This window comes from Haloechinothrix alba, assembly GCF_900188115.1.
In the GTDB taxonomy this organism is placed as follows: Bacteria; Actinomycetota; Actinomycetes; order Mycobacteriales; family Pseudonocardiaceae; genus Haloechinothrix; species Haloechinothrix alba.
In genome coordinates this window covers 54,945-100,716 of sequence record NZ_FZNW01000021.1, presented here as the reverse complement: position 1 = coordinate 100,716, position 45,772 = coordinate 54,945, and the positions used below count along the sequence as shown (strand labels likewise).

The following is a 45,772-nucleotide window of genomic DNA, read 5'->3' as shown; positions in this document are numbered from 1 at the left end:
GAGACCACGAAGAACAAATCAGGCGACTCACAGCCCGACGAGACTGAAAACGTTAACCGGCCAAAAACCGGAAGGCGAAGCTATTAGCCGGATAAAGCTACGATAACGCCGGCATCGAGTCATTCCGGGGCGCATGCACACCGAGGTACTCGACCGCAAGACGTGGATGACCGGGATCGGACTGGCCAAAGCGATCGTCGAATACCTCGAGATCTTCTACGACCGCCGGCGCCGCCACAGCGCACTCGGCATGCTCACCCCGACCGCGCACGAACACCACCCGACCGTCCAGCCCGTCGCCCGAGATCCAACAACCCGGCACAACAAGACCCAGGCAACATCACCACCGCACGCGGTGCACAACACCGCGCCACCCAGCCTGCGCCACGCATGTTCCCGCCGGCCCACGGGCAGGCGGCGCAGACCGATCCACCGCCAGAGCGATCACCGGCACCAGATGGTGCAGCAGGTCACATGCGAGAACCCGCCGGTTGCACGGTCCAGTTAATGTAAACTATATTCAATTTTATAGTCACATCGATGCATCCTCGGACTACACATGCGCACGTCAGGCCCACCCTCCGAGACCGAAAGCGAGCACGTGTCGAACCCCGCGAAGACACCCCCGCCCGACGCAGGTCCAGCCTCCGGCCGCGGTGCCGTCGCGCTCCGGCCCGACCACCGCCGGTCGCCGGCAGCCGGGCACCGGCGCCATGGTGCGGCTCCCTCCACATCACTCGTGACGACAGGGTCGGTCGCCCGATGAGCTCAGCTGCAGAACGGGCGCGCGACGCGCGGACATGGTTGTTCGTGCCCGGCGACACCCCGGATCGCTTCGCGAAGGCCGAGGCCGCTTCCCCGGATGTGATGGTTATCGACCTCGAGGACGCTGTGGCGGAGCCGCGCAAGCACGATGCCCGGTCGGCCGCCGCAGAGTGGCTCGACGCCGGTCACCCGGCCGCCGTCCGCGTGAACCCGCCGGATACCGAGTGGCACGCCGATGACATATCCATGGTCCGCCGCCGCGAGTGCATCGTCATGGTGCCCAAGAGCGAAGACGCGGCGAGCATCGAGCAACTCACCACCCTCCTGGCGCCCGGCTCGTGTGTCGTCGCGCTCATCGAGACGGCTAAGGGCGTGTCCCGAGCAGAGAGTCTCGCCATGGCGAGCGGAGTGGAACGGCTCGCCTTCGGTAGCTTCGACCTCGCTGCGCAACTCGGAGTGGCGGCGAGTGATGCGACCGCGATGGCGTATCCGCGCACGGCATTGGTACTCGCCTCCGCGGTGGCCGGCCTCGCGCCGCCCGTTGACGGCGTATGCGGTCAGCTGGCCGACGATGCACCGTTGCGCGAGGAGACCGCCCTGGCAGCACGGCTCGGCTTCGCAGGCAAGTTGTGCATCCATCCACGGCAGGTTCCCATCGTCACCGAAAGCCTGAGTCCGGCGCAGCACGAGCTGCGATGGGCTCGTGCGGTCGTCGACGCCGAACGGCACGACGGCGTCGCCGTACTGGACGGCCAGATGGTCGACAAACCCGTAGTCGAGAGGGCACGCAGGATCCTGCGGCTGTCCCGCACCGAGCAGGAGGCACCATGACCGCGGCGACCAGTATGTTGAGCCAGGAGGAGCGCGACATGGTCGCGATGGTCGCCGAGTTCGTTGACCAGCGCGTCCGCCCGAAGGTACGCGAGTACGAGCCGGGCGACATCTACCCCGAGGAGTTCATCGAGGAGATGAAGAGGCTCGGGTTCTTCGGCCTGCTGGCGCCCGAGGAACACGGCGGCGTGGATGTCAGCACAGCGTGCTTCGCGCTCGTGACCGAGGAGCTGGCACGTGGCTGGATGAGCCTGGCAGGGGCGATCGGCGGGCACTCGGTCATCACCTACCTGATCAGGCACTTCGGAACCCCCGAACAGCGCGATGCCTACCTGCCGCGCATGGCTGACGGCAGCCTGCGAGCGACGATGGCCCTGACCGAACCCGGCGGTGGCAGCGACCTCCAGGCGATGCGTACGCAGGCCCAGGCCGACGGTGACGAGCTGGTGATCAACGGATCCAAGATGTGGATCTCCAATGCCCGCCACTCCGGGCTGATCGGGCTGCTCTGCATCACCGACCCGGAGGCGGAACCGGCACACCGCGGAATGAGCGTGGTACTGGTCGAGGCCGGTGAGGGGGTCGAGGTGTCGCCGAACCTGCCCAAGCTCGGCTACCGCGGTGTGGAGTCGTGCGAGGTCGTCTTCGACGCCGCCCGGGTGCCGAGCAGCGCCGTTCTCGGCGGCGAGCCGAACAAGGGCTGGGCGCACATGATGCGCGGTCTCGAGGTCGGACGCATCCAGGTAGCGGCACGCGCGGTCGGGGTCGGTCAGGCGGCCCTTGCCGAGGCCGTGGCCTACTCCCAGCAACGCGAGTCGTTCGGCAAACCGATCTGGAAGCACCAGTCGGTGGGCAACCTCCTCGCCGACATGGCGACCAAGGTGCGGGCGTCCCGGCTCATGACGGTGGACGCCGCCGCGTGCCTGGACGCGGGAGAGCGCACGGACATGGAAGCCGGCATGGCCAAGCTGTTCGCCTCGGAGAACGCGATGCAGGTCGCCCTGGACGCCATGCGCGTGCACGGAGGATACGGTTACTCGAAGGAGTTCGACGTCGAGCGCTACTTCAGGGACGCACCGCTGATGATCCTCGGCGAAGGCACCAACGAGATCCAGCGCAACGTCATCGCCGCGCAGCTGATCGCGCGCGAGGCACAGGACAGCGAGGGGAGGTAACCGGCGTGGGACTGCTGGACGGGCGGACCGCGGTGATCACGGGAGCGGCTCAGGGAATCGGCTTCGCGATCGCGCAACGCTTCGTACAAGAGGGGGCCCGAGTCGTTCTCGGCGACCTCGACGGGGACGCCTCCGAGACCGCGGTCACCGAGCTCGGCGGCACCGAAAGGGCCCACGCGCACCGGTGCGATGTCACCCGGTCCGCCGATATCGACGCGCTACTGCGTGCCGCGACCGATCTCACCGGCTCGGTGGACGTCATGGTCAACAACGCTGGCGTCACCAGGGACGCGACCATGCGTACCATGACCGAGGAGCAGTTCGACCAGGTCGTCGACGTGCACCTCAAGGGCTGCTGGAACGGCACCCGGCAGGCGGCAGCGGTCATGCGCGAGCAGCGCAGCGGAGCTGTCGTCAACGTCTCCTCGCTCTCCGGCAAGGTCGGCATGGCCGGGCAGACGAACTACTCCGCGGCCAAGGCAGGCATCGTCGGGCTCTCCAAGGCAGCCGCCAAGGAAATGGCGCACCATGGCGTCCGGGTCAACGCGATACAGCCCGGGTTGATCGCCACACCGATGACCACGGCCATGCCGGAGCACGTCTGGGAGGGCAAGATGCACGAGATCCCCATGCAGCGCGCGGGAGAGCCGGGCGAGGTCGCTTCGGTCGCGCTCTTCCTCGCCTCGGACCTGTCCTCCTACATGACCGGCACGGTCCTGGAAGTCACCGGCGGAAGGTTCATGTGAGCCCCGTGTCGTGGGAGCCGCACACGGTCGTCACCGACGAGGTGGTCGAGCACGCGCCGGTGGCAGCGCTGGCCGCGCTGCTCGACGACGGCCTCGCCGCCCCGGGCGTCGGCGACGAGTTGCCGCCGCTGTGGCACTGGGTGGCCCTGGCACGGTGGCCGGTATCCGCGGAGATCGGTGTCGACGGGCACCCGCGGCGCGGCTCGTTCCTGCCCCCGATCGACCTTCCCCGGCGCATGTTCGCGGGCGGGTCCGCCGGCTTCCACGCAGGCATCACCGTCGGCAGCACCGTCCGCCGCGAGTCGCGGGTGACCTCGGTCGAGGAGAAGTCCGGCCGCAGCGGCAACCTCGTACTCGTCAAGATACGTACCCGGCTGTTCAACGAGGACGGTGCCTGTGCCGTGGACGAGACCCAGGACCTCGTGTTCCGTGAAGGCGGCGCGGCCGGTGACGACGCCGCCACACCGGACAGCGCGTCCGGCCTCACCCCAGCCGGGTCGCCGCTGCATCGTCACGCGGCATGGGAGTGGGAGCTGGCCACCGACCCGACGCTCCTCATGCGCTTCAGCGCCGCGACCTCGAACCCGCATCGGATCCATTACGACTGGCCGTACGCGACACGGGTGGAAGGCTATCCCGGACTGGTCGTCCACGGGCCCCTGATGACGCTGGCGCTGGCCGAGCTGGTACGACTCGAAGAGCATCCGCAGCCGGTCACGCATATCCACCACCGCGTACTCCGCCCGCTGTACTGTGGACAACGCGCATCGCTCGTACGCACCGACTCCCAGGAATCCGGCGGCATGACGCTCAGCGCCGTCGGTCCTGACTGGACAGAGGGAGCGGAGCCGCGGCCGAACGCGACCGTGACTGTCGACAGTTCGACCCGGCAGTGATCAGCAGCCGTGGGCCGAACCGCCGCGGGACACCCCCGCGCGGTCACGGTTCCAGGTAGATCGACTTGGTCACCTGGTTGGCCTCGAGCCCCTCGGGACCGAGTTCACGGCCGATACCGCTCGCCTTGACGCCCCCGAACGGCGCTCCGGGGTCGAGCATGTAGTTGTTGATCCCGATCGATCCCGTCTGTACCCGCGCGGCGACCGACTCGGCACGCTCGGGGTCGGCCGACCACACGCTACCGCCGAGACCGTACTCGGAGTCGTTCGCGATGGCGACCGCCTCGTCGACCGTGCTGTACGGAATCACGGACAGCACGGGTCCGAAGATCTCCTCCCTGGCGATGGCCGAGTCGTTGTCCACGTCAGCGAACACGGTCGGCTCGACGTACCACCCCCTGTCGAACTCCGCCGGTCGCTTGCCGCCACTGACCAGCCGCGCACCCTCGGACCGGCCGGCACTGATATAGGCCTCGACGCGGTCGCGTTGCCGCTCGCTGACCAGCGGGCCGAGCTCGGTGGCGGGATCCAGCGGATCACCCAGCTTCAGTGAACGCACCATCGCCGTCAACGCCTCGACCACCGAGTCGTAGCGATTCCGCGGAGCCAGGATCCTCGTTCCCACGTAGCACGTCTGCCCGCTGTTCATCAGGGTCGCCTGGAACAGGCTTTCGAACCTCGACGGCAGGTCGGCGTCATCCAGTACGATCGCAGCCGACTTTCCGCCCAGCTCCAGCGTGACCGGCCGGAGCAGCCGCCCGCATACCTCGCCGATCGCGCGTCCGGCAGCGGTCGAGCCCGTGAACGACACCTTGTCCACGCCGGGATGCGCGACAAGCGCAGCACCGGCGTCCCGATCGCCGGGAACGATGTTGATCACACCCGGCGGCAACCCTGCCGCTTCGGCCGCTTCGGCGATGACGAACGCGTCCAACACCGTCTCCGGCGCAGGCTTGAGCACCACCGTACAGCCGGCGGCGAGCGCCGGCGCGATCTTGAAGAAACTCAACGACTGCGGGAAGTTCCACGGCACGACCGCAGCCACCACACCGACCGGATCACGCCGCACAACGGTGGTGCCGGCCACGAACGCCGGCCTGCGCTCCTCGCCGGGTTGCTCCTGGATCAGGGTGGCGTAGTACCCCAACAGCAAGGACGGGAACAGCGCCTCACTCTGCTCGCCGATACTCACCGGCATCCCGTTCTGGCTACTGACGCGGCGCACGATCTCCTCGCTGCGCGCAACCAGCTCGTCGGCCAACCGCTCCATGGCGGCCGCCCGCTCGGCTGCCGGCCAACCGGACCAGCCTGCGGGATCGTCGAAGGCCCGGCGGGCGGCGTTGACCGCGGCCTCGACATCCTCCTCGCGTGCCTCGGGTACCCGGCCGATCGGTTCTTCGGTGCTTGCCGACGTCACGTCGATCCGTGACGCCGAGCTGGGCGCGACCCAGTCGCCACCGATGAAGAGCCTGTCGTATTCCACGTGCATGCGTGCTCCTGCTGTGCTGGTTGCCTACCGGACGAGCGCGCGGGCGGCTCGGGCGCACGGTCCGGTCCTGTCGCCGGGCGCCGGGTCAACCCACGAGATCGCGCCCGATCAGCTCCTTCATGATCTCGGTGGTTCCGCCGTAGATGGTCTGCACGCGTGTGTCCACGAACGCCCGGGCGACCGCGTACTCGGTCATGTAGCCGTAGCCCCCGTGCAGCTGCAGGCAGCGATCCATGATCCGTTTCTGCAGCTCGCTCACGTACCACTTCCCCTTGGCCGCGTCCACCGCTGTCAGCTCGCCCGCGTTGTACGCGCGCACCGAGTCGTCGACATAGGCTTGCGCGACATCGATCTCCGTGGCCATCTCGGCGAGCTCGAAACGAACGTGCTGGAACTCGGCGATCGACCGGCCGAATGCCTGGCGCTCGGCGCAGTACTGCCGCGTCACGTCGAACACCGCTCGGCAGTTCGCGAGGGACTTGACGGTGACGCCGAGGCGTTCGCGGGGAAGGTGGCTCATCAGGTGCTGCAATCCCCGGCCTTCAACGCCGAGCAGGTTGTCCGACGGCACCCGGACGTCGTCGAAGTACAGTTCCGCGGTGTCCTGCGCCGGCAGTCCGATCTTGTCCAGCTTCCTGCCTCGCCGGAAACCCGGCATGTCCTTCTCCACCACGAACAGGCTGTACCCGTTCGAGCCTGCGTCGGGATCGGTTCGCGCGGCGACGATCACGAGATCGGCCATGATCCCGCTGCTGATGAAGGTTTTCTGCCCGTTCAGGATCCACTCGTCGCCGTCGCGACGCGCAGTCGTTCGAATTCCCCGCAGGTCACTGCCTGCTCCGGGCTCGCTCATCGCCAGCGCCCCGATCAGCTCGCCCCGGGCGATGCCCGGCAGCCATCGCCGGCGCTGCTCCTCGGTGGTGAGGTCGAGCAGGTAATGCAGTACCAGGTCGTCCTGCAGCGCGATGGTCACCGCGAAGGAGATCGTGTGCGCCTTGGCGATCTCCTCCGCGGCCACCATGCGGAAGCGGTAGTCCTGCTCCCCGGCACCGCCGTAGGCCTCCGGGATCTGCAGACCGTAGACCCCGAGACCGGCTGCCCTGGCGAATACCGAGCGATCGATCCACCTGTCGGCTTCCCACGATTCGTGGTACGGAACGACCTCCTTCTGCAGGAACGTGCGCACCGTCTCCCGGTACTGCTCGTGCGTATCGTCGTAGAGCTTCCGCTCCATGGCAATCATCCCAGCCGTTCGATGATGGTCACATTGGATTGTCCTCCGCCCTCGCACATGGTCTGCAGGCCGAACCGGCCGCCGGTGCGCTCGAGCTCGTGGAGCATGGTCGTCATCAGCCGGGCACCGGTCGCACCGAGCGGGTGACCGAGCGCTATCGCGCCGCCGTTGACGTTGACCCTCTCCGGATCCACGCCGAGCTCCCGCTGCCACGCGAGCACCACACTGGCGAACGCCTCGTTGCACTCGAACAGGTCGATGTCGTCCACACCGAGCCCCGTCCTGGCCAGCGCGCGCCGTGTCGCGGGTATCGGGGCGGTCAGGAGGTTGACCGGATCCGAGCCGAGTACCGACAGGTGGTGCACGCGGGCCCGCGGCGTCAGGCCGTGCGCGCGTACCGCCTCTTCCGACGCGACAAGCATCGCGGCCGCGGCGTCGGAGATCTGGCTCGCCACGGCAGCCGTTATCCGGCCGTCCGTGACCACGGGCTCGAGCTCGGCCATCTTGTCCGGTGAGGTATCGGCCCGCGGCCCCTCGTCACGCTTCACACCGTCGAGCGGCAGCAGCTCCTGATCGAACCGGCCGTCCTCCCGGGCTCGGACGGCACGCCGGTGACTCTCCAGCGCGAACCGCTCCATCTCCGGACGGGAGATGCCGTACTCATCCGCGATCATCTCCGCGGAGCGGAACTGCGATATCTCCTGCTCCCCGTAACGCGATTCCCATCCCGCACAGCCCGTCCACGGGTCCGATGCGCCGTACGGCTCGCCCGCCTGGAACGAGCTGAGTATCGGGTACTGGCTCATGTTCTGCACACCGCCTGCCAGGACGAGCTCTGCGGTCCCGCTCATCACGGCCTGCGCGGCGAAGTGCACCGCCTGCTGCGAGGAACCGCACTGACGATCCACCGTGACACCGGGAACGGACTCGGGCACCCCCGCGGCCAGCGCACTCGTACGCGCGATGTCACCGGCTTGCGCGCCAATGGTGTCGAGGCAACCGAAGATCACATCGTCGATCGCCGCGGGGTCGACACCGGTCCGCTCGACGAGTCCGCGGATCACGTGCGCGCCGAGGTCGGCCGGGTGGACCGCGGACAGGCCACCTCGTCGGCGGCCCACCGGGCTGCGCTGCGCATCGACAATGAAGGCCTCGGCCATCTGTCCTCCTCTACTCGGCTGGCATCGCTACAAGTTTAATATAGAATAAATTCCATGTATATGTGATCCGTACGACCAGCCGCGCCGGTCACGGCATGGCGAAACCGCCGCTGACGGAGAAGACCTGCCCCGTCACCTGCCGCGCCGCCCGCTCCGAGGAAAGCCAGACAACCGCATTGGCCACATCGTCCGGACTCGTCAACCTGCGCAGCGGTATACCCTTGCGTAGTGACTCGACCTGCTTGTCGCTGAACACAGCGTCCCGCCCCGCGGACCAGAGGCTGTCCGCCCCGACAGCCTCATCCCCGTCCGGTAGCACGAGACCGGGACAAACCACATTGGATCGGATCCCGTCGCGCCCGTGCTCCTTCGCGACGGTCCGGGCGTGGGCGATCATGCCCGCTTTGGCGGCGCCGTAGACACCCTGGCGGTGCTCGCCGAAGGCCGCATCACTGGAGATCGCCACGATGGAGCCACCCCCGACCGAACGCATCTCGTGTACCGCTGCTTGCGTGCAGTCCACGGCCGACAGCAGGTTGATCTCCACGGTGCGCAGCCACCGCCTGCGGTCCACGTCCTCGGTGATGAATGCCGGTGCGGTCCATCCCGCGTTGTTGACGAGGACGTCAATCCCGCCCCACAGGTCGACGACGCTGCCCACCGCCCGGGTTCCGGACTCTTCGGCGGTCAGGTCGACCACGGCGACCTCGGCAGCCTTGGCACCGTGCGACAACGCCTCCTCGCGCACCTTCGCCGCTTGCTCGCCATCGATATCGCAGATGACGATGCGGGCACCCTCGGCTGCGAAGCCGTGCACGATACCCCGGCCGATATTGGACGCACCTCCGGTCACCAGCACCCTGACACCTTCGAGGCCGAGCTCCATCACCCCTCCTTCCGGGCAGCTGCGTGCCACGTTGACGGACACGCTAGATTATTTTATCATAAATTTAAAAGTGAACGAAACAGGAAAGTAGGGGTCGGATGAGGGTCTTCGCCAGCCCGTTCGAGCTTCCCGCGGCAGCGGGCGAGGAGCTGGGTACGACGGAGTGGGCGGTCGTCGACCAGCCGCGTATCGACCGGTTCGCCGAGGCCACCGGTGACCACCAGTGGATACACGTGGATCCGGAGCGCGCCAAGGACGGGCCGTTCGGCAGGACGATCGCGCACGGGCTGCTGACACTGTCCCTGCTGCCGTCGTTCCTGCAGCAGCTGTACCGTGTGGACGGCGTGACGATGGCAATCAACTACGGTCTGAACAAGGTGCGCTTTCCCGCCCCCGCCCCGGTCGGGGCCCGGCTCCGCGCCAGCTCTCGCATCGCCGACGCCGCCGAGAAGGACGGCACTGTCCAGGTCACGCTCTCCACCACCATCGAGATCGAGGAGAGCGACAAGCCGGCATGTGTCGTGGAATCGGTCGTGCGATACGTCCCGTAGGAACGCCCGGGCACACCGCGCCGGTGCCCGCGGCCACGCGTCGCGTCGCCGGGCCAACCCTGGAGTGCACAACCCCATGACCACGCAAGCAGAGCACGATTCGGCGGGTGCCGTGCGCACCCGCCGCGAGGGAGCGGTCGGATACATCACCCTCGACCGCCCCGACGCGATGAACGCCGTCACGATCGAGCTCGCCCGCGGCCTCGACTCCGCACTGCGCGAGCTCAGCCCGGACGTCGCCGCCATCGTGATCGAGGGAGCGGGCGGGAACTTCTGCGCAGGCGGCGACGTGCACGAGGTGCAGCGCCTGACCGCGGACGGTCCGTCGGCCCTGCGCTCCCTCTTCGAGCACTTCCACCGGGCATGCTCGGGCATCGCCCGCCTCTCCGTTCCCGTCATCGCGGCGGTGCGAGGGTATGCCGTGGCCGGCGGGTTCGAGTTGATGCAGGCCTGCGACATCGCGCTCGTTGCCGAAGACGCGCGGATCGCGGACCACCATGTGAAGGCCGCGCAGGTTCCGGGTGGCGGCGGCTCCCAGCGACTGCCCCGGCTGGTGGGCAAGCAACGGGCACTCGGGCACCTGCTCACCGGCGACCGCATCTCCGGTGAGCAGGCGGTGGAGTGGGGCCTTGCCTACCGGTGCGTCTCCCCGGCCGACTTCGACGCGGAGGTTCGCGCGTTCGCCACGCACGTCGCGTCGATGGACAGGGCGACGCTCGGCACGATCAAGCAACTCGTGCACCAGGGGTCGACGATGAGCCTGGACGACGGTCTGGCCCTGGAGACGGCGACGGTTGTCGAGCACATCACCACCGGTGCGTCGAACCCGACCACCGGCACCTCCACCACACGACACGGGAGTGATCATGACAGTTGAGCCGGTCGACGAGGGTCCGGTACTCCTCGACCTCGACGCCGACGGAGTCGCTCGCATCCGGCTGAACAGGCCTGACGCCTCCAACGGAATGAACGTCGAGCTGCTCAAGGCACTGCACGACGCGGTACTGCGCTGCCACAGCGAGCCGCGGGTCCGCGTCGTGCTCCTCTCCGGCGAGGGGAAGAACTTCTGCGCGGGCGGTGATGTGGACACGTTCGCGAGCAAGGGCGAGGCCCTCCCCGAGTACCTGCGTACGGCGACATCCTGGCTACAACTCGCCACGGCGGGACTGACACAGCTCGAGGCGCCGGTCATCGTCGCGGCGCACGGTTTCGCGGCAGGTGGCGGGGGGTTCGGCCTCGTGTGCGCGGCCGATCTCGTGGTCGCGGCCGAGTCGGCCAAGTTCATGTCGGGTGCGGTCCGGGTCGGAATGGCACCCGACGCGGGGACATCGGTGACGCTGCCCCGGATCGTGGGATTCCGAAAGGCGATGGAGATCCTGCTGACGAACCCCACCCTCACGGCTGCCGAGGCGCTGGATCTCGGCCTGGTCACAACCCTCGTCGCCGACGACGCCCTCGGCAGCGAGGCCCGTGAACTCGCGCGGACCCTCGCCGCGAGCGCACCACGAGCGCTCGGTGCTACGAAGCGACTGCTGTGGAACGGTACGGGCGCGTCGCTGGAGTCCCGGCTACCGGAGGAAGCCCGCACGGTATCCGAGCTGTCCGGAACGAACGACGCCCGCGAAGGACTCGCCGCTGTCCTGGAACGCCGAACCCCGAAGTTCACAGGAGAGTAGGCCCAGCGCATGACACACCATGACAACAGCGGCGACAGCGTGGTGACCTCCGATCACGGGACGGTGCGCCTGGTCACGCTGAACCGTCCCGATAAGCGGAACGCGATCGACCTCGAGCTCCGTGTCGCGCTTGCCGAGTCCCTCGAAGCCGCTCAGGCCGAACCAGCCGTCCGATGTGTCGTGCTTTCCGGCGCCGGAGGGTGTTTCTGCGCCGGTGGCGACATCTCCACGATGCGACGTCAGCAACCCGAGGCGACGAGGCCCCGTGCCGAGGCCGCACAGCGCGTCATCCGCGCGATCTGGAACGGCCCCAAACCCGTGATCGCCGCCGTCGAAGGGTTCGCATTCGGCGCGGGCGCGGCTCTCGCACTCGCGTGCGATCGGGTCGTCGCCGCGGAGGACGTCACGTTCAACACCACGTTCACCGCCGTCGGTCTCGCGGGTGACATGGGTATTTTCGCCTCGCTCCCGGCGCGCGTGGGGCTCGCGCGGGCACGGCAGCTGATGCTCTTCCCGGATCGCCTCTCCGGTACGGACGCGCACTCGATGGGGCTTGTGGACGAGCTCGTGCCACCTGGCGCGTGCACGAAGCGTGCGATCGACGCAGCGGGCTCGATCGCCGGCGGCCCGCCGCTCGCCCTGGCGGGCATCAAGTCGATGCTCGCCGGCTGGCCCCGGGATCCGAACGCGGTGCTCGAGGACGAAGTGGAACTGCAAACCACGTTGTTCGCCTCCGCCGACTTCGAAGAAGGTGTCACCGCGTTCCACGAGAAGCGCGCGCCCGTATTCCGCGGTCGGTGACCCCGGGGGCAGTCGTTCCCCTTCGTGCGCCGCTCCGTACTACGCCCCAGCCCGCCGCACCCCGGCGCAAACGCAGTCACGCGCAGTCGAGCCGGGGTGCTGCGGGCTGGGGCGGCTCCGTCACCAGGGCATCCGAGCACGCATGTCCTCAACCGCCGCGATCACCGCGCTGGTGAGGCTCAGGCAGCGTCAGCCCAGACGGCACGGCATGCTCTTGACGCCACGCACGAAGTTTCCGACCAGGTAACTCGGCTCACCGACCTCCAGCTTCGGCGCCCGATGCAGCAGCTGATCGAAGATCGCTCGCAGCTGTGTCTTGGCGAGCATGTTGCCGAGACAGAAATGCGGGCCCCCGCCACCGAAAGCGACATGGGGATTGGGGCGCCGTGTGACGTCGAAACGGTGCGGGTCGGCGAACACGCTTTCGTCCCGGTTACCCGAGGAATAGAACATGACCACCCACTCGCCTGCCGAGATCTGCCGCCCGCGCAGCTCCGTGTCCTGCGTCACGGTCCGCCGGAAGGTCATCACCGGCGTCACCCATCGCACGAACTCCTCGATGGCCGTATCGATCCGTCCCTCGAAGTCCTCCAGCAACAGATCGCGCTGCTCCGGGAAGTCGCACAGGGCCTTCATCGTCAACGTGATCGTGTTCCGGGTGGTGTCGTTACCCGCGACGGACAGTAGTACGAAGAACGCGCCGATCTCCTCGTCGGTCAGCTTCTCACCATCGATCTCCGCCTGAACGAGATTGGTCATGAGATCGTTCGCCGGGTTCTTCCGCCGGTGTTCGGCGAACTCCATCCCGGTGGAAAGCAGGGTCACCAGCGATTCGTTGAGCACCTGACCCGGCTCGCGGCCCGCGGCCACGTCCTCATCCGCCCACGAGACCATCCCGTCGGCGGCCGCGGCAGCGGTCTCCCGCTTCGCGGGGTCCAACCCCATCATCTCGTAGATCGTCCACATCGGAAGGCGTTTGGACACCTGCTCGACGAAGTCGCAATCCCCGGTCGCGAGCAAGTCATCGACGATCTGCTCGGCCTGGTTCTTGATCTGATCCTCGATCTTGGCCACTTGCTTCGGGGTGAAGGCAGCGCTGACCAGCCTGCGCAGCCTGCTGTGTTCCGGCGCATCCATCCCGAGGAACGACTCCGCGGCGGCAAGGATGTCCCCAGGAACCTCTTCCTGCTGCACACCTTGCGCCGAGGAGAAGATCTCGGGATTCTTGCTGACGTACACGATATCCTCGTGACGCACCACGGCCCAGATGCCCTGCTGCTGGGGCGGCATCAGCGAGCCTTCGAGCGGGACCTGCCAGCTGACCGGGTCGTGTTCCCGGAGCAGGCGGAAGCTCTCCTCGCGTTCCTCCGCTGTCGTTGCCCAGAAGGACAACGGTGACACGGAAACACTGCTGTACGTACGCTGTTCGCCCGTCGCAACCATCGACTCTCCAGTGGGAGTTCGGTTCGGGACGCCCTGCACGGACGACCCGAAGCGTATACCGAGACGTGGCACCTCCTCCGGCAACGGACGCGCACGCCGAGGCCGCCCGATCCCGGATGCCGGTGCGAAACTTACTTGTCTACCAGTAGATCCTGACGACCGTCGCGCTCGAGCATGCCGGTGTATACGGAGAACAACTTGCTTCCGAGCGGGGCCAGCTTCAGCAGGCTGGCCACATTCCCCTCCACAGTCACCTTTCCGCGGGCGATGGCGAACGGCAGGTTCACCGCGCCCTGCCAGTACGCGTTGGCCGTCTCGGCCTTCATGTACATCGTGGCTGAAGGATCCACGTCGTCCCGCTCTCCCTGGTACACCTGGTGGTTACCCATATCGACGGTCAGGACCGCATCGGGTTCGGTGTACCGGAAGCTCACGACGAGGCCGGTGTCCGCCAGCGTCGGCCCGAGCTCCTCATCCTTGAAGGCTTCCTGGAAAATGCCGCCGATATACCGCGCGACTTCGTCTTCGTCCTTGAACGACATAGCTCCTCCGCAGACAGATACAGCTGACGGGAACGCCGACGCACTGGAGGCGCACCGGTCGAGTGGCACCTTCGCATCTCTGCGCGAACGATACCGCATTTTTAATATATATTCAACTAGATACCGGATCATTGCGGCTTCCGGATGCGCAACCCCGACGCGTCGTCGGCGCCGGGCGTCCGCGCCGGCACCGGACCCGTGCGCCGTGCCGCCCAAGGATCGGTGCCGATGCCGTCCACGGAAAGGGTGCGACATGTGACGTGAACGGCACCGGCACCGGGACTTACCGGACCACGCCGGACATACCGGCTCGACGGTGTCGAGCCGAACTACTCGAGCACGGGATGAGGCATCCGCACTCCGGTACTACGAGGCCGCGCCCACGTACCGCTCACGTAGCTCGCGTTTGACGAGCTTGCCGGTCGGTGTGCGCGGTAGCTCGTCGACGAAGTCGACGCTGCTTGGCACCTTGTAGTGCGCGATACGGTCCCGCAGGTAGTCGATCAGATCGCTCGCCAGCTCGGGTCCGGGCGTCACGCCCTCCGCGGGTTGCACGACCGCCTTCACCTGCTCGCCCATCTCGGCGTCGGGCACACCGATCACGGCCGCGTCGAGGACCTTCGTGTGCGGAGTCAGCGCGTTCTCGACCTCTTGCGGGTAGATGTTGACGCCGCCCGAGATGATCACGAACGACTTGCGGTCGGTGAGGAAGAGATAGCCGTCCTCGTCCACATATCCCACATCCCCGACCGTGGTCCAGTTGGGATGTTCCGGGTGCTGGGCGTCTCTCGTCTTCTCCGGGTCGTTGTGATACCGGAACGGCAGCTCGTCCCGCTCGAAGTACACCAGACCTGTCTGCCCGGGAGGCAGCTCCGCGCCGGACTCGTCGCACACGTGTAGCGACCCGAGCATGGCCTTACCCACCGAACCCGGCTTCTGGCGCCACTCCTGCGGGGTGATCAGCGTGAGACCGTGGCCCTCGGTGGACCCGTAGTACTCGTAGACGATGTCGCCCCACCAGTCCATCATCGCTTGCTTGACCTCCGTGGGGCACGGCGCCGCAGCATGTACCGCGACCCGGAGGCTCGACACGTCGTACCGGTTCCGGTTCTCAACGGGCAGCTTCAGCATGCGCACGAACATCGTCGGTACGACCTGCACCGCGGTCGCCCGGTACTGCTCGATGTGCTCCAGCAGTGCCTCCGCATCGAACTTCCGCATCACCACCACGGTTCCGCCGAGCGCGTGAATCGCACCGGCCCAGCGCAACGGTGCCGTATGATACAGCGGGGCCGGGGAGAGGTAGGTGTCCTCGGCGCCCAGCCCGAGAACGTGCTGGAGGAACGGCACCAGCACGTCGGCAGAGGGATCGTCCACCTGAACCTGCGGCTCGTCAACCTTGATCCCTTTGGGGCGCCCGGTGGTACCGGACGAGTAGAGCATCGGACCGCCGCGCGGTTGATCGGTGAGGCGTTCCGCAGGTGCGGCTGCCAGCGCGTCCTCATAGGAGCCGAACCCGGGAACCGAGCCGTTGAACGCATAGCGCATCGTGACACCGGGTACCAGCGATGTCACCTCTGTGGCGAGCTCGCTCAACGACGCGGATGCGAAAAGGGCCACCGAGCCACTGTCCTCGAGGATGTAGGCGACTTCCTCCGCAGCCAGATGGCGGTTGACAGCTGTGACATAGAGACCGGAGCGCAAGGCGGCCCAGTAGATCTCGAAGAACTGCGGGTTGTTGTCGGACAACAACGCGATCACGTCGCCCGGGCGGAGCCCGGAGTCGTAGAGCATCCTCGCCAGCCGCGCGGACCGGTCGTCGAGATCCTGATAGGTAAGTATCTCTCCGGTCTCGGCGAGGATGACTGCCGGCCTGTCGGGCGCGGCCTCGGCGATCGTTCCTGGATACATTCCGTCGTTCCTTCCATCCCGATGACACTTGCTGGAGTCGTGCTCCTGAGGCCGGCTCGCCTGCGAGCCGGTGTGTCATGGAGCGTGTAGTTCCACCGATGCTCCGATGCGCGCCATCGCGTGGATACCGAACTCGCACCGGAAAGCCACACGAACTCCCACACCGACCGCATACACGCGAAGTCGTCTACTTTTTATTCTACGATAGAATATAATACGGTGTCCGGTAATGCAACGCACTCGAGCGAGACCGTTTCAGGACCGGCGCGACAGCGCCTCCGACGGCACCGGGAACGCTCGCCTCCCGTGTCCGGTACGTGGCTGGGCCCGACGTACCGGACACGGGACGATCAGCAAGCCAGCAGGTCTTGCCTGCCTTCACGCTTGAGCGTGTCCACGTACAGGTGGGCGAAGGTATCCTGTTGCGAAACCAGTTCCAGAAGCTCGTAGCCACTGCCTTCCACGACGATGTCGCCGCTGGCCAGCGCCTCGGACACATCGAGCCGGCCCTGGCAGCAGAGGTTGGCGTTGTCGCCGTTCATCGCCACCATGGCCGACGGCACCGAGCTCCGGTGATCGCCCATGCGCACTTCCCTCCGCTCGGTGTCGATGTCCAGCACGCAGTCCGGGTCGATGAGACCGAAGCGCAGCCGCAGGCGCCGTCCCTCCAGTGTCGGACCCAGTCGTGGATCGTCGAAGGCCGACTTGAAGGTCTCGCCGATGTACCTGTAGACCTCTTCCGAACCGTTCAGCTTCATCGCGCACTCCAGTCGCCGGGTGTATCCGGAGTCTTCACCCCGAGAGGATGCACCCACTCTGCAGCCGCGCGAACGGAACCGAATCGGTACGCATGCGTATTTGGATACGTAGTGCCCGTCACGCAGGTATCAGGCAACGGTCGTGTTACGGACGGGAACCGGGTGGATACGCTGCGCATACGACCATCCGCCACTTCCCGATCCCTGCGGACGGTGATCGCGGAGCTCACCCGTGGAACGGCCTGATCCTGTGCTACCGAGTCCCCGGGGCGAGAGGTTCCGTCGCCGTCTCAGCGGTGCACGGACAACGCCCGCACGGGAGCAGGCGAGGAGCCTAGCTACCCTCGGCCACGTCCGGCGCGGCCTGCAACCCGTTCCGGATGAACGATACCGCCGTCTTGGTCACGGTGGCCAGCGACTCACGCCGCGGGTTCCACCACTCGGCTGCCCAGCTGAGCGCGCCCATCACGAGCATCCGAGCCACCATCGGGTCCAGATCCGCGCGCAACTCGCCTGCCTTGCGCGCAGCCTCGAACAGCTCGTGCCACACATCCCCGTACCGCTTCGCCTCACGGTCGTACCGGCGCTTGATGTCCTCGGGCACCTGCCCCGCGTTGCGTATCGCAGCGGTCGTGTAGTCGGAGATCTCCAGCTCGTGCGTGAGGTGCTCGGACACGGCGAGCTCGATCCGCTCCATCGGCCTCGCATCCGCGGAGAGGCCCTTCAGCGCGTCCTCGAGGTGCTCGCGCATCTGCGCGATCCCGACCCACATCACCTCTTCCACAAGATCCTCACGAGAGTGGAAGTAGTAGTAGATGGCAGGCGCCTGGATCTCTGCCCGCTCGGCGATATCTCCCAGCCGCGTACCCGCGTACCCCTTCCGGCTCAGCACGTAGGCCGCCGCGTCCAGAATGCGCGCCCGGGTCTGCTCGGACTTGCGTGCCGAGCGTCCCGTATCCGATGCCTGAGTTGCGCGTGTCCTCGCCACACTTGACATTCTAGACGATCATAAAAGCCACGGGGGCCGGGCGGCCTCCGAGTGTCGACCCGACAGGTACCACGCTGCGTAACGATTCGGGTCGGCAAGCATCCCCGGCGCTGTACGATCAACAACCCGATCCGGTAGCGTGTCCGTGAGGACGACGTCCGAGTCCAAAGGCTGGATGATGGCTGGAAGCGCAGCGAAAAGACATGCTGCCACGAACCTTCCTGCCGAGCTGACCAGCTTCGTCGGCAGGCGGCGCGAACGCGCCGACGCCAGGGCGTTGCTCTCCGAGTCGCGTCTGGTCACGCTGACCGGACCGGGCGGGGTCGGCAAGACCCGCCTGGCGTGGCGTCTCGCGGACGACCTTCATCGCACGTTCACACACGGTATCTGGTTCGTCTCGTTGGGTGAACTGAGTGACGCAGAGTGGCTACCACATACCGTCGCCGGCAGCCTGGGCTTGCAAGGCCGGTCGAACCGCACGGCACCCGAGTCCCTGGTCGAACACCTACGGCAGCGCGATGCGCTACTCGTCCTCGACAACTGCGAACACCTCGTGGACGCGTGCGCGATGCTCATCGACACGCTCCTACGCACCTGCCCGGGGCTGAAGGTCGTCGCAACGAGCCGCGAACCCCTTCGCATCTGGGGCGAGGCGATATACTCCGTGCTGCCGCTGGCCAGCCCGCCTCGTGGCGTCGAGGAGTCCACCGCACTGCGGCAGTACGAATCCGTAGGGTTGTTCATCGATCGTGCGCGAGCCGTGGTGCCCGGCTTCGAGCTGACCGAGTCCAACCGCCGTGCGGTGGCCGATATCTGCCGACGGCTGGAGGGAATCCCGCTGGCCATCGAGCTTGCCGCGGTACGGCTGCGCGCGATGTCGCCCGACGAGATCGCACGGCATCTCGCCCAGCACGCCGACATACTGACGCTGGGCAGCAGGACCGCGCCGGGCCGGCAACGAACGATGACGGCGTCCATCGAATGGAGCTTCTCGCTGTGCTCCACAGAGGAGCGTGAACTCTGGGCACGTTCCTCGGTCTTCGCCGGGGGATTCGAACTCGAGGCTGCGCGCGCGGTCTGCGCCGCCAACGACGAGGCCGTGGAGCGCATGCCGGATCTTCTGCAATCCCTTGTAGACAAGTCGATCCTCGTCACGCACCGGCAACAGGGACGCACGCGTTACCGGATGCTCCCCCCGATCCGGCAGCGGGGTGCGCAGCACCTGCAGGAACTTGGCGAATTCCGCAATGTGCGGCGGCGTCACCGGGACTGGTATGTCGAGCTCGCGGAACGCGCCGAACGAGAATGGCTCGGTCCGCGCCAGCTCGACTGGATCGAGTGGTTACGGCGAGAGCAGGGAAACTTCCGGGTGGCGCTCGAGTACTGCTACACGGAGCCTGGCGAGGCGGAGCCGGGGCTGCGCATGGGTGCGAGCCTACTCGAATTCGGCATGGCCGAGGGACTGTTCCGCCCCGGCAGGCTGTGGTTCGACCGCCTGCTCAGCCAGGCTCCGAAACCGACGTTCACCAGGCTGCGGGCACTGCGCACCGCATGCTGGTGGGCTGCCATGCAGGGCGACCTGGCGCGTGCCGACCAGTTCCTCGACGAAGCGCGGTGCATCCTTCACCAGCTCGACGAACCGGACTCAGCCCTGATCGACCAGGCGGCCGGTTTCGTCGCACTGTTCACCGGCGACCTAGAGCAATCGATCAAGTACCTCACGGCAGCGCTACACGGGTTTCGCGCACGCGGGGACCATGCGCAGTGCGCGCACACGCTGGCGGTGCAATCACTTTCCTACACCCTGCACGGCGACTACTGGCAGGCGTTCAAGGCGCACACGGAGTGCGTCGCGCTCACGGAACCGGTGAACGAGCTGTGGTACCGCTCCTACTCGCTCGGGATAGCCGGCCTGGCTGTCTGGCATCAGGGGGATCCGGAAACGGCGGTCTCGCTCGAGAACCAGAGCCTCCGTCTCAAGCGGCTGATGAACGAACAGCTCGGCATCGGGTTGTGCCTGGAAGCCATCGCGTGGATCACGACCGCACAGGCCCCGGAACGCGCGGCTGAACTGATAGGTGCCGCGCAGAACCAGTGGGATGCCATCGAGACCTCGACCAGCGCACTACCCGGGCTTTCGCACCTGCACGAACAAGCCGTGTACCGCGTGCGCGACGCCCTGGGCAACGACTCCTACGAAGCCGCCTGGCGCAGCGGCAATCAGCTCACGACCGCCGCCGCGGTCAGGCTCGCCCTGGACGAGACCGCCGGGGAGGTCGCGGACCGTCCCGCAGGGAGCCCCTCGCACACGGACCTGATGACCAAGCGAGAACGGCAGATCGCGGAGTTGGTCGCGCGCGGCTTCACGAACAAGGACATCGCAGGGAGGCTGGTGATAGCCAAACGCACTGTCGACACACATATCGAGCACATACTGAGCAAGTTCGGGTTCCACTCCCGGAACCAGATCATCGCCTGGATGACCGAGCAGCAAGCTCTCGATACGGGCGCCCGGTCGCCGCAGCACGACCTGTGACGGCTACGCCTGCCGACGGCGTCATACAGCCACACTGTCGATGACCGTGTAGTGTGCCGCGACCTTGCGCTTGATCAACTTGCCCGTCGTCACGCGTGGCAACTCACGGACGAAGTCGACCTTGTCCGGAACCTTCCAGTGCGCGATCCTGTCCGAAACGTGCTCGATCAGCTCGCGCGCCAGCACGGGTCCGACGTCCGTACCGTCCGCGGCGCGGATGACTGCCCTGAGCCGAAGCTGTTCCTGCCCATCGTGCATCCCCACGACGGCGACATCGGCGATCACGGGATGTTCGGCGAGCACATCCTCCACCTCTCGCGGATACACGACACCCTCGTCCTTGGTCAGCGCGAACTCCTTGCGATCCACGAGGAACAGGTAACCGTCCTCCAGGTAGCCGATGTCTCCCATGGTCGTCCAGTTCTCCCGCCACGGGTGCATCACCGAACGTGTCAGCTCCGGCGCATTGCTGTACGCGAAGGACCTGCCCGGCCGGTCGAAGTAGACCAGACCCACCCGCCCCTCCGGAAGCTCGTGCCCGTCGGCGTCACAGACCCGAACCGTGCCCAGCACGCTCCGACCCACCGACCCCGGCTTGCGTAGCCACTCCATGCCCGTGATGAAGGTGAGGCCGTTGCCTTCCGCTGCACCGTAGAACTCGCACACGATCGGCCCGAGCCACTCCAGCAGCTCACGCTTCACCTCAGCCGGGCACGGAGCCGCCGTGTGGATGACGAGCGTCAGGCTCGACAGGTCATAACGGGCGCGCGTCGCGCGTGGGAGCCCGGCCATCTCGGACAGCACGCGCACCGAGCACAGGGCGTGCGATCCGCGGTAACGTCCGATCGCGCCCAGCACCGCCTCGGCAGAGGGCTCGGCGAGCGTGACGACCGTGCCACCTGCCATCTGCACCGCGACGAACGCCTGGAGTGATGTCGGCTCGTACAGGGGCATCGCGCACAGGCAGACCGTGTTCGCGGTGATGCCGCAGCACGGCGCGATGTGTCGTGCGGGTCCCGCGCGGTCATCGGGAGCGGCTCCGTACACGCCGAGCGGACGAACCCCCTTCGGCCGACCCGTCGTTCCCGCCGAGTACACCAGCTCGGAGCCGTTCCACGTATCGCCGACCGAGACGGAAGCCGAACTCAGTGCACCCTCGTAGTCCTCGTGATGTTCGATGCCGGATCCACGCACGAAGCGAACCTCGACATGCGGCGTCAACGCCGCCAGGGAGCCGGCGAGCTCGCTCATCGACTCCGAGATGAACAGCGCCCGCGCCCCGCTGTCGTTGATGACGTAGGCGATCTCCTCCACGCCCAACGAGTGATCAACCGGGGTGAACGACAGGCCCCGCCGCATCGCTGCCCAGTAGACCTCCGCGCTGAGCACGGAGTTCTCGGTAAGGAGCGCGACCACGTCACCCTCGCGCAGTCCGGCGTGCTGGAGCAACCCCGCCACCCGGGCGGATCTGTCGTCGAGCTCGCCGTACGTCATACGCAGGCCGGTATCGGCGACCACGAGAGCGAGGCTGTCCGGATCCCGCCGCGCATGCTCAGCGAGGTGCATGGACGTATCCCTTTCCGCGTCGCCCGGATCGCCGGTCGTCCGTGCACGGTTGCTGCCGCTGCCGGACACGGGAACCCGTCACGCCCTCACGCGCTACGAGGCGCTCGAGCTTGCGTAACGCGCGCAGCTGGAGGGCGGATATCGAACGCGGGTCCCGGTTCATCCGCTCGGCGACCTCCGTGACGGAGAGCCCGCGCAGGAAGCGCAGCTCGACACACCGCTGCTGGTCGCCGGTCAGGTGAGTCAGGCTGCGACGCACGCTTCCCGCGAGCTCTCTCTCGCAGACGACCTCGGCCGGGTCCGCCGAGCCGTCCGGCGGCTCGACGGACTCGAGAACGGGCGACTCGTATCGCCGGTTCGCCGAGCGCTGGTCGTCCATCACGGCATTGCGGGCGATCGTGATGAGCCACGCCCGGAAGGTCGAGCGCCGGTGCGTCAGCGAATCGATACGCCTCAACATACGGATAAAGACGTCACTGGTCAGGTCTTCAGCCCGGTGACGCTCACCGGTACGGCTGTAGATGTAGGTGAAGACGGCATCCGCGTGCAGCCGGTACAGCGCCTCCATGGCAGCCGTGTCACCGGCCTTGGCCTCCTCCACGAGGTCCCAGATCGACCCGTTCTCGGTAGGCGCCTCGGCCGCCCGGCCGTACGTCGATGACTCGGTCATCCGCGCTCCCTGCCCGCTGTCCTCCGAACGCCTGCGAGCTCGCGGACCGACGAGCCGCTCGGCGCCGGCACGAGCGCCCCTGTCGTCACATACGTACCCGGCATCTCCGGCCACTCCTCACGAAACGCCCGCTACAGCACGCCGGCTCTCGGCGAACGACAGCGCATCCCGCCACGATGCCCTCTTGGCGATCATGCCCCGGTACTTCATGATCTCTGTCGGAGCGTTGATCGTCATCGCTCCGGCCACCGCATCCCCGGCGCGGTACAGGGCAACGCAGCGACTGCCCGGGTCCGGATCGGCGTCGACGATGACCAGTTCGTCGGCATCGGCGACGCCGACGAACTGGATCCTGCTTCCGTACCAGTCGGACCAGAAGTACGGGACCGTGGAGTAGCTCCGCGCCGTAGGCGGATCGAGCGCGTTCCGGGCTGCGCGCGCTCCCTGTTCGGCGGCGCTCGTCCAGTGCTCCAGACGCATCGCGCGGTCGAACAACGGGTTGTACCAGCGCGCCACGTCTCCGGCGGCGTAGACTCCCTCCACACCGGTCCACAGCGTCGCGTCACAGTGGATCCCGTCGTCGACGACAAGGCCGGAGCCTGCCAGCCAGCCCGTCGACGGTGCCGCTCCGATACCCACCACGACGAGGTCCGCATCGAGCACGGAGCCATCGGACAGTACGACACGCTCGACGCGCGCCCGCCCTTCCACGGAATCGACGCTGACTCCGCACCGCAGCCCGGTGGCGTTGCGGGTGTGCAGCGAGCTACAGATCTCCCCCATGGTGCGGCCGACCGCCGCCTGCAACGGTGTGGGCAGGGTCTCGACCACCGTCACGTCGAGACCTCGTTTCCGCGCCGTCGCGGCGACCTCGGACCCGATGAACCCCGCCCCCACGACCACGGTGCGCGCGCCCCCTTCCAAGGCCGCGCGCACGGCCACCGCGTCATCGACGGTGCGCAGGGTGTGCACCCCGTCCAGGCCCTGAGTGCCCGGCAGGTCGCGCGCGGTGGCACCGGTGGCGAGCACGAGAGCGTCGTACGCCACTTCCCGCTGCCCGACGCACACCACCTTGCGCTCCGGGTCCAGCGCGGTAGCCGGTTCGCCCAGCATCAGGTGCACGTCGAGCTCGTGGCGGAAGGTCTCGCCACTACGGAACAACGGGATCTCCGGCGCACCGTCGAGGCGGTCACCCTCCAGGAAAGCCTTGGACAGCGGGGGACGGTCGTACGGCAGGTGCTCCTCCGCCCCCACCAGCGTGATACGCCCGTCGAACCCCGCCTTCCGAGCCGCCTCAACCGCCCGGAGGCCCGCCAGCGAGGCGCCGACCACGACCAGGTGCTCCACCGACATGCCGGAGCCCCTACTCGGTGTCCGCGCTCGAGTCGTCCGGCTCCAGCCGGAGCGCCTCCGTGGGACAACCCTCGACGGCCGCCTCCACGTCCTCCAGCTGCCCTTCCGGCACGGACGACTGTTTCAGCTCCAGCTCACCGTCGTCATTGACCTCGAAGACATCGGGCGCCAGCGACTCGCAGATTCCCAGACCGGTGCACTTGCCGTAATCCACTACGACCTTCATCATCGCTTCCTTAGCTACTCGGCGGCTCATCCGACCGGGTTCACGCCCGGCGTCGCGTCCGTCATGTCGGTGATCGTGTGCCACTGCGCCGCGACGTCGTCCATGGACGGTGTCTGCTCGAACCGCAGGCCCGCGGACTGGAACGGCTGCACGCGGTAGTACGTCCCACCCCCGGCGACCAAGGTCATGCCGGTATCGGTGCACTCCTCGGTCAGCAGGTAGCCGACGAGCGGTGCCACCTGCTCCGGCGGTAGCTTGGCAAGCATCTCCGGCGGAGCCACGTCCTCCGTCATCCGCGTCGCCGCCATCGGCGCGACCGCGTTGGCGGTGATGTTGTGCTTGCTTCCCTCGATCGCGAGGGTGTTGACCAGCCCTACCAGGCCGGCCTTGGCACTACCGTAGTTCGCCTGACCGAAGTTGCCGAACAGCCCGCTCGTCGAGGCCGCCATCACGACGCGGCCGTACCGCTGCTCCCGGAAGTACGGCCACGCGGCGCTGGTGACGTGATAGCTACCGAACAGGTGTACCCGTAGCACGGCTTCCCAGTCCTCGGCGGTCATCTTGTGGAACGCGCGATCACGGAGGATGCCGGCGTTGTTCACGATGCCGTGGACCCCACCGTACTCGGCCACGGCCGTTCCGATGATCGCCCGCGCGCCCTCCTCGGTGTCCACACTGTCGTAGCTGGCCACCGCATCGCCGCCTGCTTCCCGGATCTCCCGCACGACCTGGTCCGCCATCGCGGTGCTCTCGCCCGATCCGTCACGGGCACCTCCGAGATCGTTGACCACGACGCGCGCACCTTCGCGGGCGAGCAGCATGGCGTACTCACGCCCCAGGCCGCCACCCGCGCCCGTCACGACGACTACGCGATCCTTGACACCAACCAATCGATCCTCCGGCTCTACTGGCATGCCGGTGCGCCGTGTGATCCGGCTACCGTTCCGGGATCACCACACCGACATGCGTTACTTTTTAATTAATAATAAATAGATTTCGTCGGCTCGTCAAGCCGACCGCGCTAACCCGCGCGATCCGGCCCGACCACGGCGACGAAGGAGACACAGTTGCCGGGCCTGCCGCCGAGATTGTGTGTCACCGCCAACCGCGGGTCGTCGAGCTGACGCTGTCCGGCCTCACCCCGGAACTGCAGCCAGCACTCGTACAGCATGCGCAAACCACTGGCACCGACGGGATGGCCGAACGACTTGAGGCCGCCGTCCGGGTTCACCGGGAGCCTGCCTGTCAGCTCGAAGGCACCGTTGAGCACGTCCTTCCACGCTCGACCGCGCTCGGCGAATCCCAGGTCCTCCATCAGCACCAGCTCGGTCGGTGTGAAGCAGTCATGCACCTCGGCCAGCGACAGCTCGGTAGCGGGATCGGTTACTCGCGCCTGCGCGAAGGCATCCCGCGCGCTGTGCACGACCTCGGGGAATGTGGTGAAGTCGTAGGCCGGGTCCGATGCTCCGCCGGCAGCCCCGGCGACCAGGGACAATCCCTTGATGAACAGCGGCCGATCGGTGTACAGATGCGCCTCCTCGGCAGGCACGACGAGTGCCGCCGCGGCGCCGTCCGATACGCCGGAGCAGTCCAGCACTCCGAGACGGCCTGCCACCACCTGTGCCTGCTCGACCTGTTCCTTCGTCACCCCCGAACGGAACTGTGCCTTGGGGTTGAGCGCGCCGTTGGCGTGGTTCTTCCACGCGATGTGGGTCATCGCCTCCCGCATGTCGTTCTCGTGCACGCCGTACCGTGCGCAGTACGCGGGGTCCAGGAACGAGAACGCAGCAGGCGCGGTCAGGCTCAGCTCGGCGGCGGTGCCGTCCCCAGGAGGATCGGATCGCACCAGCCCCGAGAATCCGGAGTCCTTGAGCTTCTCCACCCCGACGGCCAACGCACGGTCGTAGGCACCGGAGGCCACCGCATAACACGCGTTTCGCAACGCCTCGGAACCCGTCGCGCAGTAGTTCTCGACGCGGGTGACGGGTTTGTAGTCGGGGCACAACGCCGTGCTCAGCGTCATGCCCGACTGCCCGGATGCCAGCGTGCCCAGCCAGTACGCGTCGACGTCGTCCTTGTTCACCACCGGAGTCGCGGCGAACAGCTCCTCGGTCGCGTCCACGAGGAGATCCGCTGCGGAGGAATCCCAGTGCTCGCCGAAGCGCGTGCACCCCATCCCCACGATCGCCACGCGGTCCCGGATCCCGTTGCTACCCATGATCCGCACCTCGTTTCGCATCGGGCGTCGCCTGCCGGTACCCGGGTTCCTGCGTGTCGGCGACGCGTGCTTTCCAGAAGTAGTTGTGCACGCCGTGGGAGGTGTAGAGCATGCGGAAGGTGAGCGTGACCCGGGTACCGACGGTGATCGTCTCCGGCGCGGCGTCGGCGACCTCCAGCGTGTAGCGCCCGCCGCCGTCGAAGTCGATCACGGCCTCGATGAGCGGCGGTGACGGCGAGAAGGCGAGGTGGTCCACCGTGTAGGTGGCCACGGTCCCCGCCGAGCGGGCCAGCGGGCACGGCACCATGTCGTCCACGGCGCGGCAACCCTTGCAGACCCGCTGCGGGGGCAGGTGCACGAAGCCGCACTGCAGGCACCGTGCGCCGGTGAACGCGAACTTCCACCGCGCCCCGCGTGCCGACGGCGGTCCGGCGGGCCGGTCCGGCTCGGGCCGCCGCGGGGGTTCGCGCTCGAGCAGCCCGCGCCAGGCGAGGTAGGTCGGGTACGGCACGTCGATCCCGCAGGTGAGCTGGTCGGCCACCGGATGTGGCTGCCGCGCCGCGGCGATCCGGTCGGTGACCCGCAGCATCAGCGCGTCGCACCCGTCCGCAACACTGAGCACGAGGATCGTGTCGCCCGGCTGTGCCCGGTCGAGCGCATCGGCCACCCCGAGGCCGACATCGGCGGCACCCGCGTGACCCACCGGCGAGCCGGTCGTCGAGACGGCACCGGCGGCGAGCCGGCGTACCCGCTTTGCCACCCCGGGGTTCGGCGACACCACCACGGCATGGTCGGGCGCGACGCCGCCCGCGGCATCCGTCACCGCACGCACCGCTCGCTCGGCAAGGGGCTGGTAGGCCTCCACACCGAACCGCTCCTCCCACTGGCCGGCAGCCACACCTCCGGGTGCGCGCCAGCGATCGAGAATCTCGGCGGTCTCGGAGACCTGCGCGACGATCTCGGCCACCGCATGGTCCGCGTCGCCGAACAGGAACGCCGCAGCGCCGTCCCCACCGGTGCGCTCGTCACCGGAACCCGGCAGCCCGCGCCGCACGTCGGACATGACCGCCATCCCGCCATCGGCAGCCGCCGCGCGCCACGCCGCCATCCCGGATCGGGCCGAACCCGCGACGTCCGCGGCGAAGGCCGAGGACGGCAGGTCGAGCGCGGCGTGCACGGCTGCCGCGTTGGCCTTGTCGGCATAGGCGGGCGAGGTTGTCGCCAGGTACAGCCCGCCTGCGGGGGCACGGTCTCCCTCCGGCAGCGTGGCGAGCAGTGCCGCCGCGGCCTCGACCCCCATCGTGGTGCTGTCCTCGTCGCAGCCCGCGACCACGCGCGCTCCGGGACCGGACTGCGCACCCAGTCCCGCCGCCATCTCCTCTCGCTGCACGCGGTAGCGGGGAACGTAGCCTGCGTAGGCCACGATGCCGTTGGCGCTGCTCATCCGAACTCCCTCCACACTCGACCGTCACGGTGCCTCGAGCAGCGCGGCCATACCCTGCCCACCACCGACGCACATGGTTTCCAGCGCGTAGTGCCCGCCACGACGACGCAGCTCGTGGAGTGCCGTCGTCAGGATGCGGACCCCGGTCGCGCCGATCGGGTGTCCCAGCGAGATTCCCGAGCCGTTCACGTTCAGCCTCGGCAGCACCTCGTCCATCGGCCGCTCCCACGCCCGCAGCACGGCCAGGACCTGGCAGGCGAACGCCTCGTTCACCTCGATCAGATCCAGGTCGTCGAACCCGACACCGGTACGCTCGAACAGCCTGGCCGTCGCGGGCACCGGGCCGATACCCATCGTGGTGGGGTCGCACCCGGCGGCGGTCCAGCCGCGCAACCACCCGGCAGGCTCCAGCCCCAGCACGTCGAGCATGTCCTCGGCCACCACGAGGCACGCCGCGGCCGCGTCGTTCTGCTGGCTGGCGTTTCCCGCGGTGACGGTGCCGCCTTCCCTGATCGGGCGTAAGGCACCCAGCTTCTCCGCAGTCGAGTCGGGGCGGATGCCCTCGTCCTCGGTCACGACGACGGGATCACCCCGGCGCTGCGGCACCTCCACCGGCACGACCTCGCCGGTGAACCGACCCTCGCGCCAGGCCTCGTCGGCCCGTCGATGGCTCCGGACCGCGAACTCGTCGGCCTCCTCGCGGGAGACACCGTACTGCTCGGCAAGGTTCTCGGCCGTTTCGACCATGCCGCTGACCGGGCCGAAGCGCCATTCCGGTTGCGAGCGTTCCCGCCCGCGATCGAGCCGGTCGTACAGCGCGACATTACCCGCGCGGTTACCCCACCGGACGGCCGTCGTGTAGTGCTCGATATTGCTCATGCTTTCCACGCCGCCCGCGACGACCGCGTCGGCAGCCCCGGTCTGCACCATCATCGCGGCCGTGGCCACGGCCTGCAGGCCGCCGCCGCAGCGACGGTCGAGCTGCATGCCGGCGACATCGATCGGCAGCCCGGCATGCAGCGCCACCCACCGACCGATACACGGGGCCTCGGAGTTCGCGTACGACTGCGCGAACACCACGTCGTCGATCCGCGCGGCGTCCACCCCGGAACGGCGCACCAGCTCGCGCACCACGTGCGCGGCGAGCTCCTCCGCGGGCAGCGGCCGCAGGCTGCCGCCGAAAGAGCCGACCGGAGTACGGACCGGGGCGACGATGGCCGGGCGTTTCATGATCGACCTCCCGATGACTCGGCGGCTTCCGCAAGGGCCTGCCGGTGGTCGGGATGCGCGATCGCCAGCATCCGCTCGACACGCTCCGCGAGCGGCACGCCGCGGAGGTCGGCGACCCCGTACTCCGTGACCACGACCCCTGCGTCGCAGCGCGGTGTGGTGACCGGCCCGCCGAGCCGGGCCACGATGCGGCTTCGTTCCCCTGCGGTGGCCGGAAGGGCGACCACGGGTAGTCCGCCCCGCGCCCGAGCGGCGCCGCGCAGAAAGTCCACCGCGCCGCCGACGGCACCGACGTAGGAGCCGCCGACCTCCTCGGCGTTGGTCTGGCCGGTCAGGTCGACCTCGAGCGCGGTGTTGATCGCGACCAGCCCGTCCAGCGCGGCCAGCACACCCGGGTCGTGCGTGTAACCGGTCTCCCGCAGCGTGATCGCCGGGTTGGTGTCGGCGAACTCCGCGACGCGCCGCGACCCCATGAGCATGCCCGCCACGGTGCGTCCCCGGTCGAGGCTCTTGCGCGCGTTCGTCACGACGCCTGCGGCCATCAGGTCGGCTGCCGCGTCGCTCAGCAGCCCGGTGTGGATGCCCAGGTCGGTGCGGTCGCCGAGCTCGGCGAGCACGGCGTCGGGGAGGGCACCGACACCACACTGCAGGGTCGCGCCGTCCGGGACGATCGAGGCAACCTCATGCGCCACCCGCCGCGCCGTCTCACCCGGACTGCTCGGCTCGGCGTACGCGGGCTCCCGTGAGGTGTGCACCACCAGGTCCAGCTCGTCCTCGTGTACCTCCCGGCTTCCGGCCGTGCACGGCGCCTGCTCGTTGACCTCCGCAAGCACCACGCGCGCGGTGTCGATGGCTGCCGACAGGTAGTCGTCACCCGCGCCGAGGCTGTATATACCGGGCCTGCCGGTCGGTGCCAGCTGCAGCAGCGCCACGTCGGCACGCAACGGCCCCGCGCACAACAGCCGTGGCAGCACCGAGTAGTGGCACGGCACGATGTCCAGAGTGCCTGCGTCGTACAGCGCGCGGTTGCTGCCGCTGGCCGTGTAGGAAACGAACGACACGTGATCGGCATGCTCGGGGCGCACGGTGTCCGAGACGGGGATCCCGAGGAAACACCGGAATCGCCCGATGTCCGCGCGCTGCCGCATCAACAGCTGCGTCAAGCTGGTCGGCTCGGCGCATGCCTGGCCCCAGGCCACGGTGTCGCCGGGCCGCACGTAGCGGGCCAGCTCCAGCTCCTCCACCGCGGTCGCGCCCATCAGCGGTCCGGTTCCTCGCGCCACCGCGTCGTGGACGGGTCGAGCAGCTGGGTCAGGCGCTCTTCCGGGAGCCAGATGATCGTTTCCAGCTCCAGCGCATCCAGGTTCCGCACGCGGCCGGTGCGGTAATCCTCCAGGCGCAGCCGCGGGCCGTTCCCCGAGTGATCCACGGCGACGCCGACCTCGGCGAACTCGTTGCCCACGATACCGCCGCCGGAATCGTCCACCCGTACCGTACCCGCGCACGGGGCGTCCGGTGTCACGTCGTGCGCGTCACCGGTGTTGGAGTCGCGTTCGGACATTCTCTCCCGTTCCGGGTCTCAGATGAGGAAGGCCATCGTGCGAATCGGCTGGTCCCGGTTGACCAGGAGGACCTTCTTGTACGCCAGCCGGACCTCGCCGTCGACCACCCGCAACCTGTACGTGGTGCGACCCGCCCAGGTCTCCATCCCGCGCGATGTGGACTCGACGAGCACGAAGTTCGCGCCGACCTCGGTGTCGCCGCCCGCGACCCCGAGGATCTCGATGTTGGACAGGATGCGGCGAAGGTTGGACGGCGGCGACTGCGAGTACCGCTTGCCGGTGCGGAGCTGGTTCAGCCGGGTGGAGATGCGGTTCCGGTTGTCGTGGATGATCGACATCGACGTGGCGGGATCGCTCGTGGCATCGCCCGCCGGAACCCAGTAGAGAGCGTCATCTGTCCACAGCGCCTCCCACGCGTCGTAGTCGTGCTCGTCGGCGTACCGCGCCTCGCGGTAGAGGAACTCCTCGACCTGGCGCAGGGTGAGCGGGCTGTCGGTCACTGCGGTCACGTGTCCACCTCCATGAGGCGCCGGTAGTGCGACCAGAACCCGCGTATGCCCGTCTCGTCGGTCGCCGCACCGGTCCGGTACCCGTCCTCGTCGAGAGCCTCACGGTGCATCCCGCGGCGGACGTCGAGCCATTCCGGCTGCCTCATCTCGAGACCGCGCTGGTTGCGCTCGTACATCTCGGTGTCGTCGGCAAGCAGCATGCCCGCAGGGCCGACAGAGCCGATACTCTGGGAGACCATGCGCGAGTTCAGCTCTTCCGCGCCGCCGAGCTGGACCGCCGTCGAGTGCTGCACGCACTCGTCGACCGAGAGCGGCTGGATGACGAATACCTGGATCTCCGCGATGAACAGGTTCGGGAAGATCATGACGTGCGGCGCACCCTCGGTGAGAATGTCGTCTGCCGCGTCGCCGTACACTTCACGCATGCGCGCCACGTAGTTCGGTACCCGTGACTCGCTGGTACCGAACCACCGCATCGGCTCACCCTGCCGGCGAAACTCGGGTCGCAGATCGTTCTCACTGTGGCCGTTACCCAGGTCGCGCGTGACGGCTGTCGAGTTGTCGCTGTAGAGCGGCCCGATGGGGCTGCCCGTAACGCTGAAGATCGAACTGTGCACGAACTGCGGGTGGTACCCGTCCGTCTCGTTCTCGGCAAGCAGCTTCCAGTTGGCGCGGGTGCGATGCTGCAACCAGCCCGCGCCGAGGTCGATCCTGCCTTCGGGCGACAACCGCGCCAGCCTGTCGATCTCACCGGCAGCGGCACCCAGGTGTTCCGCCAGCGTCGGCCCGTCCTCGGCCAGGCTGGCGAAGACGAAGCCGCGGTAGGAGTCGACGCGCGGCACCCTGCCCAGGGACAGGTCGAGGTTGCCCTTGCCGCCGTAGCCCTTGTTGTACGGGTAACCGAGCAGCTCGCCGGTGTTGCGGTAGGTCCAGCCGTGATAGGGGCAGCGGAACGCGTTCGCATTGCCACGGGCGTCCTCGCAAACCAGGTTCCCGCGGTGCGCGCATCGGTTGAACACCAGGTGCACGTCGCCGTCTCGCCCCCTGGTCATGATGATGTCCTGCGGCCCGATGCTCTTGCGCACGTAGTCGCCGGACTCGGGGACCTCGCTCTCGTGGCCGACGAACACCCAACTTCGGTACCAGATCCGTTCGAGCTCGTCGGCGAATACCCGTGGGTCGGTGTACAGCGAGCCGTGCACCCGGCTCGGTTCGATCAGAGCCGCGTAGTCCGGCCGGGAGGTCGCCCGGGCCGAATCGGGCACCGTGGTGGTCATCGTGGTCCTTCTCCCTGGCGGGCTGGTCGCCATCCCGTTCTCGGTCGGTTGCCGTCGCGCGGCGCCGGCACGGTCGAGGCGCAACGCTGCATGGTCGAACGTGCGTCTTCTTATTTAATCAGTAATAGATTAACTTTTCCACCGTGCTCGGAACAAGGCACCGTCGAGGTACGTGACGCACCCCTCAGCAGGCAGGCGGCCTCACACAACGTGGCTAGCCGGGGATGTAACGCCGTACCGCGTCCTCGACACGTACGTCCACCGCGCCGCGCAGCCGCAGCACCTCCAGGTGCGCACCGGTCTCGGTCACGGCGAGCATCTGGTGATCGAGCTCCAGCTCGTCGAGTGCGCACTCGTGCCGTGTCCACGGCACGGCACGCGCAACGTCGTAGGCGGTCCCACCGCCACGGCGGATCTGGCGGCACACCAGCTCCAGCCGCTCCTCGTGGTGCTGCAGCAGCTCGCGTACCCGGGCGTGGGTACTGTCGAGCACGGGTCCGTGCGCCGGGAGCAGCACGGTGTCCGGCACCGCGAGCGCCGCGGTGAGCGACTCCAGGAACGAGCGCAGCGGCTGCGGTTCCGGTGCCCACTCGAACCCGAGCGACGGCGTGATCCGCGGCAGGATGTGGTCGCCGGAGAACAGCACATCCCTTGCGGTGTGCCGCAACGTGATGTGCCCTCGGGTGTGGCCCGGTGCCCCGACCACCTCCAGCTCACCGCCATCGACGGGGATACGCTCCCCGGGATGCAGCCAGCCGTCCGGAGGGCCGTACGGCACACTGCGTTCGTACTCCGCGAAAGCCTGGTTCGCTACCTGTCGTGCCAGATCCGGAGCGCCGCACCGCACCAGGAGATCGATGTGATGCGGGAAGCGGCTCCGCTCGAGCCCGAACTCGCCGATGCTGTGCCGTTCGCCGTACCCGGTGTAGAGGGCGGTGCCGAGCGTGGTGCGCCACCGGTACGCCTGCGTGTAGTGATCCCAGTGATGGTGCGTGGCGACACAGACCGCGACATCGGCGAGCCGGTAGCCGAGCTGCCGGAGCCCCTGGTCGACCGTCGCCTGTGTCCGCGATGTGGCCCACCCCGGATCGATCAGTACGAGCCCGTGCGGCCCTTCCAGCACATAGCAGTTGACCGCGGCCGGACCTTCGAACGGCAGGCCGATCGGGATCCGGTGGACACCCGGCACCACAGGGTGCGCGCCGGGCTCGGTCCAGTCCCGCGGTTGGGCGTACGGAATCGACATCACCGGTCTCCCTGCCGACCCGACCGACCACGCGGTCGGGTCGTTGCGGCGTCGGCGTGACACACATGGCGTGGCAACGGCGCCTCAGCTCTCGCCGGTGAGCAGGGCGCCGAGCCGGTCGTGGACGATGTCTTCCGCGCCGGCGACGATCCGCCGGACCAGCTCGCCCACCCGCGGGATGTCGTGGATGAGGCCCTGGGCCAGGCCCGCGCTCCACACACCGCGTTCGAGGTCGCCGGTCTCGAAGACCTCCCGTCCCCGCGAACCCGCTACCAGCTCCCGGACGTCCTCGAAGGCGCCACCCTCGTCCAGGACCTCCACAACCTTCCGGCTCACCGAGTTGCGCGCCACACGCGCCGTGTTCCGCAGAGGCCGGAAGATGAGGTCGGTCTCGCGCTCGCTCGCCTCTACCAACCGCTCCTTGACCGCCTGGTGCACAGGGGCCTCGACCGTCGCGAGGAAGCGCGTCCCCATGTTGATGCCGTCCGCACCGAGCGCCAGCGCGGCGACCAGGCCCCGCGAGTCGGCGAACCCTCCCGAAGCGATCATCGGGATGCCGACCCGCTCGGCGGCGGCCGGGATCAGCACGAGCCCGGGGATGTCGTCCTCGCCCGGGTGGCCCGCGCACTCGAACCCGTCGATGCTGACGCCGTCGACTCCCAGTTCCTGAGCCTTCACCGCGTGCCGGACACTCGTGCACTTGTGCAGTACCTTCACACCTGCGGCACGAAACGCGGGGACGTGCTCGGCAGGGTTGAACCCTGCCGTCTCCACGACCGATACACCCGAGGAGATGATCGCGTCCCGGTACTCGGCATACGGTGGGGGATCGATGGTGGGCAGGATCGTCAGGTTGACCCCGAACGGCCGGTCGGTCAGCTCACGGCACCGCGCGATCTCGCGGGTGAGCTCCTCCGGCGTGGGTTGCGTCAGTGCCGTCAGGAACCCGAGCGCGCCGGCGTTGGCCACCGCGGAGACGAGCTCCGCACGCCCGACTCCCTGCATTCCTCCCTGGACGATCGGATAGTCCACACCGAACTCGGTACAGAATCGCGTCGTCATCATGGCGCCGTGTCCCTCCTCGCCGTACGGTCATTCGGTCGGCAGGCCGGCGCTCCGGCCACATCCGGTGCCCGGCTCCCCGGCCCGGCGACACCCGGGCCGCCAACCGCCCCGCGTGCGGCCTCAATCGATCGCATCGAGCGTGCCCGCGTCGGCCACGAAGCGCGCGATCCGTTCGATGGCGAACAGCGTGTAGTCCCGTGGCTGCAGCTCCGGCTCGATCCGGCTGCCACCGAGCGTGAACAGGCCGAACACGAGCCCGTGCAGCGGTTGCTGGCGGTAGGCGAGCCACGCCTCGTCGAACGTGGGGGGCTCCGCGACGCCGGACGCCTTCAGCTGTTCCAGATACAGCTCCAGCAGCTCCTCCTCCCATGCTCGCCGGTCCTCGGGCGCCAACCCGCACGCGAGGGCGTAGGAGTAGTCGAGCGCCCAGTGTCCCTGCGCGACGCATTGCCAGTCGTACAACCCCATACCGCCGTCCGCGTCGCGGAGCCAGTTACCGAGGTGCACGTCCTGGTGCAGTAGCGTGCGAGGACCCCGGCGGTGCAACTCGAGCGAGCGCATGAAGCCGGGAAAGACCTCGGCACCTCTGGCCCGCAACTCGGGCGGCAGCACATCCATGGCCCGCCGGAACCCGACGCGGGTACGCCTGGCGAATCCCACCCTGCGGTTGAGGTTGTCCTGCCATTCGTAGGTACCGCGCAGCTTCCCCAAGTCCGCCGACAGCCGCGGGCTTTCCCAGAAGGCAGCGTGGTACGTAGCCAGCTCACGCACCATGTCCTCGGCATCGTGGCGGGTCACGGGATTGAGCATGGGATCGGGGAAGGTCCATCCCATGGCGCTCAGGTCGTCCAGGACGACCAGTGAGCGGTACGACATCGGGTCGTAGCCTGCGTAGTACGCACGGGGGCTGCGCAGCCGCAACCCCGGTCGCGCACGGGTGTAGAACAGCGTCTCGCCCTCGACGATCTCGGTGAGGCCCAGCAGCATCCGTGACGCGAACGTCGCCGTGGACTTGGTGAACACGGTTTCCGGAAGGCCGGCAGCCACCCCGGCTTCGTTGTACACAATCGACAGCCGACGTCGCGAGCTCGTCCCGTCGTCACCGCCGGTGACCCGGACCTCCACCACCTCCGCGCCGGGAACGTCGTGGCACAGCACGGCGGTGAGCCAGTCCGGCGTGATGCTCTCCGCCGACGGTGGGACCGCACCCGGTTTCGCACTCAGGGCACCGGGCCTGGCCTTGTCGCGCAGCACCTTCGCGGCCACGCGCACGGCAGAGCCCGCCGCGGTGATGGTGTCCGTCGTCGCCACGTGGTTCTCCTCCGGTTCGTTGACGGTCCGTTGTGTTCGATCGGTTCGGCCGGCGCTCGCGCACCTGCTCAGCGCGCGCTGCCTGCCGGGTGCCGCTCCGTGATCTGGTCGACGACCAGTTTCGCTGTCTCGGCGCACGCGGTCGTCCCGCCGTTGCCGTACTCCTTGACACCGTCACCGACGTTCCACAGGTTCGGTATCGGAGTCGTGTTGGGCAGGTCGAACCCCGCCACCGCACGTTGTGGCGGCCAGTCGTCACGTGTGATCTCGGTCGACAGGATCTCGGCCTCGTCGAACCCGTGAATCTGCTCGCGCAGGTCCGACATCAGGTACTCCTTCTCGGCCTCCTCGTCGAAGTCCCCGACCGCCGGTTTCGGCACCGAGGTCCCGGCGTAGAGGTGCCATCCCTCGGGAGCCATCTCGGGACACGTCTCGGTGAAGTTCGCGACGTAGCACAGCCTGCGCGTCTTGGCGAAACTCAGCATGCCGGGCGCATCGAGCAGCTTGCGCCTGCTGGCGACGTTGACGGTCAGCATCGCGCTGGGCCGGTCGGCACGGCGCACGGAGTCCCGGTAATCCGCGGGAAGGTTGTCCTCGCCGACAAGGCGCACCGTCGCCGCCGGTCCGGCGTCGCTCACCACGAAGCGTGCCGGGACGTCGGTGACCTCCCCGCCCCTGTCGATGCGCGCGCCGGTCACCATGCCGTCGGCAACCGTCAGCGAACGCACCTCGCTGGACAGCCAGACCTCGCCACCCCCGGCCGTGATCACGTCGGCGAGCGCCCGCCAGATGCCGATCGTGCCCTCCGGGCAGAAGCCGAACTTCTTGAACGCGCTCTTACGCGTGAAGTAGGTCAGGAACACCTTGGCGGGTAGCTCCTCCGAGCCCACGGCGAAGACGGAACCGCACATGTTGTGGAAGATGCCGTGCACCGACTCGTTCTTGGTGTACTTCGCCACCCACTCCGCCGTGGACAGCTGCTCCTCGGGCAGGCCGCTGTCGTCCCGGGCCGCGCCGAGCCCGTTGATCAGCTTCGCGCCCTGCTTCGTCAGCTTCGACAGCAGGTAGCCCCACCCTCCGCCGGAGACATCCACGTCCTTCCCACCGATGCGGTAGAGGATCGGCGGGTCGGGGCGCCGGATGTCGAACTTCGCCCCGACCTCCTCGAAGGTCTGCTGTGTGATGCCATCGACCTCGATGACGATCGCGCCGTTGTTGACCTTGAAGCCGTCGATATCCACTGTGGAGGCACGTCCGCCGACACGGTCGCGGCGCTCCACGACGAGGGTCCGGTATCCCTGGTGGGTCAGCCGTGCGGCCGTGAACAGCCCGCCCGCGCCCGCGCCGACGACGATCGCGTCGAAATTCCCTTCGGTGCCGGTCATCTCTTCCTCACCTTTCCTCGCAATGGTCTCCGCGCTCGGACCGATCCGGCTGCCGCGCCGATCGGCCGCCGGACCCGCACCGACGAGCCGTCAGTACGACTCCGGAAGCCCCAGGCTGTGCCGGGCGACGAAGTTCAGGATCATCTCCCTGCTCACCGGTGCGGTCCGCATGAGCCTGGTCACGAACCACAGGTCGGCGAGGCCGTACTCCAGCGCGAGACCGTTACCGCCGTGCGTCTGGATAGCCTGATCCAGCGCACGCAGCGCTGCCTCGGCTGCCACGTACTTCGCGATGTTGGACGCCTCGGCCGCGTTGCGGCCGCTGTCGTACAGCTGTGCCGCGTGCGCCGTGGCGAGGCGGGCCGTCTCGACGTCGATATAGGAGGCAGCCAGCGGGTGGGCGATGCCCTGGTGCGCCCCGATCGGGGTCGACCAGACCTGCCGCTCGCAGGCGTAGGTGCTCGCCTTGCCTGTCGCGTACCTCCCGACCCCGTTGCACAGCGCGGCGGCCAGCACCCGCTCCGGGTTGAGACCGGCGAACAGTTGGCGTAGGCCGTTGCCCGGATCGCCGATCAGGGCGTCGGCGGGGACCTCGACGTCGTCCAGGAACACGGTGAACTGCTTGTCCGGAGCGACGAGCGCCGTCTCTATCGGCTGCAGCGTCAGTCCCTCGGCATCGGTGGGAACCACGAAAAGCGACATTCCGGCCTGCTCGCCGGCGGCCTGCTCGTCGTTGCGTGCCGCCACAAGCAGGGCAGCGCACTCGTTCGCCGCCGAGATGTAGTACTTCCCGCCGGAAAGAGTCCATCCCGTGCCGTTCCAGCGGGCGGTGGTGCTGACGTTGTGGCTGTTCGACCCGGCATCCGGCTCGGTCAGGGCGAACGCCATCTTCCTGCCGCCCGAGGCGATGTCCGGTAACCACCGGCTCTTCATCTCGGCCGAGGCGTGTGCGGTGAGGATCGAGCCGCAGATCGCGGGGGAGATGACCGCGACAAGCAACGGCACTCCGTGCGCGGCCAGCTCCTCCACCACGATCACGAACTCGGACAGCCCCGCACCGCCGCCCCCGTACTCCTCCGGTAGGTGCACGCCGAGCAGGCCGGCGTCACCCAGCTCCTGCCACAGCTCGCCGATGTGTTCGCCGGTGCGCGAGCGCTCGGCGTAGTACTCGTGACCGTACTTGTCGGCGATGGTGGCGACGCTTTCCCGCACGAGCCGGTGCTCGTCGCTGTCGGTGATGAGTCCCGTCATGTCACCGTCCTTGGAACGAGGTCGTGGATTTGTGGATGAAGCTGCGAGCCGCCCCGGCGGCGTCCTCGGTCCCTCCGGTGCGGGCCAGCGCCTCGATCTCGGCGGCGAGCTGGTGGGGCAGGCTCGACGACCAGGAGTTCCACAGCAGTTGGCGGATCTGCCCGTACGCGCGCGTCGGACCCCGCGCCAACCGGCGCGCCGTGGACATCGCCTCGCGCTCGAGGCCATCCGCCGCGACAGTGCGGTTGACAAGGCCCCATTCCACGGACTCGCGGGCGTCCAGCACCCGCTCTTCGAAGTAGAGCTCGGCGGCACGACGTGGCCCCACGAGCCGAGGCAGGAACCACGAGCTCCCGCCGTCGCCGGACAACCCCAGCCCGCAGAAGCCGGTCGCGAACTTGGTGCCCTCCGCGGCGAGCGCGATGTCCGCGCAGTACAGCAGACCCAGGCCGCCACCCCCGACGGAGCCGTGTACGGCCGTCACGACCGGCACCTCCAGCGAGCAGAACGTCCTGATGGCGTCGTGGTACGGCGTGACCATGGCCCTGAGCAGTCCCGGGAGCTCCTCCGGCTGCACGCGTGCGAACTCGGCGATATCACCACCGACCGTGAACGCCGGACCGTTGCCCATCAGCAGCACCGCACGGAGCTCGCTGTCGGCAGCGCATCGCCGCGAGACCTCGGCGAGCTCGTCGGCCAGTCGCTGGTCGATGGCGTTGCGCACGTCCGGCCGGTTCAGCCGGACGATGCCGAGCCCGTCGCTGACCGTGTAGTCGACGGCCGGCGCGCAGTCGTCCTGCTCCGGCAACGCGCTCCGCCAACGCTCGCTGTCGGTGAGCTGCACCAGGTCGGAGATCCGGCCTCCTACGAAGCTCAGCACGTGCGCGAAACCGGCGTCCAGAGTTCCACCGTTGCGCGCGTGCCCGGTGTAGCGGCCGGTCACCAGCAGCCTGCCGTCGTCGAGAAGGGCGAAGTCGTCCGGTTCGGCAGTGGCGACATAGTGCGCCGCGATGCGGCCCCAGAACTCGCGGCGCATGGCCTCGGGGCCCTCGTACCGGCCACCGAGTTCCAGCGGAAGGCCGTCGGTCGTGCATCCGGTGAAGTCAGGGTGCAACAGCTCGTCGAGCTCGGCCGAGGCGCCCCGCGACAGGGCATCGTAGAGCCCGGAGGCGATCGCCACCGCACGGTCCTTGTCGACCGGCCGGTCGTGTTCCGGTGCGGAATCCACCGCGTCCCCGCCCGTCTCGTCTCGCATCACGTTATCGCCTCCGCCATATTATAATATAACATAAATAAAGTATTGGCACCGTGTCAAACTCCGGTCGCGGGGCCCGTCACTCGCCGGTCGTTCCGCCAACCCGGTCGCCTGCCCAGCGCGCGAGCCGGAACTTCTGGACCTTGCCCGTGGGGGTCGTCGGTAGCTCGTCGGCGGCCAGGAACAGCACGTGCTTGGGCACCTTGAACCGGGCGAGCTTCTCCCGGCAGAGCTCGAGCACCTCGTCGGCCGAGAGGCGAGCGTCGGGGGCCGGCACTACGCAAACGCACCCGGCCTCGCCCCAGCGCTCGTCGGGCACGCCGACCGCGTACGCCTGGCTCACCCCTGGATGCGTGCTGAGCAGGTCCTCGATTTCCCTGGGCATGACCAGCTCGCCACCGCTCTTGTAGAGCTCCTTGCTGCGGCCGGTGATCTCGAGGTAGCCGTCCTCGCGCACGCGCCCGAGATCCCCGGACCGGACCCATCCGGCGTCGATGGCGGCCGCGGTGTCCTCCGGCTTGCGCCAGAAGCCGAGCATGTGGGTCGGTCCCCGCGAGACGAGCTCGCCTTCGGTGTGGGGTGGCAGGTCGGCACCGGTTTCCGGATCCACCGTCCTGTACTCCGCCAGCGCGTCGCTTCCCGGCAGTCCCGCCGCTCCGGCGAGCTTGGGCCTGCCGACGGTCTGCGAGGTCAGCGACAGCTCGTCCTCCGGCAGCGTCAGCGTCATCGCGCCGCCGCACTCGGTCATGCCGTACCCGGTCACGATCTCGGTGACGCCCAGCTCGGCACGTACCTGCTCCCACAGCCACACCGGCGCCGGTGCCGCGCCGGACAGGATCGCCGACAGCGACGACAGATCGTAGGCCGAGCGGTCGGGGTGTTCCAGTAGCGCAACGCTCATCGTCGGCACGCACAGGATGTCCGTCGCGCGGTGCCGCTGGATACCGGCGAAGTAGCCGACCGGGTCGAACTCGGTCTGCGGGACGATCGCTCCCCCGACGGTCATCGCGGCGAGCAGACCCTCGACGTAGCCGAACATGTGGTAGCAGGGCAGCGAGAACAGGATCCGCCTGCCGTCCTCGAACGCACGGGTCAGCGCCGACGCGTAGGCGGTACGCAGCACCGCGTCGTGGGTGACGAGCACGCCCTTCGGGGAGCCGGTAGTCCCCGAGGTGTAGAGCATGTCTCCCACATCCTCCGGCTGTGCCCGGGACCCGTCCGAGGCGCCGGGATCACCGTCGCCGAGCGCCGCCAGATCCTCGACCGTGCGCACTCCTTCCGGAGCGCTGCCGCCGGTGGGCAGCACGACGACGTGTGCCAGGTCCGGTAGCTCGGCAGGCGCGCCCTGCCGCCATGCCGGGGCGATCTCGTCCAGCATGCCGGGGTAGTCGAGGCCGCCGTACTCCGTCATGGTCACCAGCACGGAGCATTCCGACTGCGCGAGCACGTAGCCGAGCTCGCCGGTGCGGTAGAGGTAGTTGAACGGGACGGCGACGGCTCCGGCCCTGGCGATGGCGAACTTCAGCGGCACGAACTCGGGGTGGTTGGCCATCAGCATCCCGACGTGGTCACCGCGACGCACCCCGAGCGCGGCCAGGCCGTCGGCCAGTCGCGCCGCCCAACGTGTCACCTCCTCGTAGGTGAGCGTCCGCTCGTCGGTGATCACGAAGGGCCGCTGAGGGTATTGCGCCGCACAGTGCTCCAGCCACGCGTCGAGGGTGCGCGGCGTCCATTCGTCGAAGCGCTCCCGGAGGCGCTCGCGTCGCTGCTCGATCTCGGTCGGCACGGTCCCTCCTGCGATCTCGGTGTCTGTGGCTGTACCTGCCGCGCTCCGTCGGTCCCGCCGACGGCGCACCGTTACTCGAGCGGCGTGAGGTTGTCCTGGTCGACGGCGTCGGTCAGCCGGAACTTCTGCACCTTCCCGGTCGGGGTCACGGGCAGTTCGTCCACGGCGAACCAACGTTGCGGAACCTTGTACGGCGCGAGCCGCTCGCGGCAATGCGCTTCCAGCTCCGCGCGGAGCCCGGTCCGACGCTCGCCGCGCACCCGGACGGCGGCGGCGACGATCTCGCCCCAGCGCTCGTCGGTGAGGCCGAACACCGCGACCTCCCGTACCGCGTCGTGCTCGGCAAGGCACGACTCGATCTCGGCAGGTGCGATGTTCTCCCCACCACGGATGATGAGGTCCTTGAGCCGGCCGGTCAGCGTGATCATGCCGCGTGCGTCCATCGACCCGAGGTCCCCGGTGTGTACCCACCCGTCACCGTCCACGGTCCGTGCGGTCTCGTCGGGCGCGTGCAGGTACTCGACGAGCTGCTGGTAACCGCGGGCGCAGATCTCCCCCGGCTGACCGAGCGGCTGGATCTCCCCCGTGCTTGTGTCGACGATCTTGCAGTCCACCTGCGGCAGCGGGCGCCCCACCGTGCTCACCAGATCGTCGCGCGAGTCGTCGCGGCGCGTCATGGCAAGCACGGGGGCGAGCTCGGTCTGCCCGAACAGGTTGTGCACCGCCGCCCCGAAGCGCGTCTCCGCGCTCTCGATCATGGTTCGTGGCACGGCCGCGGCACCACCCATCGCGGTACGCAGCCGCGGCACCCGGCCGGTGGCGTTGCGCGCGGCCTCCAGTAGCGCCCCCAGTACCGTGGGCACGTAGAACAGCACGTCGGCACCTTCCCTGCCGATCTGTGCCAGCGCCGCCTCCGGTTCGAACTGCTCGACGAGCACGGTGCACCCGCCGAGCCACAGCGGGCCCAGCGTGCCGATCACGCACGCGGCAGTGTGGAACATCGGCAGCGGGTTCAGACCGATCATCCCCCGCTCCACCTCTGCGCCCTCCATGGTCAGCTTCGCGACGTTGACCAGCGACCGGTGTCGCAACACGACACCCTTGGGGGTACCGGTGGTGCCCGAGGTGTACTGCAACATCGCCACCGATCCCGGCTCGGGCCGCGGGAGCGGTTCGCTACCGGCGCCGGAGGCCAACCATGTGTCCCATTCGGACAGGCTGATCACGGTCCGCAGGTGCGGGCAGTCCGCGCGCACCGACCTGACGGCGGCGGCGAGGTCGTAGTCGCGGCTCCGGTCGGCATGGATCAGCACCGCGGCACCCGAATGGCCGAGCGCGAAGCGGAGCTCGTGCTCGCGCAGCACGGGGTTCAACGCGACGAGCGTCATCCCCGCCAGCGCGGCCCCGTACTGGACGATGGGCCACTCGACGATGTTCGGTGCCCACAGGGCGACGAACTCGCCGGGGTCGGCGATGCCGAGCAACGCGCGCGCCACCTGCTGTGCCTCGCCGTACAGCTGACCGTAGCTCAACCGCCGCTCCCGGCCGGTGCCGTGCGCGTTGCCGACCAGCGCCGGTGCATCCGGCTGCTCGCCGGCACGCTGGGCGAGCAGCGACCCCACCGTGTGCTCGACCAGCGGGACGCTCTCGTCACGCGGCCACAGCGATTCGCGGATGCGCGAGCCGGGATCGGAAACTGCGGTCATCGTTGCGACCTCCCTGGACACTGCGGGTACCGGAGTCCCACGGCACGCGGTCACCGGTTGCTGAACCGGGCGGTACTGCCGTCGCGAAGCGCCCGCAACGCCACCGGCATGTCCTCGGTCCGGGAGGCCAGTACCTGGTTGCGGTTCTCGATTCCGACCGCGGCGGCGAAGGACGGCGCGTCGATACCCGCATGCAGGGACCGCTTCGTCAGGCGCACCCCGAACGGGCTGTTGGCTGCCACCTCGCCCGCGAGCTGCAGCGCAGCCGAGCTCGACTCCGCGTCGGCGCAGAGCCGGTTGACCAGCCCGAGCCGGTGGGCCTCGTCCCCGTCCACGGACCTGCCCGTGAGCATGAGCTCCGCGGCAACGCCCATACCGACAGTCCGCGGCAGGGTCCACGACAACCCGAGATCGGCTCCGGCGAGGCCGACGCGCACGAACGCCGCGGCGAACGAGGCATTCGTGGTACCGATCCGGAGGTCGGCCGCCAGGGCGAGGGACATCCCGGCACCGACGGCCGGACCGTGTACCGCCGCGATCACCGGCAACGGCAGGTCGACAAGACGTTGCGCGGTCGCTGCCCAGCGTTCCTGGTTGGCCAGCAGCTCGGGTACGCCCATCGACCAGGTGGCTTCCAGCTCGGTGAGATCGAAACCCGCGCAGAAGGCGCGACCCGCGCCGGTGAGCACCACGGCACGCACATCGCCGTCGCGTTCGGCTGCATCGAGCACCTCGTCGAGCCGGTCGAGGAGCCCGGGTGTGAGGGCGTTCAACTGCTCCGGGCGGTTCAGAGTGATCTCGAGGACCTGCTCCGCAGGCTCACTCACCAGCAACGGCCCGTCGTCGATCGTTCGCATCCGCGCCCCACATCCTGTCCGTACGCCGCCCGCACAGCGCCTTGATTGAATCAAATGTAGATTATGCAACAGGCGACGTCAACGAACGCCGGCAACCCGGATCGACAAACACCAGCGTATACAGGACTCCGCTACCCCACTTGCGATCCGTCGCGATGTCCAATTATATTCTCTGTTAAATAATGTATCGAGTGCCGCGCCGCCGGGTCGGCTGTGGCCCCGGTCGAAGCCCCGAAAGGAACCCCGATGACGAGCGTGAACGACCTCAGGTGCATCGTGACAGGTGCGGCATCCGGTATCGGGCATGCCGTGGCGGAGCAACTGTTGAAGGGCGGGGCCGAAGTCACCAGCCTCGACCGGAACGAGCCCTCCGCGAGCGTCCAGCGCCACCTCACGGTCGACCTCGCAGACCCGGACAGCATCGACACCTGCGTGCACGAGCTCGGTGGCGGCTGGGACGCACTGATCAACGTCGCCGGGGTACCGGGCACCGCGCCCGCCGAGCTCGTATTCAAGGTCAACTTCCTGGGCCTGCGGCACCTCACCGAGTCGCTGTTCGGCCGCTTCAACACCGGGGGTGCGATCGTCAACGTCTCGTCCACGGCCGGTTTCCAGTGGTCCGAACGACTCGGACAGCATCGCGACCTCATCACCACCGACTCGTTCCACGCGGGACTGCAGTGGTATCGCGACAACCCGCACGACGGCAACGCGTACAACTTCGCCAAGGAAGCCGTGACCGTCTACACGATGGCGATGGGTACCGGACTCGCCGCGGAGGGACTGCGCATGAATGCCGTGCTGCCGGGCCCGGTGAACACCCCGATCCTGCCGGATTTCGAGACGTCCATGGGCAAGGACACGCTCGACGGGGTCAAGTTCCTGCTCGGGCGGCACGCCGAACCCGACGACATCGCTCCGGCGGCCGCCTTCCTGGCGAGCCCGGAATCGCGCTGGATCAACGGGCATCCCCTCGTGGTCGACGGGGGTATCACCGGAGCCGTACTGACCGGTCTCGTGCCGCCACCCGAGCTCTGACCCTGATTTTGGGGCGGGGCCCACGGAAAGCGCCCTCGCCAGTGATCGAGCGGGTGGTCGAGACCGAGTGCGTCCTCGACCGCCACGCTGCCACGGACTTGTCGCTGAGCTACGCCATACTGGTGCCGCAGCGGCGGGTCCGTACCGGGCGAGCCGGTCAGGATGGACGAGCGCAGCATGACCAGTGCGGCGATGTATGCCCGGCTGTCGTCGGCCCGGCAGAAGAAGGACGAGACGACCTCGTTGCCGCCGCCGAACTGCTGACGTGGGTTCATCCTGACGCCGGCGTCTGGATCGCCGCGACGTCGACCATCCCCGACAGTAGTGTCGGCGAAGCCGACGCCGCTGTCGTGACCAACACGGCGACGGGACTTCGCTGATCCCGACGACAGCGGTGTCTCCGGCGTGGTGGCCCCGCAGCCTTCGAGG

Annotated in this window: 42 protein-coding genes; 12 read left to right on the top strand and 30 right to left on the bottom strand. The window is 68.2% G+C overall.

Translation table 11 applies throughout. From position 1 onward, the window contains the following. Positions 1–133: 133 nt before the first annotated feature. From CHB84_RS18845 to CHB84_RS18825, 5 genes are all read left to right on the top strand, one after another. The gene (locus CHB84_RS18845) at positions 134–508 is read left to right on the top strand and encodes a hypothetical protein (protein ID WP_089302979.1); all 375 of its coding nucleotides are present in this window, start codon (positions 134–136) and stop codon (positions 506–508) included. A gap of 254 nt (positions 509–762) precedes the next feature. After that, on the top strand, positions 763–1,596 hold the full coding sequence (locus tag CHB84_RS18840) for an HpcH/HpaI aldolase/citrate lyase family protein (protein ID WP_089302978.1): 834 nt from the start codon (positions 763–765) through the stop codon (positions 1,594–1,596). Further along, the gene (locus tag CHB84_RS18835) at positions 1,593–2,771 is read left to right on the top strand and encodes an acyl-CoA dehydrogenase family protein (RefSeq protein ID WP_245818835.1); all 1,179 of its coding nucleotides are present in this window, start codon (positions 1,593–1,595) and stop codon (positions 2,769–2,771) included. Before CHB84_RS18840 ends, CHB84_RS18835 begins: the two co-directional genes overlap by 4 nt. A 5-nt stretch (positions 2,772–2,776) precedes the next feature. Beyond that, a complete protein-coding gene (gene fabG, locus CHB84_RS18830; RefSeq protein ID WP_089302977.1) occupies positions 2,777–3,517 on the top strand; it encodes a 3-oxoacyl-ACP reductase FabG in 741 nt (246 codons plus the stop codon). Next, the gene (locus CHB84_RS18825; RefSeq protein WP_089302976.1) at positions 3,514–4,413 is read left to right on the top strand and encodes an HTD2 family dehydratase; all 900 of its coding nucleotides are present in this window, start codon (positions 3,514–3,516) and stop codon (positions 4,411–4,413) included. Before fabG ends, CHB84_RS18825 begins: the two co-directional genes overlap by 4 nt. 43 nt (positions 4,414–4,456) lie before the next feature. On the opposite strand, the gene CHB84_RS18820 is transcribed toward CHB84_RS18825, so the two are convergent. From CHB84_RS18820 to CHB84_RS18805, 4 genes are all read right to left on the bottom strand, one after another. Continuing rightward, positions 4,457–5,902: an aldehyde dehydrogenase gene (locus tag CHB84_RS18820; protein ID WP_089302975.1), complete on the bottom strand. Its 1,446-nt coding sequence runs from the start codon at positions 5,900–5,902 to the stop codon at positions 4,457–4,459. Between the two features lie 85 nt (positions 5,903–5,987). Then, positions 5,988–7,136, bottom strand: a complete 1,149-nt coding sequence (locus tag CHB84_RS18815; RefSeq protein ID WP_089302974.1) for an acyl-CoA dehydrogenase family protein — start codon at positions 7,134–7,136, stop codon at positions 5,988–5,990. A gap of 5 nt (positions 7,137–7,141) precedes the next feature. Beyond that, positions 7,142–8,296: an acetyl-CoA C-acetyltransferase gene (locus CHB84_RS18810; protein ID WP_089302973.1), complete on the bottom strand. Its 1,155-nt coding sequence runs from the start codon at positions 8,294–8,296 to the stop codon at positions 7,142–7,144. 88 nt (positions 8,297–8,384) lie between these two features. Then, on the bottom strand, positions 8,385–9,224 hold the full coding sequence (locus tag CHB84_RS18805) for an SDR family NAD(P)-dependent oxidoreductase (RefSeq protein WP_245818834.1): 840 nt from the start codon (positions 9,222–9,224) through the stop codon (positions 8,385–8,387). Positions 9,225–9,280: 56 nt separating this feature from the next. On the opposite strand from CHB84_RS18805, the gene CHB84_RS18800 reads away from it, so the two are divergent. The 4 genes from CHB84_RS18800 (at position 9,281) to CHB84_RS18785 (ending at position 12,210) form a co-directional block, all read left to right on the top strand. Then, positions 9,281–9,733, top strand: a complete 453-nt coding sequence (locus CHB84_RS18800; protein WP_089302971.1) for a MaoC family dehydratase — start codon at positions 9,281–9,283, stop codon at positions 9,731–9,733. Positions 9,734–9,809: 76 nt separating this feature from the next. Continuing rightward, a complete protein-coding gene (locus tag CHB84_RS18795; RefSeq protein ID WP_089302970.1) occupies positions 9,810–10,610 on the top strand; it encodes an enoyl-CoA hydratase/isomerase family protein in 801 nt (266 codons plus the stop codon). Beyond that, complete coding sequence (locus CHB84_RS18790) at positions 10,600–11,409, top strand: enoyl-CoA hydratase/isomerase family protein (protein ID WP_089302969.1); 810 nt, start codon at positions 10,600–10,602, stop codon at positions 11,407–11,409. Before CHB84_RS18795 ends, CHB84_RS18790 begins: the two co-directional genes overlap by 11 nt. A 9-nt stretch (positions 11,410–11,418) precedes the next feature. Continuing rightward, complete coding sequence (locus CHB84_RS18785; protein WP_089302968.1) at positions 11,419–12,210, top strand: enoyl-CoA hydratase/isomerase family protein; 792 nt, start codon at positions 11,419–11,421, stop codon at positions 12,208–12,210. A gap of 189 nt (positions 12,211–12,399) precedes the next feature. Here CHB84_RS18785 and CHB84_RS18780 read toward each other — a convergent pair whose 3' ends face one another. The 5 genes from CHB84_RS18780 to CHB84_RS18760 form a co-directional block, all read right to left on the bottom strand. Further along, positions 12,400–13,611 carry a cytochrome P450 gene (locus CHB84_RS18780; RefSeq protein ID WP_245818833.1) on the bottom strand — a complete coding sequence of 404 codons (1,212 nt, stop codon included), beginning with the start codon at positions 13,609–13,611 and terminating at the stop codon, positions 12,400–12,402. Between the two features lie 173 nt (positions 13,612–13,784). Continuing rightward, positions 13,785–14,195, bottom strand: a complete 411-nt coding sequence (locus CHB84_RS18775) for an SCP2 sterol-binding domain-containing protein (protein ID WP_089302966.1) — start codon at positions 14,193–14,195, stop codon at positions 13,785–13,787. 366 nt (positions 14,196–14,561) lie between these two features. After that, positions 14,562–16,106 (bottom strand): acyl-CoA synthetase, encoded by a 1,545-nt coding sequence (locus CHB84_RS18770; protein WP_089302965.1) that lies wholly within the window; start codon positions 16,104–16,106, stop codon positions 14,562–14,564. A 350-nt stretch (positions 16,107–16,456) separates the two neighbouring features. Beyond that, positions 16,457–16,864: a hypothetical protein gene (locus tag CHB84_RS18765; protein ID WP_089302964.1), complete on the bottom strand. Its 408-nt coding sequence runs from the start codon at positions 16,862–16,864 to the stop codon at positions 16,457–16,459. A gap of 334 nt (positions 16,865–17,198) precedes the next feature. After that, positions 17,199–17,852: a TetR/AcrR family transcriptional regulator gene (locus tag CHB84_RS18760; RefSeq protein WP_245818832.1), complete on the bottom strand. Its 654-nt coding sequence runs from the start codon at positions 17,850–17,852 to the stop codon at positions 17,199–17,201. 175 nt (positions 17,853–18,027) lie between these two features. Between CHB84_RS18760 and CHB84_RS18755 the strand changes: the two genes are divergently transcribed. After that, positions 18,028–20,388 carry an ATP-binding protein gene (locus CHB84_RS18755; RefSeq protein ID WP_089302962.1) on the top strand — a complete coding sequence of 787 codons (2,361 nt, stop codon included), beginning with the start codon at positions 18,028–18,030 and terminating at the stop codon, positions 20,386–20,388. Positions 20,389–20,409: 21 nt separating this feature from the next. On the opposite strand, the gene CHB84_RS18750 is transcribed toward CHB84_RS18755, so the two are convergent. From CHB84_RS18750 to CHB84_RS18650, 21 genes are all read right to left on the bottom strand, one after another. Beyond that, positions 20,410–21,954 carry an AMP-binding protein gene (locus tag CHB84_RS18750; RefSeq protein ID WP_089302961.1) on the bottom strand — a complete coding sequence of 515 codons (1,545 nt, stop codon included), beginning with the start codon at positions 21,952–21,954 and terminating at the stop codon, positions 20,410–20,412. After that, positions 21,941–22,624 carry a sigma-70 family RNA polymerase sigma factor gene (locus CHB84_RS18745; RefSeq protein ID WP_089302960.1) on the bottom strand — a complete coding sequence of 228 codons (684 nt, stop codon included), beginning with the start codon at positions 22,622–22,624 and terminating at the stop codon, positions 21,941–21,943. Before CHB84_RS18745 ends, CHB84_RS18750 begins: the two co-directional genes overlap by 14 nt. Before the next feature lie 117 nt (positions 22,625–22,741). After that, complete coding sequence (locus tag CHB84_RS18740) at positions 22,742–23,977, bottom strand: NAD(P)/FAD-dependent oxidoreductase (protein WP_089302959.1); 1,236 nt, start codon at positions 23,975–23,977, stop codon at positions 22,742–22,744. Positions 23,978–23,987: 10 nt separating this feature from the next. Beyond that, a complete protein-coding gene (locus tag CHB84_RS18735; protein ID WP_089302988.1) occupies positions 23,988–24,203 on the bottom strand; it encodes a ferredoxin in 216 nt (71 codons plus the stop codon). A 26-nt stretch (positions 24,204–24,229) separates the two neighbouring features. Further along, positions 24,230–25,063, bottom strand: a complete 834-nt coding sequence (locus CHB84_RS18730; protein ID WP_245818831.1) for an SDR family oxidoreductase — start codon at positions 25,061–25,063, stop codon at positions 24,230–24,232. Between the two features lie 161 nt (positions 25,064–25,224). Further along, the gene (locus CHB84_RS18725) at positions 25,225–26,421 is read right to left on the bottom strand and encodes an acetyl-CoA acetyltransferase (protein ID WP_089302957.1); all 1,197 of its coding nucleotides are present in this window, start codon (positions 26,419–26,421) and stop codon (positions 25,225–25,227) included. Then, the gene (locus CHB84_RS18720) at positions 26,414–27,865 is read right to left on the bottom strand and encodes an OB-fold domain-containing protein (RefSeq protein WP_089302956.1); all 1,452 of its coding nucleotides are present in this window, start codon (positions 27,863–27,865) and stop codon (positions 26,414–26,416) included. Before CHB84_RS18720 ends, CHB84_RS18725 begins: the two co-directional genes overlap by 8 nt. Before the next feature lie 24 nt (positions 27,866–27,889). After that, positions 27,890–29,095, bottom strand: a complete 1,206-nt coding sequence (locus CHB84_RS18715; RefSeq protein ID WP_089302955.1) for an acetyl-CoA C-acetyltransferase — start codon at positions 29,093–29,095, stop codon at positions 27,890–27,892. Then, positions 29,092–30,354, bottom strand: coding sequence for an acetyl-CoA hydrolase/transferase family protein (locus CHB84_RS18710; protein ID WP_089302954.1), 1,263 nt, complete (start codon positions 30,352–30,354; stop codon positions 29,092–29,094). Before CHB84_RS18710 ends, CHB84_RS18715 begins: the two co-directional genes overlap by 4 nt. Next, complete coding sequence (locus CHB84_RS18705; protein WP_245818830.1) at positions 30,354–30,656, bottom strand: hypothetical protein; 303 nt, start codon at positions 30,654–30,656, stop codon at positions 30,354–30,356. Before CHB84_RS18705 ends, CHB84_RS18710 begins: the two co-directional genes overlap by 1 nt. Positions 30,657–30,674: 18 nt before the next feature. Beyond that, on the bottom strand, positions 30,675–31,166 hold the full coding sequence (locus CHB84_RS18700; RefSeq protein ID WP_089302953.1) for an aromatic-ring-hydroxylating dioxygenase subunit beta: 492 nt from the start codon (positions 31,164–31,166) through the stop codon (positions 30,675–30,677). Next, entirely contained in the window at positions 31,163–32,443 is a 1,281-nt protein-coding gene (locus CHB84_RS18695; RefSeq protein ID WP_089302952.1) for an aromatic ring-hydroxylating oxygenase subunit alpha, read from the bottom strand. Before CHB84_RS18695 ends, CHB84_RS18700 begins: the two co-directional genes overlap by 4 nt. Before the next feature lie 214 nt (positions 32,444–32,657). Continuing rightward, on the bottom strand, positions 32,658–33,689 hold the full coding sequence (locus tag CHB84_RS18690; RefSeq protein ID WP_089302951.1) for an MBL fold metallo-hydrolase: 1,032 nt from the start codon (positions 33,687–33,689) through the stop codon (positions 32,658–32,660). Between the two features lie 84 nt (positions 33,690–33,773). Further along, positions 33,774–34,754, bottom strand: a complete 981-nt coding sequence (locus CHB84_RS18685) for an NAD(P)H-dependent flavin oxidoreductase (RefSeq protein ID WP_089302950.1) — start codon at positions 34,752–34,754, stop codon at positions 33,774–33,776. Positions 34,755–34,874: 120 nt separating this feature from the next. Beyond that, on the bottom strand, positions 34,875–36,065 hold the full coding sequence (locus tag CHB84_RS18680) for a phosphotransferase (protein WP_089302949.1): 1,191 nt from the start codon (positions 36,063–36,065) through the stop codon (positions 34,875–34,877). Between the two features lie 68 nt (positions 36,066–36,133). After that, the gene (locus CHB84_RS18675) at positions 36,134–37,450 is read right to left on the bottom strand and encodes a phytoene desaturase family protein (RefSeq protein WP_089302948.1); all 1,317 of its coding nucleotides are present in this window, start codon (positions 37,448–37,450) and stop codon (positions 36,134–36,136) included. A gap of 90 nt (positions 37,451–37,540) precedes the next feature. After that, positions 37,541–38,701: an acyl-CoA dehydrogenase family protein gene (locus CHB84_RS18670; protein WP_089302947.1), complete on the bottom strand. Its 1,161-nt coding sequence runs from the start codon at positions 38,699–38,701 to the stop codon at positions 37,541–37,543. A gap of 1 nt (position 38,702) precedes the next feature. Next, positions 38,703–39,956, bottom strand: coding sequence for an enoyl-CoA hydratase-related protein (locus tag CHB84_RS18665; protein WP_089302946.1), 1,254 nt, complete (start codon positions 39,954–39,956; stop codon positions 38,703–38,705). Between the two features lie 79 nt (positions 39,957–40,035). Continuing rightward, a complete protein-coding gene (locus tag CHB84_RS18660) occupies positions 40,036–41,742 on the bottom strand; it encodes an AMP-binding protein (RefSeq protein ID WP_089302945.1) in 1,707 nt (568 codons plus the stop codon). A gap of 71 nt (positions 41,743–41,813) precedes the next feature. Further along, positions 41,814–43,448: a class I adenylate-forming enzyme family protein gene (locus CHB84_RS18655; protein ID WP_089302944.1), complete on the bottom strand. Its 1,635-nt coding sequence runs from the start codon at positions 43,446–43,448 to the stop codon at positions 41,814–41,816. A gap of 50 nt (positions 43,449–43,498) precedes the next feature. Beyond that, entirely contained in the window at positions 43,499–44,305 is an 807-nt protein-coding gene (locus CHB84_RS18650; protein ID WP_089302943.1) for an enoyl-CoA hydratase/isomerase family protein, read from the bottom strand. Between the two features lie 246 nt (positions 44,306–44,551). On the opposite strand from CHB84_RS18650, the gene CHB84_RS18645 reads away from it, so the two are divergent. Both CHB84_RS18645 and CHB84_RS18640 read left to right on the top strand, forming a co-directional pair. Next, positions 44,552–45,343 (top strand): coniferyl-alcohol dehydrogenase, encoded by a 792-nt coding sequence (locus CHB84_RS18645; RefSeq protein ID WP_089302942.1) that lies wholly within the window; start codon positions 44,552–44,554, stop codon positions 45,341–45,343. A gap of 41 nt (positions 45,344–45,384) precedes the next feature. Continuing rightward, complete coding sequence (locus CHB84_RS18640) at positions 45,385–45,723, top strand: hypothetical protein (RefSeq protein WP_089302941.1); 339 nt, start codon at positions 45,385–45,387, stop codon at positions 45,721–45,723. The last annotated feature ends 49 nt before the right edge of the window (positions 45,724–45,772 follow it).

Excerpts from the sequence above, each read along its gene's own strand:
- CHB84_RS18845 (WP_089302979.1), top strand. The coding sequence starts at position 134 with ATGCACACCGAGGTACTCGACCGCAAGACGTGGATGACCGGGATCGGA.
- CHB84_RS18840 (WP_089302978.1), top strand. The coding sequence starts at position 763 with ATGAGCTCAGCTGCAGAACGGGCGCGCGACGCGCGGACATGGTTGTTC.
- CHB84_RS18835 (WP_245818835.1), top strand. The coding sequence starts at position 1,593 with ATGACCGCGGCGACCAGTATGTTGAGCCAGGAGGAGCGCGACATGGTC.
- CHB84_RS18820 (WP_089302975.1), bottom strand. The coding sequence starts at position 5,902 with ATGCACGTGGAATACGACAGGCTCTTCATCGGTGGCGACTGGGTCGCG.
- CHB84_RS18815 (WP_089302974.1), bottom strand. The coding sequence starts at position 7,136 with ATGGAGCGGAAGCTCTACGACGATACGCACGAGCAGTACCGGGAGACG.
- CHB84_RS18810 (WP_089302973.1), bottom strand. The coding sequence starts at position 8,296 with ATGGCCGAGGCCTTCATTGTCGATGCGCAGCGCAGCCCGGTGGGCCGC.
- CHB84_RS18800 (WP_089302971.1), top strand. The coding sequence starts at position 9,281 with ATGAGGGTCTTCGCCAGCCCGTTCGAGCTTCCCGCGGCAGCGGGCGAG.
- CHB84_RS18795 (WP_089302970.1), top strand. The coding sequence starts at position 9,810 with ATGACCACGCAAGCAGAGCACGATTCGGCGGGTGCCGTGCGCACCCGC.
- CHB84_RS18790 (WP_089302969.1), top strand. The coding sequence starts at position 10,600 with ATGACAGTTGAGCCGGTCGACGAGGGTCCGGTACTCCTCGACCTCGAC.
- CHB84_RS18785 (WP_089302968.1), top strand. The coding sequence starts at position 11,419 with ATGACACACCATGACAACAGCGGCGACAGCGTGGTGACCTCCGATCAC.
- CHB84_RS18775 (WP_089302966.1), bottom strand. The coding sequence starts at position 14,195 with ATGTCGTTCAAGGACGAAGACGAAGTCGCGCGGTATATCGGCGGCATT.
- CHB84_RS18770 (WP_089302965.1), bottom strand. The coding sequence starts at position 16,106 with ATGTATCCAGGAACGATCGCCGAGGCCGCGCCCGACAGGCCGGCAGTC.
- CHB84_RS18765 (WP_089302964.1), bottom strand. The coding sequence starts at position 16,864 with ATGAAGCTGAACGGTTCGGAAGAGGTCTACAGGTACATCGGCGAGACC.
- CHB84_RS18755 (WP_089302962.1), top strand. The coding sequence starts at position 18,028 with ATGATGGCTGGAAGCGCAGCGAAAAGACATGCTGCCACGAACCTTCCT.
- CHB84_RS18750 (WP_089302961.1), bottom strand. The coding sequence starts at position 21,954 with ATGCACCTCGCTGAGCATGCGCGGCGGGATCCGGACAGCCTCGCTCTC.
- CHB84_RS18745 (WP_089302960.1), bottom strand. The coding sequence starts at position 22,624 with ATGACCGAGTCATCGACGTACGGCCGGGCGGCCGAGGCGCCTACCGAG.
- CHB84_RS18740 (WP_089302959.1), bottom strand. The coding sequence starts at position 23,977 with ATGTCGGTGGAGCACCTGGTCGTGGTCGGCGCCTCGCTGGCGGGCCTC.
- CHB84_RS18735 (WP_089302988.1), bottom strand. The coding sequence starts at position 24,203 with ATGAAGGTCGTAGTGGATTACGGCAAGTGCACCGGTCTGGGAATCTGC.
- CHB84_RS18725 (WP_089302957.1), bottom strand. The coding sequence starts at position 26,421 with ATGGGTAGCAACGGGATCCGGGACCGCGTGGCGATCGTGGGGATGGGG.
- CHB84_RS18720 (WP_089302956.1), bottom strand. The coding sequence starts at position 27,865 with ATGAGCAGCGCCAACGGCATCGTGGCCTACGCAGGCTACGTTCCCCGC.
- CHB84_RS18715 (WP_089302955.1), bottom strand. The coding sequence starts at position 29,095 with ATGAAACGCCCGGCCATCGTCGCCCCGGTCCGTACTCCGGTCGGCTCT.
- CHB84_RS18710 (WP_089302954.1), bottom strand. The coding sequence starts at position 30,354 with ATGGGCGCGACCGCGGTGGAGGAGCTGGAGCTGGCCCGCTACGTGCGG.
- CHB84_RS18705 (WP_245818830.1), bottom strand. The coding sequence starts at position 30,656 with ATGTCCGAACGCGACTCCAACACCGGTGACGCGCACGACGTGACACCG.
- CHB84_RS18695 (WP_089302952.1), bottom strand. The coding sequence starts at position 32,443 with ATGACCACCACGGTGCCCGATTCGGCCCGGGCGACCTCCCGGCCGGAC.
- CHB84_RS18690 (WP_089302951.1), bottom strand. The coding sequence starts at position 33,689 with ATGTCGATTCCGTACGCCCAACCGCGGGACTGGACCGAGCCCGGCGCG.
- CHB84_RS18685 (WP_089302950.1), bottom strand. The coding sequence starts at position 34,754 with ATGATGACGACGCGATTCTGTACCGAGTTCGGTGTGGACTATCCGATC.
- CHB84_RS18675 (WP_089302948.1), bottom strand. The coding sequence starts at position 37,450 with ATGACCGGCACCGAAGGGAATTTCGACGCGATCGTCGTCGGCGCGGGC.
- CHB84_RS18670 (WP_089302947.1), bottom strand. The coding sequence starts at position 38,701 with ATGACGGGACTCATCACCGACAGCGACGAGCACCGGCTCGTGCGGGAA.
- CHB84_RS18665 (WP_089302946.1), bottom strand. The coding sequence starts at position 39,956 with ATGCGAGACGAGACGGGCGGGGACGCGGTGGATTCCGCACCGGAACAC.
- CHB84_RS18655 (WP_089302944.1), bottom strand. The coding sequence starts at position 43,448 with ATGACCGCAGTTTCCGATCCCGGCTCGCGCATCCGCGAATCGCTGTGG.
- CHB84_RS18650 (WP_089302943.1), bottom strand. The coding sequence starts at position 44,305 with ATGCGAACGATCGACGACGGGCCGTTGCTGGTGAGTGAGCCTGCGGAG.
- CHB84_RS18645 (WP_089302942.1), top strand. The coding sequence starts at position 44,552 with ATGACGAGCGTGAACGACCTCAGGTGCATCGTGACAGGTGCGGCATCC.